A 55,035-nucleotide genomic window follows, 5' to 3' on the forward strand; every position below is an offset into this window, starting at 1 on the left:
CAATTGATGTCCATGTCCTCGGTCATGCGGGCATACATGTCCGAATTGGTGGCGAGCTTCATCGAAGGCACCGGCTTGCAGCCATAGGCCGAGCCGCGCCCGGTGGTGAAGGCCAGGATATTGGCGCCGCCGGCCACCTGACCGGTCGCCGAAACCGGATCAAAGCCCGGTGTATCCATGAAAACGAAGCCCTTCTCGGTGACCGGCTCGGCATATTCGTAGACCGCTGTCAGCGGCGTCGTGCCGCCCTTAGCCGCGGCGCCGAGGGATTTTTCGAGAATGGTGGTGAGGCCGCCCAGCTTGTTGCCGGGGGAGGGATTGTTGTTCATCTCGCCATGGTTGCGACGGGTATAGTCTTCCCACCAGTGGATCCGGCTGATCAACTTTTCGCCCACTTCGCGCGTCACGGCGCGGCGGGTCAGCAGGTGTTCGGCGCCGTAGATCTCGGGCGTTTCGCTGAGGATGGCAGTACCGCCATTGCGCACCAGGATATCGGCGGCATAGCCGAGCGCCGGGTTGGCGGTAATGCCCGAATAGCCGTCCGAGCCACCGCATTGCAGCGCCAGGGTCAGGTGCGAGGCATCCACCGTCTCGCGGCGGGCGGCGGCGGCGATGGGCAGCATCTCCTTGACCTTCTCGACGCCCCACTCGATCATTTTCCTGGTGCCGCCGCGCTCCTGGATGGTCATGGTCTGGAAGGTCTCGCCCTCCTCGATGCCATACATGTCCTTCATGCGGCCAATCTGGAACACTTCGCAGCCGAGACCGACGAGCAGCGCCGCGCCCAGATTGGGGTTGGACGTATAGCCCCACTGCGTGCGCTTGAGGATATCGAAGCCTTCACCCCGACTCTCCATGCCGCAGCCCGTGCCATGCACGAAAGGCACAATGCCGTCGATTTCGGGATAATCCTCGAGCAGGCCGGAGCGGTTGATCGCCTCGGCGACGAATTTGGCCACGGTGGCCGAGCAGTTCACCGAGGTGAGGATGCCGATATAGTTGCGCGTGCCCACCTTGCCATTGGCGCGGCGATAGCCTTCGAAGGTGGCGCGCTGGCCCAAGGGCACCATGTCGGGCGCTACGACGCCTTCGGAAAAGGCATAGTCATGGGTCAGCGTACCGTCGCCCGCGCCCATGCCGCAATTGTGCTCATGCACCCAGTCGCCCGGGACGATGGCCTCCTTTGCAAAGCCGATGATCTGGCCGAACTTGAGAATGGCTTCGCCCGCTCCGATCGGCCGGATGGCGAATTTGTGCCCGCGCGGCACGCGGCGGATAATGCTGACGCCCTGCGGCGTTTCCGCGCCAATATCGAGATTGGCCAGCGCCACCGCGATATTGTCGGCGGCATTGAGCACCAGCGTACGGGACTGGGGGCGGATCATCGTTTCGGACATCGGGGCACTTTCGTGGGGGTCAGGTCTCAACTTCGCTTTACGCCGGCCCGGTTTGCCGCCAGATTGCAGCGGCGGCAGCGGGCATTGTAAGGCGCCTTGCTAATGACTAACATGTTAGCATGAACAACCATACAAGTTCCTACTCATTTTTGACTCGACCGGCGACGCTGGCGCGCGGCAGCGTCACCGCGGACGTCACCCATGCGATCCGCCAGGCCATCGTCACCCTGGCTTTGCCGCCCGGCAGCGCCATCGACAAGTCGCTGATCTGCGCCGAACTCGGTGTCTCCCGCTTTCCGGTGAGCGAGGCGCTGGCACGGCTGCAGATCGAGGGGCTGGTCGATATCGCCCCGCAGCGCGGCTCCACCGTATCGCTGGTGCGCATCGCCGATGTCCGCGAATACATGCTGATCCGCAAAGGCCTCGAATCGGAGGCATTGCGCGTGCTGATCGGCAGCCACGACCCCAGCCTGATCGACGCGCTGCATGCCAATATGGCCGCCCAGCGCGAAGCGGCCGAGCGCGACGACGCCGAGACTTTCCACCAGATCGACGTCGAGTTCCACGACATCATCTATCGCTCGATGCGGCTCACCAAGGTCAAGACCATCATCGATTCCGCCCGCGCCAATCTCGACCGGGCCCGGCGGCTGATCATCACGCCGCGCCGGCTGGCGCTGACGATTGCCGAACACCAGGCCATCTTCGACGGCATCCTGGCCGCAAACGCCGCCCAGGCCACCCGCGCCATCCGCGCCCATATCGACGCGGTGATGGTCGAACTCTTCGCCTTTGCCCGCGAACATCCAGGCCTCTTTGCCGATGGCGAGACCCTGGGCACCGACAGCGACAGTTTTCCCTTCGGCTAAGGACTTCCAATGCTCAAGAACATTCCACCCATTTTGGGGCCTGACCTGCTCGCCATCCTGCGATCGATGGGGCATGGCGATGAGATCGCCATCGTCGACGCCAACTATCCGGCGGACTCGGCCGGGCCTGTGCTGGTGCGGCTCGACGGCCTCAGCGCCACCGACGTGCTCGACGCTATCCTGACGCTGATGCCATTGGATGACTTCGTCGAGGAGGCCGCCTTCTGCATGCAGGTGGTGGGCGATGGCAACCGGCGCGAGCCGATCATGGACGCCTTCGAGACCATCCTCCACCGGCATGAGCCCAAGATGGACCTGGCCTCGCTGGAACGCTTTGCCTTCTATGACCGGGTCAAGACCGGCTACGCCGTGGTCCAGACCGGCGAGCGCCGGCTCTATGGCAATATCGTGCTCAAGAAGGGCATCGTCCGTCCCGACGGCTGAAAATGCCGCGACCGAACCGATCGGGCCAAGGTCGCCCTCGACAGACTAACATGTTAGCGGCTAAGGCCTAGTCAAACGGCAACGGGGATACTCAACCATGAAACTGCTCCGCATTGGCACCAAGGGCGCGGAAAAGCCCGCAATCCTGGCCGAAGACGGCTCCATCCGCGATCTCTCCGGCATTGTCGGCGACATTGGCGGCCAGACGCTGACGCCCGAGGGCCTGGCCAGGATCCGTGCGCTCGATATCGGCGTGCTGCCACGGCTCGATGCCGGCCAGCGCATCGGCCCCTGCGTCGCCAATGTGGGCAAGTTCATCTGCATCGGGCTCAACTATGCCGACCATGCCGCCGAGACCGGTGCCCCGATCCCGGCCGAGCCGATCATCTTCATGAAGGCCACCAGCGCCATTATCGGCCCCAATGACGATGTGATCATCCCGAAAAATTCGATCAAGCCGGACTGGGAAGTCGAGCTGGGCGTGGTCATCGGCAAGGAGGCCCGCTATGTCGAGGAGGCCGACGCCATGGAGCATGTCGCCGGCTATTGCGTCATCAACGACGTCTCCGAGCGTCACTTCCAGACCGAGCGCGGCGGCACCTGGGACAAGGGCAAGGGCAGCGACACCTTCGGCCCCATCGGCCCCTGGCTGGCGACGCGCGACGAAGTCGCAGACCCCCAGCAGCTGGGCATGTGGCTCGAGGTCGACGGCAAGCGCTACCAGAACGGCTCGACCCGCACGATGATCTTCGGCGTCGCCCATGTGGTGAGCTATGTCAGCCAGTTCATGAGCCTGCAGCCGGGCGACATCATCTCGACCGGCACCCCGCCGGGTGTCGGCATGGGCATCAAGCCAAATCCTGTCTGGCTCAAGCCCGGCAACGTCATGCGCCTGGGCATAGAAGGCCTCGGCGAGCAGCAGCAGAATGTGAAGGCTTATAGCGCTTAGCTTCACCACCTTTCCCTTCGGGGAGAGGTCGACCCTCTTGGGTCGGGTGAGGGGGCCTTCCCCAACGCCGCACCCAGTAAAGGCCCTCTCACCTCTCCCCCAAAGGGAGAGGTGAGAGGGCTACGGCCGCCGCGCCACCAGATCGATCTCCACCAATGCCCCCACCGCCAGTGCGGTTACGCCTATCGTGGTCCGCGCCGGCAATTTTCCCACCTCGAAAAAGCTCGGCCACATGACATTGAGCCCATCATAGTCGCGCTCGAAGGCGGCGAGATAGATGCGGGCCATGGTGACGTGCTCCAGCCCCAGGCCGATCCCGCCGAGTATCAGCTTGAGATTATCCATCACCCGCCTGGTCTGCGCCTCGATGCCGGCCGGCAGTGGCGCGTCGGGCGCCGCTGGATCGGTGGGCATCTGGCCGGTCACGAACACCCAGCCATCGGCCTCCACCGCATGGGAAAACGGCGCCACCGGACGCGGACCCGAGGCGATCATATGATGCAGAAGCTGGGTCATGCTGACACTCCAATGCGATAGTGCTTGAGCCTCACCGTTCGGACAGCCATAAGTCAACGGCCCGTGCGCGTTGCGCACCGCTCATCAACACCGTGAGACCGATTCAGCGATGTTCGATATCTTCCACACCGTGTCGACCTATCTCGAGAGCTTTCTCGATGCGATCTCCGGCAATTTCTGGCTGACCTTCTGGTTCATCTTTGCCGTCGCCATCGGCGAGGCAGTATTCATCCTCGGCCTCTTCGTGCCCTCGACCCCGGTGCTGCTGATGGCCGGCGGCATCATTGCCGAGGGGCGGCTGCCCTTCTGGGAAGTCTATTTCGCCGCCGTGATCGGCGCCATCATCGGCGATGCCATTTCCTACATCATCGGCCATTTTCTCAGGGACTCGATCAAGGAAGTGTGGCCGTTCCGCAATCACCGCGCCATGATCGCCCGCGGCGAAGTGTTCTTTGCCAAGCATGGCGGCAAGGCCGTGTTCATCGGCCGCTTCATCCCCGGCGTCAAAGCCGTGATCCCCGGCGTCGCCGGCATCATGGGCATGAATTACGCCTATTTTACCCTGATCAATGTCACTTCGGCCTTCGCCTGGGCGGCCGCCCATATCCTGCCCGGCATGCTGCTGACCGCCTGGCTCAAGTCGATCGGACTGTCGCTCGAGCTGGTCATCGTGGCTGGCACACTGATCCTGGCTACGCTGTTCATCCTGCTGCATTACCATCGCCGCATCCTGCTGTTTTTCGCCCCCTGGCTCGGCGGCATCGGCCGCTCCATCCAGGCCCGCTGGGGCGCGCAGGACGCCGCGCACTGATCACGAAATGCTGTCTTGCGACGTGACCGGAAGCGGATCACTGTTTCGGCATCATGCGTCGCTGGATCGCCCGTAACCGGTTCGTTCTCGCCGCCCTTTTCGGGCCCTTCATGGTTTTTACCCTGGCGCTTCCGCCGGTCACCGCCCAGAGCGAACGCGAAACCGCCGCACTCGATGCGCTGTTCGCCCAGCTCCGTGCGGCACCCGATGAAGCAGCGGCACGAGCTATCACCAACCAGATCTGGACCTATTGGTTCACCCCTTCCGACCCGACGCTTGCCGCACGCATGCGAGACGTGCTGCGGCTCCGCCAGCGCGCCGACTTTCCCGGCGTCATTGCCCTGCTCGATGCCATCATTGCCGATTATCCCACCTATGCGGAGGGCTGGAACCAGCGGGCGACGGTCTATTACCTGTTGCGCAATTACGACCAGTCCCTGGCCGATATCGCAAAGGTGCTGGAATTCGAACCCCGCCACTTCGGTGCGCTGGTGGGGCGCGCGGTGATCTACAAGAACCAGGGCAAGGACGATCTGGCGCTCAACGACATCATTGCAGCGCTGGCCATCCACCCTTTCCTCGTCGAGCGGGCCCTGTTTCCCGAACTCGAAGGCATCAAATTCATCTGACGCATTGACCTCGTCTTGCGGCCCGGCTCTGCTGTCCCCACATGCAGTCCGATCGCAACGAAAGACGTCCATGACCGACACCGACCTGACCGTGCTCCGTGAAGACGGCGCGACCCGAGGCCGCTATCTCATCCATCTGGCGCCCGGCTTTGAGGCGGAAATGACCTTCCGCATCGGCGAGAACGGCACCATCACCATCGACCATACCGGCGTGCCGCCCGAATATGAGGGCCGCGGCATAGCCGCCCGGCTGGTCCACAAGGCAATTGCCGACGCGCGCGAGCAGGGCTTCAAGATCGTGCCCATCTGCTCCTATGTCGTCGCCCAGTTCCGCCGCCACCCCGAATGGGCCGACCTGCGCGCCTGAATTAGTGGCCTGAAGCGCTGCGCTGCCGGAAGATCTCGGTCAGCCGGGCCAGCGCAACCAGATGGATATGCTCAGGCGTAGTCGGCTCCTTGAGGCAGGTGACCTCCGTCACCACCGTAAAGACGCAGCCATCGCGCTCGCCGGTAGCGGCGAATTCGAGCCGCCGCCGCCTCGGCCAATAGCGTGCATAGGTGACCTTGAACTGCATCGGAAGCCGTCGCGCACCCTGTCCTCTGCGGCGGCCTTGCCGGCCGCCACATGACGCTGGCAGGCGTCTGCCATCGCGTCAACCATCCGCAGTCACCTGAACCCCCTGCCCATCCGCTGTGTTATGCTAGTGGCAACAGAGGAGACCGCCATGAGCCCGCTCGAAACCAAGGTCCGTGCTTTGTTTGACGCCTATGGCAAGCGTAGCGACGACGCGCTGCAAGATCCGCCTCGGGAGGATGTCGAGGGCGTGATCAAGTTTTTTGCGCCCTTCTTCGTCGAATCAAGCCCCCGAGGGGTGATCGGCGGCGCCAATGACGACAGGTTCCGCCAGGTGATCCCGAGCGGCTTTGCCCGTTACCGCCAGGTCGGCGGCAAGCACATGACCATCAAGGGGATCAGGGTCATCGAGCTCGACCGCCTGCACGCGGTCGCCGACGTGGATTGGCAGTTCGACTACGTCAACAAGGCCGGCAAGAGCGGCCAGGTGACCTTCACCAATTTCTATTGCGTCACCATCGCCGACGGCGCGCCCAAAATCTTTGCCTATGTGACGCCGGACGAAGACCAGGCCATGCGGGAACACGGCCTGGTTTAGGAGGCGAGGGCTCAGCCGCGTGGCGCAACCAGGCCGCCGAGGAAGGCTTGCGTCTCGCGCAGTTCCTCGGGCCGCAATTCGTGGCCACCCTGATGCCAGAACAGCGACGTCTTGGCGCCATTGCCGGCGAAGTAGTCGCTCAGTCCCTGCGTCATGGCGGCCGGCGCCATGGGATCACGCTGGCCCGCGGTGATCAGCACCTGCTTGCCGGAGAAATCGGCCTTGGGGGGCGCGAACGGAATCAGCGGATGCATCAGCACCGTGGCGTCGAACAGCGCCGGCGCCGCGAACTGCACCGATGCCAGGATATTGGCGCCGTTCGAATAGCCCAGCCCGATAATCTGCCGCGGCGTGCTCTCGGCCCGCCGCGTCTCGACAAAGGCGATCATCTGCGCGGTGCGCATCGCCAGGTCGTCCATGTCATAGACGCCCTCGCCGGTGCGCCGGAAATAGCGCAGGGCCCCGCCCTCGCTGACATCGCCGCGCGGGGCGATAATGCGTGCGCCGGGCAGCAACTCGCTGGCCAGATCGAAGAACTGGTGCTCATCGCCCCCGGTGCCGTGAAAGACCACAAACAGCGGCGCGGCGGCGTCGGCGCCCTTGCCCTCGCGATAGTGATAGTCGGCCATTGGCCAGTCTCCTGAACTGATGTTGACCGATATATCGGCCGGCGCGCCCCGCGGAGCAACCATCGCCGGCGGCCACGCACTGTTGTCATTTGCGGAACAATCGCGCAGCTGTCGATTGCTGGCCGACCGCTTTCATGCACAATGGGACAATGTTCCTTTCCATCTTCGACGTCTTCAAGATCGGCATCGGGCCATCCAGCTCCCACACGATGGGGCCGATGACCGCTGCCAAGCGCTTTCTCGACGAACTGGCCACCGGCGACTGGCCGCGCGCGGCCAGTGCCCGCCCTGCGGCGCTGACAGCGAGCCTGCACGGTTCGCTGGCCTTTACCGGCATTGGCCATGGCAGCGGCCGCGCCGTCATTCTCGGCCTCTGCGGCGAAGACCCGAGGACAGTCGATCCCGACGCCATGGATGGTCTGGTCGCGGCCGTCGAGGCGAAAGGGATCGTGCATCCCCCGGGCCACGCAGCCTATCGCTTCCGTCCGGCCGTCGACCTAGTCTTCGACAAGCGTAATCCCCTGCCCGGCCATCCCAATGGCCTGCAGTTTGCCGCCTATGACACCGATGGCCAATTGCTGCTGCGGCGCGCCTACTATTCGGTCGGCGGCGGCTTCGTGGTCAGCGCCGAAGAGCTCGACGCCCTCAAGCATGCGTCACCGGCCCAGGCCGACGTGCCCTATCCCTTTGCCAACGCTCGGGACATGCTGGAGATGGCTGCCGCCTCGGGCCTGTCCATTGCCGGCATGAAGCGGGCCAATGAGGAAGCCAGCCGCAGCCGCATCGCGCTCGACCGCGGCATCGACGAAATCTGGTCAGTGATGAGCACCTGCATTGACCGCGGCATCGCCCAGGACGGCATCATGCCCGGCGGGCTCAACGTCAAGCGCCGGGCGCGCGGCATCTTCCTCCAGCTCGATGCGCAATGGCAGCGCAACGAGCTCACCCCGCTGATGGCCAATGACTGGCTGAGCCTTTATGCCATGGCCGTCAATGAGGAGAATGCCGGCGGCGGCCGCGTCGTCACCGCGCCCACCAATGGCGCTGCTGGAGTCATCCCGGCCGTCATGCGCTACTACCTTAAATTCAACGCCGCCGCGGGTCCGCAGGACGTTCGCGACTATCTGCTGACCGCGGCCGCTGTGGGTGGCATCGTCAAGCACAATGCCTCGATCTCGGGCGCCGAAGTGGGCTGCCAGGGCGAAGTCGGCTCCGCCTCGGCCATGGCCGCTGCCGGCCTCTGCGCCATCATGGGCGGCACCCCGGCACAGGTGGAGAACGCCGCCGAAATCGCGCTGGAACACCATCTCGGCATGACCTGCGATCCGGTGGGAGGGCTGGTGCAGATCCCCTGTATCGAGCGCAACGCCTTCGGCGCCGTCAAGGCCGTCACCGCCGCGTCCCTCGCTCTCAAGGGCGATGGCACCCATGCCGTGCCGCTCGATGCCTGCATCGAGACGATGCGCCAGACCGGGCTCGACATGAGCGAGAAATACAAGGAGACGAGCCTGGCGGGCCTGGCGGTAAACGTAGTGGCGTGTTGAGCGGCGCGTTCAGCCAGGCGTAGTTGTCGGTGGATTGACGTCGTGCAGCTGGACGCTCTCGGCAGCGCTTTCCAGCAATGCCCTGGCGACGATCTGCTCGTCCCGCACTGTCTCGAGATAAACCCGGAGCAGGATGTGCCCTGACACGGGCAGCTGCAAATCCCTGAGGTCAACGGGAGCCTGATCCAGGCCGTGCGGGACCAGCTCGGATGGCGCCTGGTCCGCGGGCGGGGCAAAGCACTCGTGGCGGTGGATACCGAGTGCATCAAGCCGCGCAATGGTGGTCTCGACATCCTTAACGGTTGCGAAGATGCCGATGGCCATACGCCGGCGGATCGGGTCCATGGGCTTGTCTCCACCCACTCAGTGCATATTGCCGTCGCACTGCGCGAGCAGCCGAAGCCGGTCCATGTCACGCACGAAAAAGTTGCCGCGGTTGGGCAGGTCGATCACCCGCATGGCCCGTATCCGGGTCATGTTGCGGCTGACCGTCTCGATGGTGAGGCCGAGATAATCGGCGATGTCGGCGCGGCACATGGGCAGCGGAACCATCGGGCTGGTCGTCCTGCCGGCCATCGACAACAGAAAGCTGGCGATGCGCTCGATCGCGGTCTTGCGGCACAGCAGGATCGACAGATCCTGCATGCTGGCCACTTCGTCGCCGGCCACCTTGAGCAGCTTTTCGGCCAGTTCGGGGCGCTCGCGCATGGCGCGCAGCAGCGAGGATTTATGGATGGCCCGGACACGGGTCATGGTCAGCGAATCGCAATCGAAGCGGTAGGTATCGCCATGACCGAAGCCGACAATGTCGCCGGCAAAGGCAAAGGCGACGATCTGGCGACGTCCATCGGGGAAAATCTTGTAGGCGCGAACGGCGCCGCTCAGGATCTCATAGAAGCCCGTGGTTTCGTCGCCTTCGCGGAACAGCGCATCATAGGCGGCCAGCAGACGGACGCCGCTGGCGCCGACCGCGCCGCCCATCCAGGGCGTTTGAGTATCAACTGTCGATGCGATAGTGGATAGCTGCATGATATGTCCTCGGGACCAGCAACGTGTTGTCGTCGCCGGGACATATAGACAGGGCTATGTAAGTGCCGTTCTGGCGCTTCGTACTGGATTGTAACCCAATGTATCGGGCGACGGCGCCCCACGAAAACGGAAGCGGGATTACGCTGATGGTTGAGGGGCAGCATCACATTCTGGTCGTGGACGACGACGATCAGGTGCGGCGCATGCTGCGGCGATGCTTTGAAGACGAGGGCTACCGCGTCAGCGAAGCGGCCGACCAGCCCGGGGTGGATGCCGCATTGGCGACGGGCATCGATCTCATCACGCTCGACCTCAATCTGGGCGGCACCGACGGGCTCGCCATCGCCCGGACCGTGCGGCAGAACTGGGACCTGCCCATCATCATGATCACCGGCAAGGGCGACATGATCGACCGGATCGTGGGGCTCGAAATCGGTGCCGATGACTATATCGCCAAGCCGTTTCACCTGCGCGAGGTCCTGGCGCGCGTCCGCTCGGTGCTGCGCCGCGCCGGGCCGCGCACCCAGCCTGCCGCCGCCCCTTCCACAGCGCGAGTCGGTTTCGACGGCTTCGTGCTCGACCTGGACCGCCGCGAGCTGAGCGGGCCGGATGGCGTGGACATCCGCATCACCAGTGGTGAATTTGATCTGTTGGCATTGTTCGCGCAGCATCCACATCGCGTGTTGAGCCGCGACCAGATCATGGACCTGCTCAAGGGGCACGACTGGGCCCCCAATGATCGGAGCATCGACAATCAGATTGCCCGGCTGCGCAAGCTCATCGAGGCCGATATCCAGCAGCCGAGACTGCTCAAAACCGTGCGCGGCGCGGGCTACAGTTTCACACCGAAAGACCTGCGGACCTGAGGCTCACAGCTTGAGGGCGTCGGCGATGGCAGCCGCCAGCTCGGCCAGGCGGTAGGGCTTGCGCAGGACCTTGAGGTCCTCATGGGCCGTCCGATTTCCTGCCAGTTCCTCGGCATAGCCCGATGTCAGCAGGACTGGCATATGCGGATAGAGCGCGCGCGCCTGCAGCCGCAGCTCATAGCCCGACATGCCGCCAGGCATCACCACGTCGGTAAACAGCAGATCGACCCCCTGGCTGGTCGCGAGCCGCTCCAGCGCTTCCGCCCCGCTGGCGGCAGACAGCACGACATAGCCCAGCTGCGTCAGGCGCGAGACGGTGAGCTTGCGCAAACGGTCATCATCTTCCACGGCCAGAATGGTCTGACCTGCGCCCGGTGCGGTGACTTCAGCATCGCCGTCCTCCGCCGCGCGCGGGGGTTCGACACGGTACCGGGGCAGGTAGATGGTGACAGTGGTGCCCTTGTCCCCGGTGCTGTCGATCATGGCGAGCCCGCCCGATTGCTTGGCAAAGCCATAGATCATGGAGAGGCCGAGACCGGTGCCGCGCCCCTGCCCCTTGGTGGTGAAAAACGGCTCGAACGCCCGCTCGCGCACCGCATGGCTCATGCCCGTGCCGGTATCGGACACCGACAGGCGGACATAGTCGCCGGGCGGCAGCCCATCCAGGCGGCCCGACATCTCCGCATCGATCGCGGCATTGCCGGTCTCGATCAGCAGACGCCCGCCATCGGGCATGGCGTCTCGCGCATTGACGGCGAGATTGACGATGGCGCTTTCCACCTGGGAGGGGTCGACCCGGGCGGACCACAGATTGGGCGTCAGTGCATTGGAGAGATAGATGGTGGCGCCCAGGGTGCGATGCAGCATATCGGTCAGGCCGACGACAAAGCTGTTGAGATTGACACTTTCCGGCTCAAGATGAGACCGGCGCGCAAATGCCAGCAGCCGGGTGGTCAGGCGCGCACCAAGATCGGCGGCCTCCAGCGCCTCGGTGGTCAGCTCGCGCTGCGAGGGCGACGTGAGCTTGCTCTCCAGCATTTCCAGATTACCGATGATAACCGTCAGCAGATTGTTGAAATCATGCGCGATGCCACCCGTGAGCTGGCCCATGGCTTCCATTTTCTGGGCGTGGCGCAGCGCCATTTCGGTCGCCTTGCGGTCGGACAGGTCGTGAATGATGCCGGTGAAGTGAGCGCGGCCATCCATCTCGAATTCGCTGACCGCCAGATGCATCGGGAACAGCGTGCCATCGCGCCGCCGGCCGGTTACCTCGCGCCCGATGCCGATGATTTTCCGCCGTCCGGTCGAGCGGTAGTTGTGGATGTAGCCGTCATGTTCGGAATGGTAGGGCTCGGGCATGAGAAAATGCACATTGCGCCCCAGAAACTCCGATTGTTCATAACCAAAGAGGCGCGCCGCCGCCGGATTGACGGTGGTAATGGCACCCTGCCCATCGATGGTGATGATGGCGTCAACGGCGGATTCCAGTATCGCCTGCAACTTGCGGGCCTGGCCCAGCAGGGAGGAATTGGGTTCGTTTGGGTCCGACACCGGGCGCTCACTCTCTTGGTTGCAGGGTGAGTCGTAGCGAGCCGCGACGGCCGGCACAAACAAAAACCCCGCAGGCGAGCCTGCGGGGTTTTCAGAAGATTCGGTGAGGTCTTTAGAGCGCCAGTTCGGTGTAGATCGCTTCAAAGCGCTCGCCGACCTTCTTGGGAACCTTGATGGCCTTTATGGCTTCCAGATTCGTGGTGTCATCGCCGACAAAGATCAGCCCAACCATGCCCATGGCAAAGTGCGGCGTGCATTTGACGCCATAGACGCCGGGGACATCGACTGTGAGCGCAAAAGTCTCGTTGACCTTGCTTTTGAATATCTCGACGCCTTCGGGCAGCATGTCCTTGATCGCTTCGACATTGTGCCCCTTGTCCGTGGGAATGAACGTCACCGTGTCGCCAGGCTGCGCCTGAACGAAGGCCGGCTCGAACACCATGGTGCCGGCCACGCCCTTGTTGAGCATGTGTACCTCGTAGTCGACGGCAAGCGCGGGGGCGACGGCAAACCCGGCAAGGGCAATTGCGGCGATCGCAGTCTTGAGAGCGGTGCGCATGTTTGGATCTCCTTAAAGTGGGGTCCTGTCGCGGGCCCGTTCGCCCCTTCTCTAGGCACTGCCCGCTTCACCTTCTTTGACCCGCGTCAAACTCGCTCGAATTTATAAAGTCAGGAAATCCGGCGGTTATTTGCGCTCAATCAAAGAAACTGGACCGCAGAGCCAATACTCAAAATCATATGGGCCAAGAAGAAGTCGAGCCCACAAACAGGATACTGAGATGGCAAATCTTCCAGGAATTTCGCGCCGCGCATTGCTTGCTGGCGCCACCGCAATTGGCGCAGCAGTACAGTTGGCAGCAATATTGCCCGCCGCCGCGCAGGAAGCTGCTGCAACGGCCCCGGTCGACCTCAGCACGCTGGAACGCGTCAAGGTCGAACTCCTACCGCCCCCATTCGTGCATGCTCACGACCAGGTGGCGACCGGCGCTCCCAGGATTGTCGAGTTCACGCTGACGATCGAGGAAAAGCTGCATGAAGTGGACGCCGAGGGCACGACCGTCTGGGCCATGACCTTCAACGGCTCGGTCCCCGGCCCGCTAATGGTGGTGCATGAGGGCGACTATGTCGAACTGACGCTGGTCAATCCCGACACCAATCTGATGCAGCATAATATCGACTTGCACTCGGCAACCGGGGCGCTGGGCGGCGCGGGCCTCACCATCGTCAATCCGGGCGAAAAGGCGATCATGCGCTTCAAGGCCACCAGGGCCGGCGTATTCGTCTACCACTGCGCGCCCGAGGGCATGGTGCCCTGGCACGTCACCGCCGGCATGAACGGCGCCATCATGGTGCTGCCACGCGAAGGCCTGACCGACGGCAAGGGCAATGCGCTGGGCTACGACCGCATCTACTATGTCGGCGAGCAGGATTTCTACGTGCCCAGGGACGAGGAGGGCAATTACATTGCCTATGAGAGCATCGGCGACGGCTATGCCGACACGCTTGAAGTCATGCGCACGCTGATCCCGAGCCACGTCGTGTTCAACGGCAAGGTGGGCGCCCTGACCGGCGAGAATGCCCTCACGGCGGCCGTCGGCGAGCGCGTGCTGGTGGTTCACTCGCAGGCCAACCGCGATACGCGGCCGCACCTGATCGGCGGGCATGGCGACTATGTCTGGCAGAGCGGCAAGTTCCACAACGCGCCAGAGGTCGACCTCGAGACCTGGTTCATTCCCGGCGGTGCCGCGGGCGCGGCGCTCTACACCTTCCTGCAGCCGGGCGTCTACGCCTATGTCAATCACAACCTGATCGAGGGTTTCGAGCTGGGAGCTGCGGGGCACTTCAAAGTGACCGGTGACTGGAACGACGACCTGATGACCAGCGTGCTGGCGCCCAGCCCGATCTGAACGCGCCACTTAACGCAGCCATGCGCGGCGCCAGCGGTGCCGCGCATACCGCAACCAGAGATGCCAGATGACCGCCCTCGCCCGTCCACTCAACGATCTCCTCAATTCGCTGGCCCTGCCGGCGAGCCTGCTGGTCGTCGGCACGGTGCTGATCGGTCTGCAACTGGGCGTGCCGCGGATCGATCTGGGGCAGGCCCGCATCGCGGGGCCGGAGACGGTCACGCTGGCGCCTGCCGATTTCACCTATCGCGCCGAGGGCCACTTCCTGCGCGACGGCAATCCGGTCGACGCGCCCATGCTCCAGGCGCGACTTGATGCACCGCTGGTGATCATGAAGTATCAGGTCAGCGCCGCCGACTATGCCGCCTGCGTCGCCCAGGGCGCCTGTCCGCCCGCCGAGCCGCGCAATATCGGACAGGGGGACGTGCCGGTCACGGGCGTCAACTTTAACGACGCCACCGACTATGCCGCCTGGCTATCGCTCAGCACCGGCCAGGACTGGACCCTGCCGACGGATCGGCAATGGGCCTTTGCCGCTGGATCGGGCTTTGCCGACGACGCCCTGGGACTGGCCGAGGACAATGCCAACCCTGCCGCCCGCTGGCTCGCCAATTATGAGAAAGAGGCAGCGCGCGAGAGCAATGCCGGCCGCGTTCCACTGCCCCTGGGCAGTTTCGGCAGCAATGAAAACGGCATTGCCGACATGGGCGGCAATGTGTGGGAGTGGACGCAGACCTGTCACCGCCGGGTGCATGTCGATGCGGCTGGCACCGTGCTCAGCGAAACGCCGGCCTGCACCATCAAGGTGCTCAACGGGCAGCACCGCACGCCGATGAGCTTTTTCATCCGCGACGCCAAGAGCGGCGGATGCTCGGTTGGCATCCCACCCGACAATCTCGGCTTCCGCCTGGTGCGGCAGCCAGCCTGGCATGAACGCTTGCTGGGACTGTTCGGTGCCTGACCACTGCGGCTGATTGCCGAATACCGGAATGGGCGACTATCGTGTAAGTCAGAGCCGACAACACGATGGGACAGCTATTTTGGCAGGAATTGACCGCAGCCTCGTGCGCGCATTGCCGCTGTTCAATAAACTGAGCGACGCCGAGCTGGATCGTCTGCTCGCCCGCGCCACGATGCGGCGGGTTGCAATGGGCGAAGCGGTGTTCGAGCAGGGGCAGAAGGCCGACCGGTTCTTCCTGCTGCTGCATGGGCGGCTCAAGGTCACCCAGGTCACCGCCGACGGCCAGCAGATCATCGTTCGTATGGTGCATCCCGGTGATATTTTCGGCTTTGCCAAGGCGCTGCAGCGCGACGACTACCCGGGCACGCCCACCGCCTCCGCCGAAAGCGTGGTGATCTGCTGGCCCACCGAAGTGTGGGGCCTGTTCGTGGAGCAGAACCCCCATCTCGCCGTCAACGCCATGCAGACGATCGGCCAGCGCCTGCAGGAGGCCCATACCCGCATTCGCGAAATGGCCACTGAAGAGGTCGAGCGCCGCGTGGCCCATGCCGTGCTGCGATTGATCGAGCAGGCGGGCAAGACCGAAAGCGCCGGTATCCGCATCGACTTCCAGATCTCCCGGCAGGACATTGCCGAGATGACGGGAACGACGCTGCACACGGTCTCGCGCATCCTGAGCGCCTGGGAGGCCAAGGGACTGGTGGAGGGCGGGCGGCAGAAGCTGCTGGTGCGCGACGCCGCAGGCCTCAGGATCCTGGCAGAGGGCGAGGCCGACTAGACTGCCGCACTCGTTGCGCCAGGACAAAGACCCTGGCCACATCCGGGGTTAGACCGCCCGCTGAGCCAAGCTGCTCGGCTGGAGCCCCCATGACCCAAGTCCCACCTGCAATCGCCAAGCGCCAGCCCGTTCCGCGCGGCATAGCGCGCAGCGGGCCCGTGATCTTTTCCTATGGCTTCCGCCCGTTTTTTCTGGCCGCCGGCCTGTGGGCGATTGCCGCAATGGCACTATGGATCGGGGCCCTGACAGCGGGCTGGGAGATCGGCGGCAGCTATGGGGGCGCCTATTGGCACGCCCACGAAATGCTGTTCGGCTACAGTTCTGCCGCGCTGGCCGGGTTCCTTTTGACCGCCGTGCCGAACTGGACCGGGCGCCTGCCGGTATCAGGCACGCCGTTGATTGTGCTCTTTGCAATCTGGTGCGCAGGACGGCTGGCTTTGCTGGCCCCCGACATGCTGGGCCTGGGCCTGCCCCTGTCCATCGCCATCGACGCGGCCTTCCTGCCGCTACTGCTGGCCATCTGCGCCCGGGAGATCATCGCCGGTCGCAAATGGAAGGACCTCAAGATCCTGGGCGGAATCCTGGCGCTGGCGCTGGCCAATCTCTGCTTCCATCTACTGGTCGCCTGGGGCGGGGATGCCGGGCTGGCCAATCGGCTTGGCGTGGGCGCCTTCGTCATGCTGGTCACCATTATGGGTGGGCGCGTTGTGCCCAGTTTCACCCGGAACTGGCTGGTCAAGCGCCACAGCATCGATCTGCCGGCGCCCTATGACCGCTTCGACACCGTTGCACTGCTGACCGGGCTTGCGGCACTGCTCCTCTGGGTCACCCTGCCGGGCACAGTCTGGACGGCGCTGGCCTGCCTCCTGGCGGCTTGCCTGCATCTGGTGCGGCTCTGGCGCTGGCGCGGCTGGCAGACTTGGGACGAGAAACTGGTGCTGGTGCTGCACCTTGGCTACGCCTTCGTGCCGGCTGGCCTTCTGGCAGTGGCCCTAGCGCAGCTGGGCTTGGTCGAAGCGACGGCGGCTTTGCATGTCTTCACGGTCGGCACGATCGGGGTTATGACCCTGGCGATCATGAGCCGGGCCACCCGCGGCCATACCGGCCTGCCGCTGGTGGCGTCCCGCATGACGACAGCGAGCTATGCCGCATTGATCGCCGCCGCCCTGCTGCGCCCGCTGGCCAGCGTCTGGCCGGACTATGCCACCGAGCTGCTATCGGCAACGGGCCTCTGCTGGATCATCGCCTTCGCGCTCTATGTGATCGAATATGGCCCGGTGCTGGTCCAGCGCCGCCGCGAGCGGGGCGAATAGGCCTACCTAGCGCCCGAGCAGTCCGGCGATCTCCGGCGCGATGCGTGCCGGGGACCAGGGCGGGTCATAGGTCAGCCGAACATCGACGAATTCTATGCCCTCCACCGCCCAGGCGCGGTCTTCCACGGCCTGGCGGATGAAGCCGGTGGCGGGGCAGCCGCGCGTCGTCGTGGTCATGCTGATAGTGGCGACGCACCCGTCAGTGACCGACACATCGTAGATCATGCCCAGATCGACCACGTTCTGCCCCAGCTCGGGATCGATCACCAGCTTGAGCGCCTCTTGCACCTGCCCGGCAAGATCCTCGTCCCGGCTCACGATCGGCCTCCAGCTCTTATCATCAGGCGGTAGGCCTGCCCGTCCTCATCTAGATCGCCCACCCAGGCATGGCCGCGCGCCTGCAGTTCGGGGAAAAGGAAAATCGGCTCGCGGCCCAGCAGCGCGAACAGCACCTCCCCGTCCACCATGGTTTCGAGCCTGGCGAGAATGCGCACCATGGGCTCGGGCGGATCGAGCTCGGTGCAATCGAGGTAATGCGCCGGATCGGGCCAGGTCTCGGGGGCATCGACATTCGGCTCGACCGCGTCGACGTGATCGCGGTCAGTCGGGGTGAAGATGACCATCCATTCGCCATCCTCGAGCGCGCTGGCTTCGCTGGCAAAACCCTGGCTGGCCATGACGTGAAATAGCGGCTCGGGCTTGAAGGTGGCATAGAGCTTGAGGCGCTGGCCTTTGGCCAACCGGCCCACCGCCCCCATGATGGCGCCAAAGGGCTCGCCGCCATGGCGCAGGATCGGGCGGACATCGAGTTCGAGATCGTTCATGGCACTTTCCTCGCAGGTGGCAAGAAGGGGTGGGGTCGCGCAAAGCCGCGCCGCAGCTCGAGCGGCACGTTCAACAGCTCGCGCGAGCGGTAGAAATGGCGGGCAATGGCCAGCGTCGCGAAAAGCTGCACGCCGACGAACAGACGGAACGCCGTGGGCAAATCGACCAGCAGGCAGAGCGTCGCAAAGCCCACGGCCGCATAATAGGCGCCGAACCATGGCGCGGCGCGCGGCTCGTCGACCAGGTCCTGCACCCGGGGCGTCTGTCGCTTGCCCAATACCGGCGCGAAACACTCGAGCCAGGTCAGAAACGCAATGATCTTGTAGAGCTTGGCCAGACCCAGACCGCCGAGCCAGCCGAAGGCGAACAGGTAGGTCAGGGCACCGATACGGGCCTGCAATTGCCCTGTGGCGAGTAGTACCAAAAGCAGCATGGCAGAGCCGAGAAGCGCGGCGAAGGCGCCGATGGCGGCCACGGCGTTGAGCTCGATGTTCCGCCGTTTGCGCTGCCGGTAGAGCGCGACCACATCGCTGGCATAGACGCCCAGCGCGAGGAGGCCGGTCGCTGCTGCCGCGAGCAACAGGCCTGTAAGACCCGCCTCGGCAGCCATGGCGAAGGGGATCGCCGCCGCGACCAGCACCAGCGCCAGAGTGCCGGTTGCGAGCACGAGACGGGTCGAGAACCGCTCGGTTTCGGGTGCCAGCATGAACATGGCCAGGAGGCGGTAGCTGACGCCCATGGCCGCAAAGGTCATCCAGCCGCCCAGGCCCAGCAGCGCATGCAGCGGCACGCCATTGAGCAGCAGCGACAGCGCCATGTCACCGCCCAATAGCCCCGACAGGACCAGCGCAAAAGTCTCGCCGAGCAGCACCGTGCCCAAAAGGGCGGCCAGCCCCACCACGACGAAGCGGGCGGGCAGGGCCAGCGGGCGCGCAGCCCACAGCGTGCGACCCAGCGACAGCATCACCGCGCCAAAGCCGGCAACGAGCAACAGCCCGCCCAGCGGCAGCACTTCGGTCGGAACGGAAAGGATCTCCGCCACGCCCGCAAATCCGGCCAACAGCGCGAACAGCCCAAGCAGGATCGCCGCCAGCGCGACGGGCGGCAGCGCCTCCCCCAGCAGGGGCCGCGCGACCAGCACGGGGACGAACTGGAACAGTGCGCCACACATCAACAGGCTCAGCCAGCCAATGGCGACGAGATGGACCAGGATCAGGGTTTCAGGCGCATCGATTGCCGCGCCCGGATAGCCGAAACCGATCACCATCAGGCTCTCGGCCGCCAGTAGGCAGACAAGGGCACAGGTGAAGTAGGTCAGTGTCCAGCGGGACAGGCTCGCTCCGGGCATGGCAATCGTCTCCAGGGGCGGCGCAGCCAGGCTGCGCCGCACAGATCAGGCCGCCGCCTGCCGGCCCAGATTCACCCGCCAGACCTCCGGACCGCTCTCGAGATAGGTCCACGAAAACTGCCCGGGATACTCGGCTTGCAGCTGGTAGTGCAGTGGCTTGGGGTCGTGATCGTTGATGATGGTGAAGGCCTCGCCCACTCCAAGCGCATTGGCCATGGCGAAAATGCGCGGATGACGCTGGCCGGGCGGCACGATGCGGACGTCGATGAAGGACGGGGGCGTCTCGGTTTCGGACATGTTGGTCGGTTCTCCGCTGGCCGCAGGAAGGAAGGTGCCGGGCGGCGGCCAAAACCCCGGCTGAACCATGCCTTAGGCCATGGGCACCCACGCCACTTTGTCGCCGGACAAACAAAACCACGCGTGGCGCGGCAACTCGCACACAGGCGATCAGCATAGCGGCAGGTCTTTGCGCTGGATCAAAGACCGAGGAGGTTTTTCCGCTACGGCTCACGGGGAAAGCGGGCTTGCACCCGCGGGCTGGAACGGGACCACCAACATGATTGCAGATCTGACGCGGGCCGAACGGCAATGGGCCATGATGATCCTGGGCGTACTGGGAATTGTCGGGCTGGCCATGGCGGTTGCCGGACGCAACGACCTGCTGGGCATTCACGGCTGGATCGTGCTCGCGGCCGGGCTTGGCGGTTTTGTCGTGTTCATGCGCGGCAAGGATGCGCCCGAGCCCAGCGATGACCGGCTCAACGAATATTACGATGCGCCCACCCGGCTTGGCATCATCCTCACCCTGCTCTGGGGCGTGGTCGGCATGGCCGCCGGCCTCTGGGTCGCCTCGCTGCTGGCCTGGCCGGAACTGACATTCGATGCTGCCTGGGCCAGCTTTGGCCGCCTGCGCCCGGTCCACACCAGCGGCGTCATCTTCGGCTTTGGCGGCAATGCGCTGATCGCCACCTCATTCCATGTGCTGCAGCGCACGACGCGCGCCCGCCTGCCCGACCAGATCAGCCCCTGGTTCGTGCTGCTGGGCTACAACCTGTTCTGCGTCATCGCCGCCAGCGGCTATCTGATGGGCCTGACCCAATCCAAGGAATACGCCGAGCCCGAATGGTACGCCGATATCTGGCTGGTCGTAGTCTGGGTGGTCTATTTCGCCATCTACATGCGCACCCTGGCCCGCCGCAAAGAGCCGCATATCTACGTGGCCAACTGGTATTACATGGCCTTCATCCTGGTCGTGGCGATCCTGCATATCGTCAACAACCTGGCCGTGCCGGTGTCCTTCGGCAGCGCCAAATCCTATTCGCTGTTCTCGGGCGTCCAGGATGCCATGACCCAATGGTGGTATGGCCACAACGCCGTGGCCTTCTTCCTCACCGCCGGGTTCCTCGGCATGATGTACTATTACCTGCCCAAGCGCGCCGGCCGGCCGATCTTCTCCTACCGGATGTCGATCATCAGCTTCTGGGGCATCACCTTCATGTATATGTGGGCCGGTTCGCACCACCTGCATTACACCGCCCTGCCCCATTGGGTGCAGACGCTGGGCATGGCCTTTTCGGTGGTGCTGCTGGTGCCCAGCTGGGCCTCGGCGGGCAATGCCCTGCTGACGCTGAACGGCGCCTGGCACAAGGTGCGCGACGACGCAGTATTGCGCTTCATGGCGCTGGCCGCGATCTTTTACGGCATCACCACTTTTGAAGGCTCGTTCATGGCCATTCGCGCCGTGAACTCGCTCAGCCACTATACCGACTGGACCATCGGGCACGTCCATGCCGGCGCCCTGGGCTGGGTGGCCATGATCACCTTCGGGTCGCTCTATTCGATAGTACCGTCGATGTGGAAACGTCCGGGCCTCTATTCGGCCAAGCTGGTGGAAGTCCACTTCTGGCTCGCCCTGTCGGGGACTGTCGTCTACGTCTTCGCCATGTGGAATTCGGGCGTCATCCAGGGCCTGATGTGGCGCACCTATACCGAGAGCGGCACCCTCAGCTACTCGTTCATCGACAGCCTCGTGGCCATGCATCCCTACTACATCGCCCGCGCCTTTGGTGGCCTGCTGTTCCTCCTTGGCGCGCTGGTCGCTCTCTACAACGTCGTCATGACCATCCGCGTGCCCGCCCCGGCGACGGACGATGTCGCGATCGACATCCCCGTCCAGCCCGCCCTGCAAGCCGGAGAATAGACCCATGTTCGGCCTACACTACAAAATCGAACGCAGCGCGATCGGCCTCGTCACGTTCATCGTGCTGGTCGCTTCGATCGGCGGCCTGATCGAGATCGCGCCGCTCTTCACCATCGACGAAACCGTGGAGCAGGCGGCCGACATGCGCGTCTATACGCCGCTCGAAGTGGCCGGGCGCAACATCTACATCCGCGAAGGCTGCTATGCCTGCCACAGCCAGATGATCCGCACTTTGCGCGACGAAGTGGAGCGCTATGGCCCCTATTCGCTGGCGGTGGAAAGCAGCTACGACCATCCCCAGCTCTGGGGCTCCAAGCGCACCGGGCCGGACCTGGCCCGGCTGGGCAACAAATATTCCGACGACTGGCATACCCTGCATCTCTTTAATCCGCGTGACGTGGTGCCCGAGTCCAAGATGCCGGCCTATCGCTGGCTGCTCCGTGACCCGTTGCGCACCGACGATCTGGGCAATCACCTGGCGGCGCTGCGGGCGGTTGGCGTGCCCTATACCGACGAGCAGGTCGCCAGTGCCTCGCTCGACGCCTATGGCCAGGCCAACCCCGAGACCGCGGCCGCCGATGGTGTGGCGGAACGCTATGGCAGCGAAACCAATATCCGCATGTTCGACGGGGTCTCGACCCGCCTGACCGATATGGACGCGCTGGTCGCCTACCTGCAGGTGCTTGGCAACCTGACCGATGCCGCCCATCAACCCAATCAGCCGGAGGCGGAATAGATGCCCTTCGACCACGATACCGTCGTCGGCTTCTCCAAGTCGTTCGGCCTGTTCTACCTCGTCACCCTCAGCGTCATCGCGCTGGCCTGGACCTATTGGCCCTCCAACAAGAAGGGCTTTGACGAGGCCGCCAGGCTCCCCGTGCGCGAAGAGGAGGACCGGCCATGGCGGTAGGCGAACGCGACAAGATCTCGGGGCAGATGACCACCGGGCATGAGTGGAACGGCATCAAAGAACTCAACACGCCCGTTCCGCGCCCGGTCTACTTCTTCCTCATCACCATGGGTGGCTTTGCCATTCTGTGGACCGTGCTGATGCCGAGCTGGCCGGGGATCAACGGCTATTTCCGCGGCCTGCTGGGCGCCGACCAGCAGGCCGCTGTCATCCAGAGCGTCGAGGCAGCACAGCTTGAGCGCGCCAGCTGGACCAGCCGCATCGACAGCGAAGACTTCGCCGCCATCCAGGCCGACGAGGAGTTGATGACCATTGTGCGCCAGACCGGCGCGGCTCTGTTTGGCGACAATTGCGCCGGCTGCCATGGCGCCAGGGCCCAGGGCGGGCCGGGCTTCCCCAATCTCGCCGCCGCGCCGATCATGTGGGGCGACGATCCCGAAATCGTGGCCGAGACCATTCGCGTCGGCATCAATGCCACCAGCGCGGAAACGCGCTTTGCGCAGATGCTGGCCTTTGGCCGCGACCAGATGCTGGAGCGTGCCGATATCGACGCGGTGGTGGCCTATGTCGAAACCTTGTCCAAGCCTGACCTGGTTGCGACCACCGATCCGGCAGTGCTGGCGAGAGGCGCTGAGCTCTTCGCGACCAACTGCGCCGGTTGCCACGGTGAAAATGCCCAAGGCATGACCGATACCGGCGCACCGAACCTGACCGACGGCTACTGGACCTATGGTGGGGACCACGCCAGCATCCGCCACTCGGTCTATAACGGGCGCACCGGCACCATGCCCTCCTGGGAAGGGCGGCTGTCGCCGACCGAGATCAAGCTGCTGACGCTCTATGTCCTCGACCTGCGGGCCGCCCAGCAATGAGCACCCCCTCGGTCACCCATGACAGCGACGCCCGGCGGCACGGCACGCGCCGGCTGCTGCTGATTGCTGCCGTGGTGATCGTCGGCGTGCTGCTGGCCGCCAATGCCCACCTCGTCTACGTCGCCTTCTCCTCCCAGCCTGATTGCGTCACCCACCTCAAGGGCGAGGGCGAGCCCGGCACGTTCCGCGCCGCCAAATCGGCCTGCTGACCACCAACCCAACGGATCGCCCCATGGCCAAGACGCTGCACCCCGTCGACATCATTCCCGATACCGTCCCCGCTTTGCCCAAGGCGGTCGACCACAACCGGCACTTGCCGGCCACCGCTGCCCTCACATGGCTGGCTTTGGGTTGGCGCGACCTCTGGGTTCGGCCGATGCCGAGCCTGCTTTATGGGCTGGGCGTGGCCCTGCTGTCCCTGCTGGTCATTGTCGCCATGGTCAATTTCGGCTGGGCACAGATCCTGTTTCCGGCGCTGGCCGGCTTCCTGGTAGTCGGGCCGCTGCTGGCGACCGGACTTTACGAAAAGAGCCGGCGGCTGGAGGCGGGTGAACCCGTCACCCTCTGGCACATGATCTTTCCCCGCCGCGGCGGCGGAGCCCACCTGTTCTTCGTCGGCGCCGTATTGCTGACGCTGATGCTGGTCTGGATGCGCGCCGCCGTGCTGCTCTATGCGCTCTTCCTCGGCTGGCGGCCCTTTCCCGGCTTCGATTCAGTGGTCAACATGCTGTTCACCACCCCCACGGGCTTGCTCATGCTGGCGGTGGGCACCGCCGTAGGCGGGCTGTTTGCCGCCTTTGCCTTTGCCATCAGCGCCTTCTCCATCCCGATGATGCTCGACCGGCGGCTCGATGCCTTCTCGGCCATGGGCCTGTCCATGTCGCTGGTGTGGAACAACCTGCCCGCCGCCCTGCTCTGGGGCGCTATCGTGCTGGCTTTGACTGTGTTCAGCCTCGGCACCGCGCTGGTCGGGCTGATCCTGATTTTCCCGCTGCTCGGGCACGCCACCTGGCACGCCTATGCTACCGTGCGGCCATAGACCATGAGCTGCTGCCTGCCCCCGCCTGAATTTGCCGAGGCCGTCGCCGGCCCCATCCAGCGAGGCCCGGCTGCCGATGAAATCCGGCTGGCCAGCCGCGATATCGGCAATGGCGTTCGGCAGACCGATCTGTCTGTCCCCGCCATTCATTGCGGTGGCTGCATCCAGACCATCGAAAAGGCATTGGGCGCGCTCCAGGGCGTGCAATCGGCGCGGGTGAACCTCTCGACCAAACGTGTCGCCGTGCGCTGGCTCGACAATGGCGCCCCGCCCGCCATGGTCGAGACCCTGACCGGGCTTGGCTATGAGCCCCACCTCTATGAGACGGAGGACAGCCAGCAGGACAAGACGCTTCCCGCGCTGATCCGCGCGCTTGCCGTGGCAGCCTTTGCCTCGATGAACATCATGATGTTGTCGGGCTCGGTCTGGTCCGGCGCCGATGGGGCGACCCGCGACATCCTGCATTGGATCTGCGCCGGTCTGACCCTGCCGGCTTTGCTCTATTCGGGCCGGGTCTTCTACCTCTCGGCCTGGAACGCCATCCGCCACCGCCGCACCAATATGGATGTGCCGATCACCATCGGCATTGCTCTCGCCTTCGCGCTGAGCTTTTACGACACCATCCATTCGGGAGAGCAGGTCTACTACGATGCGACCGTCTCGCTGATCTTCTTCCTGCTGATCGGGCGCACGCTCGACCATGTGATGCGCGAGCGGGCCCGCACCGCCGTCAGGAGTCTGGCCAGGCTGGCGCCGCGCGGCGCGCTGGTCATGCATGCTGATGGCAGCCCGGAATATTTGCCTCTGCGCGAGATCGTGCCGGGCATGGCCATCCTGCTGGTCGCCGGCGAACGCGTGCCGGTGGACGCGATGGTGCTGACCGGCGCATCGGACCTCGACCGCAGCCTCATCAGCGGCGAAAGCATGCCGATAACGGCGGGACCGGGCACCCGGCTGGAGGCGGGCACGCTCAACCTCACGGGTCCGCTGACCATTCGTGCCGAAGCGGGTGAACAGGATTCCACCCTGGCCCAAATGGTGCGGCTGATGGAAGTGGCCGAAAGCGGACGCAACCGCTACCGGCGCATTGCCGACCGCGCCGCCGAACTCTATTCGCCAGTGGTGCATCTGGCCGCCTTTGCCGCCTTCATCGGCTGGATGGCCGTCAATGGCGACCTGCACAATGCCGTCACCGTGGCCATTGCCGTTCTCATCATCACCTGCCCCTGCGCACTGGGCCTCGCCGTGCCCATGGTACAGGTGGTCGCCGCGCGACGCCTGTTCGACGCCGGTATCATGGTCAAGGACGGCTCAGCGCTGGAACGGCTGGCCGAGATCGACACCGTGGTTTTCGACAAGACCGGCACGTTGACGCTGGGCACGCCGCGATTGCTCGACCTGGGCCACACCGAACCCAGGCTGCTGGCGCTGGCCGCCACCCTCGCCGCCTATTCACGGCACCCCTATTCGCGGGCCATTACCAAGGCCGGTGCCGGCCTGCCCGATGCGCCGAGCTTCACCACCGCCAGCGAACTGCCCGGCTTTGGCGTAGAAGCCATGCTGGATGGCGACCGCTACCGGCTTGGCCGCGCCGACTGGGCGCTGTCTGCCACCGACGTTGCCAGCGGCACAGTATTGAGCCGCAACGGTACCGAACTGCTACGCTTTGCCTTCCATGACAGGCTGCGGCCCGGCGCCCATGGCGCTGTGACAGCTCTGGAGGATGCGGGAATGGACGTCGAGATGGTCTCGGGCGATACCAGCGACGCCGTCGCCACGATTGCCGACGACCTGCAGATCGCGGTCCGTTCGGGGGGCGTTCTACCCGGTGGCAAGGCCGACCGGATTGCCACGCTGCGCGCTGCCGGTCACAAGACACTCATGGTTGGCGACGGGCTCAACGATGCGCCCGCGCTGATGGCCGCGCATGTCTCCATGGCGCCATCCAGCGCCGCTGATGTGGGCCGCAGCGCCGCCGATTTCGTGTTCCTGCACGACGATCTGGCGGCCGTGCCGTTGGCACTCGCAGTGGCGCGCGATGCCGTCAGGCTGGTGCGGCAGAATTTTGCGCTCTCGGTGCTCTACAATGCCATTGCGCTGCCCATCGCCATTGCCGGCTACGTCAATCCCTTCATCGCCGCCATTGCCATGTCGCTGTCCTCGCTCGTCGTGGTGCTGAACGCGTTGCGGCTGGGCTGGGGCGGCTATCGTAGCTATCGCTGGCCGATGCCTGCCACACCCCGGATCACGCCGGTGCGGCCATGAGCGAGTTTTTCTATCTGATCCCGATCTCGGTCATCCTGGGGGCAGCAGGGCTGATGATCTTTCTCTGGACGCTGCGGGACGGACAGTATGATGACCTCGACGGCGCCTCCCAGCGCATCCTCTACGAGGACGACAAGCCGCGCCCCGATCCGGACTAGAACCGGTTCATCAACGCCCCGGCCATGAGCCGCGTCCGTGCCCTGAGCAGCAGGCGCTGCTGCGCCACTCCATCCTCGGAGACAACGCCTTTGAGCAGGCGCGCCAGTTGTTCGCTGATCTCGGCGACCACCGCCGCACTATGCAGCGGCAATGCCACCAGCGCGCAATCGAGCAGGATATCGGCCAGTTGATCGATCGCCTCGCCATCCAGCAGGCGGACGGACCGGGCAAGCCAGTCGCCATCGACCTCGGGACGTTGCTCGAGGAACAGCGTGGCGCGCAGGAAGCCCCCCATGGCCGCCTCGGCGTCTTCCCAACGATTGCCGATCAGCCCGTCCATGGCCGGGCGCAGCAACGGGCTGCGCCGTACGCGCTCGCTGAATTCGGTTGCCAGCGCATCGATATCCGCCTCGTCGAAAAATGCCGACGGGGCAAAGGGTGGGAATGGCATGCAAAACCTGCGGTCAGTGACGCGCGCAATCTAGTCCGACCAAATGGCCCCGAGGTTGATCCCGGTCAAACGCCCGGCACTTTGCCCTTGCTATGGTGCAAGCCACAACGGGGCCTCCCGGGGAGTGCTCGACCATGTTGCCAAATAGCCGGACGGGACCGCTTGAACGAAGCTATCAGCAGCTGCTCGATCTCTGCGACGTGCTCGAGGCCATCGCCGACAGCCTGCCGCATCCGGACGCGGGCCTCTGCATCACCACCGCCGATGCCCTCGAACCGCTGGTCGAGCTGACGCATGTGCTGGAGGAAGAGGTGCTTTTCCCGATTTTAGCGGCATCCAGCCGTCCTGAATTGAACCAGACCGTGGCGCGGCTGCGGCGCGAGCACCTCTCGGACATGGCGACGGCCGGCGAAGTCAGCGACGCCCTGCGCGCCGTGGCCAGCAGCAGCTCGCCCCTATCCCCCGATGCGGTGGGCTATCTGCTGCGCTCCTTCTTCGACAGCATGCGCCGCCACGTCTATGGCGAGCTGGAACTGATCGAGCTGTTTCTGCCTGATCGGGACGGCAGGACGATCAATTGACCCAGTTCTTCGCGGCACTGCTGGTCTTTCTCGCCTTGCATATGGTTCCGGCCATTCCCCCGCTCCGCGCCGGGCTGGTCGCGGCCGTGGGCCGCCGCACCTACCTGATTGCCTATTCGCTGGTGTCGCTGCTGGCGCTGGCCTGGCTGTTTCACGCCACCATGCGCCTCGATTTCGTGCCGCTATGGGATGCGGCGGCCTGGCAGGCCTGGCTTCCCCTGGTACTGACACCCATCGGGCTGGTTTTCCTGGTGGCGGGATTGCTGAGCCCCAACCCCGCCTCGATCACCCTGCGCCGGCCGGACCTGGCGCCCGGCGCCATCACCACCGTCACGCGCCATCCGGTGCTGTGGGGCTTTGCCCTCTGGGCCGGCAGCCACCTCGTGCCCAATGGCGACATGCGCAGCCTGCTGTTGTTCGGCTCGCTCCTGGCCTTTGCGCTCTTGGGCATGGTCATGACCGACCGCCGCGCGCGGCGTCGGCTGGGCGAGCACTGGCCCGCTATCGCCGACAGCACGTCCCTCTTGCCATTTGCCGCCGCGCTGGCGGGCAACACCCGGCTGCGCATGGATGGGCCGCTCGTCATCGGCGTCCTCGCTAGCGCCGCCCTCACCGCCTGGCTGCTGCTGGGCGGGCATGCCGTGCTGTTCGGCGCCGACCCGCTGGCTCTGGTGGCCGCCTAGATGGAGTTGCCCATGCATCCCGACCTGATCGAACGCTATTCGGCGCCGGTGCCGCGCTATACCAGCTACCCGACTGCGCCCCATTTCCACGCCGGCATCACGCCCCAGACCTATGCCCACTGGCTCAGCGACGTGGCCGACGACGCGACGATCTCGCTTTACCTGCACATCCCATATTGCGATCGCCTCTGTTGGTTCTGCGGCTGCCACACCAAGCACACGCTGCGCTACGAACCCATCACCCACTATCTCGAAGCGCTCTATGCCGAGATTGACTGGGTGGCCGACAAGCTGGACGGCAAGGGCCTGGTGACCGCGATCCATCTCGGCGGCGGCTCGCCCACAATGCTGACCGCGGAGGACATGGCGAGCCTCAAGGCCCGGCTCGCCGCGCGCTTCACCCTCGCCCCCAATGCAGAGATCAGCATCGAGATCGACCCCAACGATCTGGGCGAGGACCGCTTCGACGCCATGGCGGCCTTCGGGCTGACCCGCGCCAGCGTCGGCGTGCAGGATTTCGACGAGCGTGTGCAGCGCGCCATCAACCGCCTGCAGAGCTTCGAGCAGACCCGGCACGTCATCGATTCCGTCCGGACGCGCGGCGTCCATTCGGTCAATGTCGATGTGCTCTATGGCCTGCCCTATCAGACACTGGCCAGCATCGCGGCCACCATTGCCCAGGTCCTGTCACTGGCGCCCGACCGCATGGCGCTGTTCGGCTATGCCCATGTGCCCTGGATGAAAAAGCACCAGCAGATGATCCCCGATGCTGCCCTGCCCGATATCCAGGCCCGCTTCGCGCAATCCCAGCTGGCGGCGAGCCTGCTCAATGCCGGCGGCCTGCAATCGATCGGCTTCGACCACTTTGCCCGACCGACCGACAGCCTGGCGCTTACTGCGGCAGCCGGCCGTTTGCGCCGCAATTTCCAGGGCTATACCGACGATCGCGCCGATGTGCTGATCGGGCTGGGCGCCTCGGCCATCGGGCAATTGCCGCAAGGCTATGTGCAGAACATCACGCCCACCGGCGACTATCAGAAATCCGTATTGGCCGGTGGCGGCGCCACGACGCGTGGCTTTGCCTTGTCCGCGACGGACCGGCTGCATGGCTTTGCCATCGAGGCTCTGCTTTGCCGCTTCGCGCTGCGCCGCGATGAACTGGCCCACTTCGGCGCCGCCGGCAAGGCGTTGTTCGACGCCGCCTGCATCATTGCCGCGGCGGACCCTGACGGCATGATGCATGCCGATGCGAAATGCTTCAGCGTCACCGAGCGCGGCCGCCCCTTCGTGCGCGCCATCGCTGCCAAGTTCGATATCTATCTTGCCACCAGTACGGCGCGCCATTCGCTTGCCGTCTAGCCGCGCCATTCCCGCGCCAGCGGCCCGCCGGGCAGGCCCAGTAGGTCGATAGCCCGCGCCGCGAGCTGATCGACGATTTCCTCGACGCTCCGAGGCAGGTGGTAGAAGGCCGGCACTGGCGGCATGACGATGGCTCCCATCTCGGTGACCGCCACCATGTTGCGTAAGTGCCCAAGATGCAGCGGCGTTTCCCGCGCCATCAGCACCAGCCGCCGCCGCTCCTTGAGATGCACATCGGCGGCGCGCACGATGAGATTGTCCGCAATGCCACCAGCGATAGCGCCAAGCGTGTGCATGGAACAGGGCACCACCAGCATGCCCGCCGAGGCAAACGAGCCGCTGGCAATGCTGGCGCCGATATCGTCAATGGCGTGGGCAACATGCGCCAGCTTACGCGCCGTCTCGGCTGCCCCCACACCCACTTCATGCGCCAGTGTCCGCTCGGCCGCCGCCGAGAGCACGAGATGGGTTTCAATGCCCGGCAGCGTACGCAGCAGCTCCAGCACCCGCACGCCGATCGCCGCGCCCGAGGCGCCCGTCATCGCCACGACCACCCGCGTCATGCCCCGGCCCCCGGCAGGCCCAGATCGTCCCAGATGGCGTCCACCCGCGCCGTGACCTCCGGCGTCATGGCCAGCACCCGGCCCCATTCGCGGCTGGTTTCGGGGCCCATCTTGTTGGTCGCGTCCAGTCCCAGCTTGCCACCCAACCCGGCCTTGGCCGAAGCAAAGTCGAGATAGTCGATGGGCGTATCGGGCACGACGACCAGGTCGCGCGGCGCATCGAACCGGGTCGCCAATGCCCACATCACGTCGCTCCAGTTGCGCACGTCGATGTCGCCATCCACCACGATGATGAGCTTGGTATAGCTGAACTGCGGCAGCATGGCCCACAGCCCCAGCATCAGCCGCCGCGCCTGGCCCGGATAGCGCTTGTCGATGGCAACCACCATGGCGCGATAGGAACAGGCCTCGGGCGGCAGCCACAGATCGAGGATTTCCGGAAACTGCCGCCTGGCCAGCGGCGCAAACAGCGGCGTCATCGCCTCGCCCAGCCGCGACGGCTCGTCCGGCGGCCGGCCGGTATAGGTCGACAGATAGATCGGCCTATCCCGCATGGTGATCGCGCTCAGCGTCATCACCGGGAAGGGCTCGACGCTGTTATAGTAGCCGGTATGGTCGCCATAGGGACCTTCAGGCGCCGTCTGGCTGGCCGAGACATGGCCTTCGAGCACGATTTCCGCATGGGCCGGCACCGGCAGCGGCACGGTTTTTCCCGTCGCCACCTCGGTGCGACGCCGGCGCAGCATTCCGGCAAAGGCCAGCTCGTTCATGCCCTCGGGCAGCGGCATGACCGCGGCCAATATGGTGGCCGGGTCGGCGCCGATGGCCACGGCCACCGGCATGTCGCGCCCCAGCTTCTGCCACATGCGATGGTGCCGCGCCCCGCCGCGATGCGCCAGCCAGCGCATGATGACCCGGTTCGGTCCCAAGACCTGCATGCGGTAGATGCCCACATTGATGTCGTCGGGATCATCGGGCGCGCAGGTGATCACCAGCGGCCAGGTGATGAGCGGCGCGGGCTCGCCCGGCCAGCACCACTGGATGGGCAGCTTGCGCAGATCCATCGCATCGCCCGTTACGACCCGAGCCTGGCTGGGCGCCCGCTCCACCCGCCGCACCCGCATGTTGAGCGCGGCGGCCAGCAGCGAGCGCTTCTCCCAGGTCTGCTTCAATCCGCGCGGCGCCCGCGGATCGCGCAGATCGGCCAGCGCCTCGCCCAGGTCCGTCATGGCCTCGGGCGCAATGCCCAGCCCCCAGGCGATCCGCTCGGACGTGCCGAACAGATTGACCAGCATTGGGATATCGCTTGTCCGCCCCTCGGCATCCACCGGATGCTCGATCAACAGCGCCGGACCATCCGCCAGCAGCACCCGTCGGTGAATTTCGGTCAGCTCATGCACGAGGCTGACGGGTCTGCTGATCCGGTGCAGACGCCCCCGGCTTTCCAAGGCATCGATAAAGCCGCGCAGATCCTGCGTCAGAGGGAAGGTCGTGTCGGGAAGGGCATTGCTGGTCATGCCGGCACATTGGGCAGACGGCCCGTCTTGTCCTTGCGCTAGCGCAAAGCGCCGTGACTCGTACCGGCGTATCAACGGACCAGTTCAACTCGCCCGGTGCCCTGGATGATCCTGCCCAAAGCCGTCTCCCATCCGATCAACCACATGCCGCTGCCGCTGCTGCAGCAGGCCACGCGGCTGGTCTTCAACCAGATGCTGCGCCAGCACCCCAATCTGTTCGACCGGCTCGGCACCCATGCCAGCAAGAGCTTCCGCTTCACGCCGACCGATCTCGACCTGTCCTTTCTGATCGTGCCGGCCGAGCGCAGCATCACCGTCTCGCGCAAGTCGGCCGACATGGCCGCCGATGCATCGGCGGGCGGCCCCCTGCTGACGCTGCTGGCGCTGCTGGAAGGGCAGATCGATGGCGACGCCATGTTCTTTGCCCGCAGCCTTTCCATCGCCGGCGACATGGAGGCGATGCTGGCCCTGCGCAATGCATTGGATGACAGCGGCTTCGACCTGCCGCGCGATCTGGGGCAGGCAGCCGGCCCCTTCGCGCCTCTCGTTACCCACCTGGCCGAAGCGGTCCGGCGGCGGGCTCTGGTGGGGCAGGTCTAGCAATGGAACTGATCTGCCCAGCCGGCACCCCGTCCGCCTTCCGTGAAGCCGTCGATGCCGGAGCCGACGCGGTCTATTGCGGCTTCCGCGACGAGACCAATGCCCGCAATTTTCCCGGCCTCAATTTCACGCGCGAGGAACTCGCCAGCTCCATCGCCTATGGCAAGGCGCGCGGCGTCCACACCTATGTGGCGCTCAATACCTTCATGCGGGCCGGATCGGAGGCGCTCTGGTATGGCGCTGCCGACGACGCCGTGCGGCTGGGGGCGGATGCGCTGATCGTCGCGGACCTTGCCCTGATGGCCTATATCGCCGAGCACCATCCCCAGCAGCGCCTGCATGTCTCGGTGCAGGCCTCCGCCTCCAATGCCGATGCGATCAACTTCCTGGTCCAGACCTTCGGCGCCAAACGGCTCGTATTGCCCCGCGTATTGACCGTGGCCGATATCGCCGCGCTGGCGCCAAAGGTCGCCTGCGAGCTGGAAGTCTTCGCCTTTGGCGGCCTCTGCGTCATGGCCGAAGGCCGCTGCTCGCTCTCCTCCTATGCCACCGGACAATCCCCCAATATGCAGGGCGTCTGCTCGCCGGCCAGCCATGTGCGCTATCGCGAGGAAGGGGCCGAGATGGTGTCGGAGCTGGGCGGCTATACCATCAACCGTTTCGGCGCCGACGAGCCCGCGGGCTATCCCACCCTGTGCAAGGGGCGGTTTCATATTGCCGACGACGACGGCTATGCCTTCGAAGATCCGGTGAGCCTCGATGTCATGGATCATCTCGACGCCTTGCGCGACGCAGGGGTCACCGCCCTCAAGATCGAGGGGAGGCAACGCGGCAAGGCCTATGTCGCCGAGGTGGTGTCGCGCCTGCGCCAGGCGCTTGCGGCGCCACCCGAGCAGCGCCCCGCTCTGCTGGCACATCTGCGTCTCCTGAGCGAAGGCCAGCGCACCACGGCGGGCGCCTATGAAAAGAAATGGCGGTGACCCGATGGACACGACCAAGCTGAAGATCACCCTCGGCCCGGTCCCCTATCTCTGGGACGGCGCGGCATGGCGCGACTTCTATTTCCGCATCGCCGACTGCGCATGGATCGATGCGGTCACCCTGGGTGAAGTGGTGTGCTCCAAGCGCATCCACTTCACCCAGCCTTTTATCGATAGCGTCACGGCGCGGCTCGTCGGGGCGGGCAAGGCGGTGGCGCTGGCCTCCATTGCCATGGTGACGCTGGAGCGCGAGGCCCTGCTCACGCGCCGGCTGGTCGAGGCGAGCGCCTGGCCGGTCGAGGCCAATGACCTGTCGGCGCTGGGCCGCTTGGCCGGCAAGCCGCATCTGGTCGGCCCCTTCGTCAATGTCTATAACGGCGCTACCGCCCGCATCCTGGCCGCTCGCGGCGCCACGCGGATCTGCCTGGGGCCTGAACTGCCCCTTTCTTCCGTTGCCGAAATCATCCGCGACGCGCCGGGCATGGACTTCGAGGTCTTCGCCTTCGGCCGCCTGCCACTGGCCATCTCGGCCCGCTGCGCCCATGCCCGCGCCAAGGGGCATAGCAAGGACAATTGCCAATTTGTCTGTCAGGACGATCCCGATGGGCTGGCGGTGGATACATTGGACGGCCAGTCCTTCCTGACGCTCAATGGCGTGCAGACCATGTCCCATACCTGCCAGGTGCTGCTCGCCGAACTGCCGGCTTTGCGCGGCGCCGGGGTGACCCATATCCGCCTCTCGCCGCAGCATTGCGACATGGCAGCCGTGGCCGAAGTGTTCGCCGATGTCAGGGATGGCCGGATTGACCCTGCCGAAGGCGAGGCTCGTCTGCGGTCAATCTATCCGGACGTGCCCTTCTCCAACGGCTTCCACCACGGCACCGTCGGGGCGGACTGGGTTCCGCCCGCCCTCGCGGCCCAGCAGGTCCCAGCATGATCGATCGCCACCCGCCTGTGACCGTCACGATGGAGGAAAGTGCCGGGCAGTTGACCCAGCGCATCCGCAACCTGATCAGCACTGTCGCGCTCGATTGCGACTGCCGGCAACGCGTCAATGATGCCCTGCAGCGCTTCGTCAGCCAGGAGCAATGCCGCCATGACCGGCGCTGCCTGATGGATGCCCGCCAGCAGCGGGCCTCGATCGCCGCATTGGTGGAATTGCTCGGGGAGCTGGAGGATGTGAGCTGGCAAGAAGGCGATCGTACAGTCTTCGCCGAACTGGCACACATCTTCGATGACATTGCCCGCATGGCAATGCTGGGCTCGGCTGCCATGCGGCTGATCTCGCAGGACAGCGCCATCACCCGGTGATTTGACACGCCGGCCGCATTCGCCACTGGCCCTTGAGCAAATCCCATGTAGATTTCGTCCATGGTCGACAACAAGCTCGAAAGCTATCGCGGCAAGCGCAACTTCGCCAGGACGACGGAGCCCGCCGGGACGGTCGCCGACGGCGAGAGCCGCTTTGTCATACACAAGCATTCGGCGACCGCCGACCACTATGACTTGCGGCTCGAACTGGGCGGCGTGCTCAAGAGCTGGGCCGTGCCCAAGGGGCCGTCGCTCAACCCTGCCGACAAGCGCTTCGCGGCGGCGACCGAAGACCACCCCATCGAGTATCTCGATTTCGAGGGGGTCATTCCGGCAGGCGAATATGGCGGCGGGCCGATGATCGTCTGGGACACCGGAACCTGGGCGCCGATGGGCGACCCTGTCGCCGATCTCGCAAAGGGCGCCTTCAAGTTCCGCCTCGTCGGCCAGAAGCTGCGGGGCGGCTGGATGCTGACCCGGCTCAAGGGCAAGCCGGAGGACAAGGGCAATGAAGGCTGGCTGCTGTTCAAGGAACGCGATCCAGCCATGAGCACCGAGATCGATATTCTCGTCGAGCGGCCGGAGAGCGTCAAATCCGGCAGGCGGATCGAAGAGCTGGTGGCGCCCTCCCCTGCCCCGGTCAAACGCACCAAGCCGCAGCCAGGCAAGGTGGCCGGGGCGGTGAAAGCGGCGATGCCGGCAACGCTCGATATGCAATTGGCAAGCCCCGCTGCCGCGCCGCCCAAGGAGGGGCCGTGGCTACACGAGATCAAGTTCGACGGGTACCGCACTCTGGCTTTTGTCGAAGGCAGCGATGTTCGCCTCATCACCCGCGGCGGGCTCGACTGGACCAAGCGCTATGGCGACTTGCCCTCAGCCTTCGCGGCGCTCAATTGCCGCGAGGCGGTGATCGATGGCGAGATCGTCGTGCTCGACGACAAGGGCATCAGCCGTTTCGGCAAGCTGCAGGATGCGCTGTCGAGTGGCGCCGGCAACAGATTGGTATTCTACGCCTTCGACCTGCTGCATCTCGATGGTTGGGACTTGCAAGGCGTGCCGCTGATCAAGCGCAAGGGGCTGCTGGCGCAACTGCTGGCCGGGCATGTGAGCGGACGCTCGGCCATCCAGTTCAGCGACCATGTCGAGGGCGATGGAAGGCCGCTCTACGACCACGCCTCGGAACTGGGCCTCGAAGGCATCGTCTGCAAGCGCTCCGACGGCAAGCATATCGGCGGGCGTTCCTCGAGCTGGCTCAAGATCAAGGCGCTCAAGACCGGCGACTTCGTCATTGGCGGCTATAGCGTCAGCGAGGCCAATGGCGGCGTCGGCGCGCTGGCCATGGCCGAATGGGTCGGCGAGGACCTGGTCTATCGCGGCAAGGTGGGCACGGGCTTTGATGCAGCGACGATGCGCGACCTGGTGCGCCGGCTTGAAGCGCTGCGTATCGATGAGAAGCTGGAAGGCGCGCCCAAGGAGATCGTCCCGGTGAGGCCGACGCTCAAGGCGCGGGTGCAGTACGGGACAATCACCGGCGACGGCATGCTGCGCCACGCCGTGTTCAAGGGCCTGCGCGAGGCCGAATTGACCACCGCAGTGACGGCGCCGCGCAAGCGCATCATTTCGGATGCCGACCTGGCTGGCATCTGGGTGACCAATCCGACCCGGCGCCTGTTCGGCAAGTCCGGCCCGACCAAGCTTGAGATCGCCGTCTATTACGCGGCGGTGGGCGACTACATGCTGCCCCATCTGTTTGACCGCCCTGTCTCGCTGTTCCGCTGCCCCACCGGCAAGCCGCAGGATTGCTTCTTCCAGCGCCACCCGTTCACCGGCATGCCGGGCACGATCAAAAGCTTCGCCACCGAGAATTCGGATGGCGAGAAGCAGACCTATATCGCGGTCGAGGACGCCAAGGCGTATCTGGCGCTGGCGCAGTTTGGCGTGGTCGAATTCCACGCCTGGGGCACGCATCAGAGCCATCTCGACAAACCGGACCGGGTGATCTTCGACCTCGATCCGGGCGCGGGCGTCGAGTGGCGCGACGTGGTCAATGCGGCTGTGCATCTGCGCGGCGAGCTTGAAACAATGGGGCTGGTGCCCTTCGTCAAGACCTCGGGCGGCAAGGGTGTTCACATCGTGGTGCCGACAACGCAGAAGCTGGCCTGGAAACAGGCGCATGCCGCCTGCGCGAGTATCGCGACAAAGCTGGCCGCGACCGGGCGGGACACCTTCACCACCACCATGGGCGAACAGAACCGCAAGGGCCGCATCTTCATCGACTACCACCGCAATGCCCGCAGTGCGACAGCAGTGGCGGCCTATTCGCTGCGGGCCCGCCCGCACCTTCCGGCCTCAACGCCAATCGATTGGCGAGACCTCGAGTCCATCGACTCTCCGGCGGACCTGAATTACTCTTCGCTTCCGGGTTTATTAACCACATCAGGCGACCCCTGGGCCGACATTAACGAGTCCGCACGGGATTTGGCGCCATGATTTCTTGTGGTCAACTGAGTACGCGTAGGAGGCGACGATGGCTCCAAGAGCAAGCTGGAAGGGACAACTGAGGCTGAGCCTCGTCAGTTGTGGGGTCAAACTGTTCCCGGCGACCAGCGCCTCGGAACGCATCAGCTTCAACCAGTTGCACAAGGACACCCATAACCGCATCAACATGAAGGCGGTGGACCCCGAACTGGGGCTGGTCGAGCGCAGCGATCTGGTGCGCGGCTACGAATACGAGCCCAAGCAATATGTCATCATCGATGATGCCGATATCGAAGCGGTACGCATCGAATCCAACCACACGATGAATATCGAAGCCTTTGTCGATGCCAGCGAAGTGGATGTGCTCTATCAGGACGCGCCCTATTACCTGGCGCCCGATGGCGCCATGGCCGAAGAGACTTTTGTCGTGCTGCGCGAAGCGCTGCGCAAGAGCGGCAAGGTCGCCATTGCCCGCCTTGTACTGACCAATCGGGAGCGGGTGGTCACCATCGGCGCACGCGAGAACGGCATGTTCGTCACCACCCTGCGCAATCCCAACGAAGTGCGCGGCACGGCCGAATATTTTGACAACATCCCGGTGGGCAAGCCGGAGCAGGAAATGCTGGACCTGGCCCAGAAGCTGATCGAACAGAAGGTGACCACCTTCAATCCCAAGAATTACGAGGATCGCTACGAGCAGGCGCTGATGGCAATGATCCGCGAGAAGCTCAAGGGCCACAATCCGATCATCGCGGCGGCCCCCGAACGCGGCAATGTCATCAACCTGATGGATGCGCTCAAGGCCAGCCTCGGCGAAGCCAAGCCGGCCGCCAAGAGCAAGGCCAAGGCGGCCCCTGCTCCGGCCAAGGAATCCGCGACCAAGGTCTCGCTCAAGGCGGCCCTGGAAGCCAGCAAGGCGTCAGCACCAAAAGCGGCGACCAAGAAGAAGGCCTGATCGGACATGCCAGCAAGCGGGCAAAGCTATGGCGTCGTCGGGGCGCTCAAGGCCTTCCCGCTCCGCCTCGCGGCCAAACGGGTCGCCGCGCTCGGCGGACGCCTGCACCGCAGCATCACCCGCGGCACCACCACAGTCGTCTTCGGCCGCACGCTGCTGTCGCGCCTGAGCGAAGGCGAGATCGAGCATCGGGTTGAGGTGGCGCGGGACAGCCAGGCCATTCTCCTCAGCGAGAACGGCTTCCTGCGGGCCCTGGGCAGCCTGCCCAATACCGCGCCGGCCAATATCAGCCGGCAGGCGCTGCTTGAGCAATCGAGGCTCGATGGCGACGCGCTGGACCTGTTGGCGCTGTTCGACGCGTTCGAGCACCATGCCGAACCCTTCTCCTTTCGCGACGTGATCCTCGCCAAGAAATATGCGGGGCTCGTCGCTACCGGAGCAAGTTGGGGCGCCATTGCTCGGTCGGTGCACCAGATCGGTCCGGTGGGCTCGCTCACGGCGCTGACGCTGCAGACCGGGGCGGACAAGATTCTGGCGCGCGACACCCATTCGCTGGCCGAGCTCGACGGGCAACGCCTGTTGGCTCTGCCCGAGATCGCGGACGAAGCCGAGGACTATTTCGGGCTGGCCGAGAATGCCGAAGCCGCCGAGCTGTTCGCCGAAGCGGCGACGCTTTACGAGCATTGCTCGTCGATCGACAGCAGCGACGCCACAGCACCCTTCAACCTGGGCAATTGCCTGCGCAAGCTCGATGACCTCAGCGGCGCGGCTCTGGCCTATGTCACGGCGCTCAAACGCGATCCGCTCTTCATCGAAGCCTGGTTCAACTATGGCGGCGTGCTGCGCGACATGGGCCGGATCGACGCGGCGCGGCAGCACCTGGCGCGAGCGGCAGAACTCGACCCGGCTTATGCCGACGCCATCTACAATCTGGGCGCGCTCGAATATGACGCGGGCGACCTCGCCAGCGCGCGGGACTGGTGGCGGAAATATCTCGTGCTCGATGACAGTTCCGATTGGGCGCGACGGGCGCGCGCCGGCATCGGGCTGGCCAACCGGGTCATTCACAGGACGGCGGGATAATGGCCACCAATTTCCTCTTTGACGGCCCCGAAGACGCACGCGTCACCATCCTCTTGGCGCATGGCGCCGGCGCGCCGATGGATTCGGCTTCGATGAACGCCGTCACCAAGGCGCTGGCCGAACAGGGTTTCCGCGTCGCGCGCTTCGAGTTCGGCTACATGGCCAGCCGACGCACTGCCGCCGGCAAGAAGCCGCCGCCCAAGGCCGAGACTGTAATGCCGGAATATCTCGCCGCCATCGACGATCTGGGGCCAACCAATGGCCCGCTGTTGATCGGCGGCAAGTCAATGGGCGGGCGCGTCGCCAGCATGGTGGCCGACACGCTGTTCGATGCCGGTCGGATCGCCGGGCTCGTCTGCCTCGGCTATCCGTTTCATCCGCCGGGACGGCCGCAGCAATTGCGCACGGCCCATCTCATCAACCTCAAGACGCCAACGCTGATCTGCCAGGGCACGCGCGACGAGTTTGGCGACCGCTACGAGGTTGGCGAGTTCGGGCTTTCCGATGCCATTGAGGTGCTGTGGCTCGAAGATGGCGACCACGACCTCAAGCCGCGCAAATCGATCTCGGGCTTTTCCACGGCCGACCACCTCAAGACCGTGGGCAGCAGCATCGATGCCTGGGTCAAGCGCATCGCGCCGTGAAGATTGCCACCTACAATATCAACGGCATCAATCGGCGGCTGCCCAACCTGATGGACTGGCTCGCCGATGCTGCACCCGACGTGGTGTGCCTGCAGGAACTGAAAGCCACGCAAAGGCAGTTTCCCGCCACCGCCTTGGCCGATGCCGGCTATGGCGCCGTATGGCAGGGCGAATCGAGCTGGAACGGCGTGGCCATCCTGGCGCGGGGCACCGAGCCCGTGCTGACGCGCAGCACCCTGCCGGGCGACAGCGCCGACAAGCAGGCGCGTTATATCGAAGCGGCGGTCAATGGCGTGCTGATCGCCTCGCTCTACGCGCCAAACGGCAATCCCCAGCCGGGGCCGAAATTCGCCTATAAGCTGGCCTGGACCGAGCGGCTGATCGCCCATGCCGCCGAGCTGTTCGAGACCGGACTGCCAGTGGTGCTGGCGGGCGACTACAACATCGTGCCCGAGCCGCGCGACATCTATGAAACCACGTCCTATCGCGACAACGCGCTGGTGCAGCCGGCCAGCCGGGCGCTCTTCGCGCAATTGCTGGAACAGGGTTGGACCGACGCCATCCGCACCCTCTATCCGGCGGAAACGGTCTATACATTCTGGGACTACATGCGGAGCCGCTGGCCACGCAATGCCGGGCTGCGGCTCGATCACCTGTTGCTCAGCGGTGAGCTGGCAAGCGCGCTGAACACAGCTGGTGTGGACAGGGACGTGCGCGGCCAGGAGGGCGCCAGCGATCACGCGCCGGCCTGGATTGTCCTCGACGACTAGGCACCGGCAGTCTCAGATGCGGAACGGCTTTGTTCCAACCACCTTGGGCACCACCGTCCTGTTGGGAAACTCTTCCACAACGCCATCCACCGCAAGGCCACTGTGCCAGTCCAGCGACAGCGTCGGCTGGTCTGGACGCTGGAGCGTCAGCACCATCGCCTCGGCATCGAAGCTGAGCTCGACACCCGCCAGATAGCGCCTGAACGCGTCGAAGGCATCGGGCCCCGAACCGTCCGCCACGATCGCCACCCATCCGGCCCGCGTTCCGGTGACCCGATATTCGCGCCCGGCCCCCGGTCCCTGCGCCACGGCCGAAATCGGCCCCGACGCGCCAAAGCCAACCAGTCCATCGCCCGACCGGGCGATCAGCCAGTTTCCATCGACCAGTCTCTGGTCAATGCCTTCGCTGGAGAGATAGGCATGGGTAAACCCGATCCGGACCTTTTCGCCCAGATCGTAGAGCATGAGCGTCACGTTTGTAGATTGCGCGACCCGCGGCAGCACGCCGTTGCCGGCCCAATAGGATGGCCGGTTCTGCCCCCAGGGGTCGTCTTCGCCGGGATGATTGATCCAGGCCCGGGCAAAGGGATGGGCGGCAAAACGCACATCCATGATGTGCTGCTGGTGCCCGCCGGCACCGGGCCGGCCGTCCACGGTCGACGAAAGCTGCACATTGGCCGTCTTGTAGAGCGCCAGCCGCGCCGCTTCGTCATGACCCTGCACATAGTGGGCCTCGAAAGCCTCGTCGGCGCCCGGCTCTGCATATCGGACGAGATCGGCGGGCGGCGCATATTGCGCCAGCAGGAACTGGGGCAGCGCGGCAACGCCGGCATTGAGCCATCCCCTGCCAAAGGCCACGGCGGCAAACGGCGCCAGCTCGGTCAGCGAACCGGCCCGCAATTCCTTGTCATAGGCCCGCCCCATGCTGCCCGCCGGCACGCCGCCGAGCGTATGCAGGGCAATCATGGTGAAGAGCCGGTCGAGCAGGGAGCGGGCGCGCTCCGCCACGGCGCCATCGGTCAGCTCGGCGAGGGCGAGCAGCCCGATGAAATCGATCGGGTAATAGGCGGCCGAGTTCCATTCAGCGAGGCCATCGTGGTCGACCGCGTCGAACCATTTACCCAGGCGGATGCGGCCCAATTCCGCCTGCTCGATACCCAGGCGCCCCGAGGTCGAGAAGCGCTCCCCGCCCAGCCACTGCCCCGCCAGAAGTTGCGAGACATGGAAACACAGCACATGATTCTCGCTCCAGAACCACATGACATCATTGCCGGGCTCATCGACCCAGTAGCGATAGTCGAGCACGGCGCGACGCGCGCGCGCGGCAAGGTCCGCGGGGATACGCTCACCATACTGCATAAGCGCCCAGAGCAGCGGCACCATGACGAAGTCCGAGCAGTCCCGGCGTTCCTCGATGGCTTCAAGGGTCGTCTCGATGATCGGCCGCAGCCGCGCGTCGTCCTGCCGCCCCGCGGCCAGCAGAGCCAGCGCCGTGCCCATGCGGACCTCGCCATGGCTGGCGACATAGTCGAGCGCCAGCCGCTTGCGCTGGTCCAGCGCGGCGCCGAGCAATGTGGGGCTGGTCACGGCCAGCACCGCACAACCGATCTTGCGCGTGACCCGGGCGGCGCCTGCGGAAAACACCAGTTCGACCAGATGATAGCCGTCAGGCAGGACGCCGCCCGCGCAGACTTGCAGTTCCGTCGCGCCCGCCTGCAATTCCAGCTCGCATTCGAGGATGGCACCCTCGGCATGGGAGGTCGGCTGGATCGTGACGCTGACCGCCACGCGTTCGGCGACGGGCGTGTCAAAGACCAGTTTGAGCCCACTTGCCCCGACGACTTCGCCGCTCGGGCGAACGCTGTCGGCCAGCGACTTGAGGGCAGCACTATCGGCAGGCGCCACGGCGCCCGGCAGCCTTATCGCCAGCGTGACGTCGCTCACCAGGCTCAGCTCGAAATACCAATTGGTGTCCCGTTCAGCCATTTCCTCGGTCAGGATAGTGACTTCACTCCCCGCGGCCCGGAGCGGCAGCGATATCTCGCGGCGCTGTTCCTTGTTGCGCGTATAGGGCTCGAACGCGGCCAGCAATTGCCCGTCGACCCAGATATGCACACCGCCGCAGGTGACGATATCGAAGCGGTAGTCGCCATCGGTCGCCGGCACCAGGATCGTGCGGCACCAGCGGGCGAGGCGCGTCGGCCGATGCCGGAACCGGCTGAATTCGACGCGCCGGTTGGCGCCGGGCAGATGCAGGCTTTCGACCGGCCAGTTGCTCACGAGCACAGGCCGACGCTCGGCCAGTTCGCGGAACAGCGCCACCCGGCACGGCAGCGTACCGACATCGACGAAACCGTTGACGAAGCGATAGTTCACCCGATCCTCGGCCAATGATGGCTCGCCGGGATAATATTGCTCGCCGACCGGTGACAGAGCCCAGGCCGTAACGCTATCGCCGCGGGCAACCACGAACACGGCGCCGTCCTGCACCGGGGAATCCTGTGTCATCATGCCTCTTGCTGGGCTTGGTCGATATAGGCCGGTGCCCGGAACGGCATGGCGAGCTCGATGCTCTCGAGCAGGCCCGGCAGTTGCGCCAGCGCGGTAATCACATAGTCGGGGGTTTGCAGCGGCGCAGCCGGAACGCGACTGCGCCGATCCGACCACGAAAAGAAGACCGATGCTATGCCCACGCCATTGGCACCGGCAATGTCGCGCTCGAGATTGTTGCCGACCATGACGACGTGGCGCACATCGGCCCGCGTCAGCCCCGCCTGCAGCAATGCCGTGTCGAACATCCTTGCCGAGGGCTTGAGCGCGCCGACATCCTCGGAAATGACATGGGCGTCGAACTGATCCCACAGCCCATGCTGGCCCAGGATATTGCTGAACGTCTCGCGCGGACCATCCGCCACCAGGATCAGCTTGTGACCGGCAGCACGCAGCGCGGCCAGTGTTGCGCTCGCACCCTCGATGAGTTCGGCCGTCACGACCACGTCAGTACCGGGGCGTTTGATCTCGGTTCCTTCGTCGACCAGCGTATCGCCACAGTCGAGGAAGATCGCCTTGAGATGGGCGATGTCGTACTCAAGGGCCGCCATGACGGACGCAACCCGCTGCGGCACAAACTGTGCGAGATCGTTCCAAGGCACGAGAGGGGCATCGGCGGTTTTGGGCGTCGAGAAGTCGAAACTCGGTTCGAACCGGTCACCCTGCATCTTGAGCCGCGCCAGCCTGTCCTGGTGCGGCAGTACGGAATAGGCGCCGGCCTCGTGGAACAGATTGCCGCGATGCACGGCTTCGTGCCCGGCTAGACCATCGCAACAAGCCACCAGCCGCTCGTGCGCCTCCGCGCGCATGGCCTCGGGGTCGGCCCAATGCGCGTGCTTGCCCGGTTCGACGAAAAGGACCGGACGCACCCCTTCCATCAGCGGGAGCCCGGCCTTGCGCATCATCGGCTCGCGCCGGCCATGCGCCGAGGCCTCGACGACCGCCACCGCGCCATGCGCGTCCAGGTGCACCCAGACATGTTCCAGGTCGTAGAGGTGCCCGATGTCCCAATCGTAGTAGATTGCATATTCGATCGTCGCGCCGCCCCGCGGTTCGATGGCGAATTTGCTCGACAGCGACTGGCCCGGCTCGCGGAACACCGTATAGCCGATCCGCACAGGCAGATAGGGTTCGCGCCCGTCGAACCGCAGGATCGGTCGGTGGCGCTCCGCCATGTCCCGATCGGACAGCGCAGGATTGGTCACGCCGCGACTCCAGCCAAATCGAGCTCCCCGGCAAAGTGGCAGCGCACCTGCCTGCCGGCCGCGACCTCGCGCAAGGCCGGCACGTCGGTGCGGCAGCGCTCCTGCGCATAGGGGCAGCGCGGGTGGAAAGTGCAGCCGGTGGGCGGATTGGCCGGATTGGCAATCTCGCCCTTGAGCGGCACGCGCTTGCGGGTACGGTTGCCCCGTGGATCGGGCTGCGGCACCGAGGCCATCAAGGCTTCGGTGTAAGGATGGAGCGGGCGGGCGAACAGATCGTCGGTATCGGCGATTTCCATCAGCCTGCCGAGATACATCACCCCGATGCGGTCGGCGATATGTTCGACCATGCCGAGGTCATGGGTGATGAACAGATAGGTCAACCCGAACTGCTCCTGCAGGTCCTGCAGCAGGTTGATGTTCTGCGCCGCCACCGACACGTCGAGTGCCGAGACGGCCTCGTCGGCAGCAATGAAGCTGGGGTTGAGGGCCAGCGCGCGGGCGATGCCGATGCGCTGCCGCTGGCCGCCCGAAAAGGCATGCGGATAGCGCAGCAGGAATTCGGGCCGCAACCCAACGACCTTGAGCAGTTCGGCCACCCGGTCGCGGATCTCGCTCTGGCTGCCGACGCCATGGATTACCAGCGGTTCGCCCACCAGTTCGAGCAGGTTCATGCGCGGATTGAGCGAGGAATAGGGATCCTGAAAGATCATCTGCATTTCGCGCCGCATCTCGCGCATCTGGCGCTCGTTAAGGCTGGAGATGTCGACTACATCGCCGCTGTCCCGACGGAACAGGATCGAGCCATCAGTCAGCGTGTAGGCGCGCAGCATGAGCCGGGCGACGGTCGATTTGCCCGAGCCACTTTCGCCCACAAGCCCGAAAGTCTCACCCTTGCGGATATCGAGCGACACATCGTCGATGGCCTTGACGGTCCCGATCTCCTTGCGCAACCAGCCGGCGGTGATGGGGAAGTATTTCTTGAGGTTGCGAACCGAGATCAGCACGTCGTCAGGCATGGCGGCGGTGGCTTGCAGGTCAGACATGGGCATCAGCCTCCGCGAGCTGTTCGGCGAAGTGGCAGCGGGCTGCCTGGCCATTGGGGAAGCGGTGCTGCTCCGGCGCCGTCGCATCGCAGGTGCCGGCAACGCTGTAGCCGCATCGCGGATGGAACGAGCAGCCATTGGGCACGCTATAGGGGTCGGGCACCATGCCCGGAATGGTGGGCAGGCGGCGCCCCTGGTCGACGCCCAGCCGCGGGATCGAATTGAGCAGCGCCCTTGTATAGGGGTGCTTGGGTGCATAGAAGATGTCATCAACCGAGGCGGTCTCTACGATCCGCCCCAGATACATCACCGCCACGCGGTCGGCGATATCGGCCACCACGCCGAAATTGTGGGTGATGAACACGATCGCCATGCCCAGCTCGGCCTGCAAATGCTTGAGCAGCTCGAGAATCTGCGCCTCGGTGGTTACGTCCAGCGCCGTGGTGGGCTCATCGGCGATCAGGAGGCTCGGATCGCAGGAGATGGCCAGCGCGATCATGGCGCGCTGGCGCATGCCGCCTGACAATTGATGCGGATAATTGTCCAGCATCTGCTCGGGCCGCGGCATACCCACCTTGCTCAGCAGCTCCGAGGCCCGCTTGCGGGCGGCATGCCGGTCGAGCTTCATGTGCAGCTGGATGGTGCGGATGATCTGGTCGCCGATGGAGTGCACCGGCGACAGCGCCGTCATCGGTTCCTGGAAGATCATGCCGATATGCTGGCCCCGGATCTGGCGCACGGCACGGCTGTCGCGGCCAAGCGCGGAGAGGTCATGCAACTCGCCGGTCCGTGGCCGGAACCGGATGCTGCCCCCCTCCTCCCGCGCATTGCGCGGCAAAAGGCGCATGATGGCGCGGGCGGTGATGGACTTGCCCGAACCGCTTTCGCCGACAATGCCGAGCACCTCGCCGCGGTCGACGTGATAGGACACGCCATTGACCGCCTTGACCAGGCCTTCCCGGGTGGGGAAATGCACCTTGACGTCATCGAGCTCGAGCAGGCGTTCAGCCGGCATGGACAGCTGTGGGTTCATCTTGAGCATGGTCACTGTCCGTAGGGGTCGGCGGCATCGCGCAGACCGTCGCCGAGAAAGTTGAAGGCCAGCACGGTGAACACCACCGCCAGGCCCGGCGACAGCAGCCACGGCGCCAGCGAGATGGAACGCAGGTTCTGCGCATCCTGCAGCAGCACGCCCCAACTGACCACCGGCGGCCGCAGCCCGAGACCGAGGAAGCTCAGCGCGGTTTCACCGAGGATCATCTCGGGCACCGCCAGGGTCAGCGCCGCGATGATATAGGAGGTCATCGAGGGCAGCATATGCTTGGTGATGATGCGGAATTCGGAGGCCCCCGCCAGCCGTGCGGCCAGCACGAAATCCTCGTTGCGGATGGCAAAGAACTGCCCGCGCACCACGCGCGCCAGATGGGTCCAGCCGATCAAAGCCAGGATGAGCGTGATCAGCACATAGACAAAGATCGGGTCCCAGGCGATGGGCAGCGCGGCGGCGAGGCCCATCCAGAGCGGGATGGTCGGCACCGAGCGGATGAACTCCATCAACCGCTGGATCGAAGCATCGATCCAACCGCCGAAATAGCCCGAAATCGAGCCCAGGGTCAGCCCCAGCACGAAGGCGAAGGCGACGCCGATCAGGCCGGCCGAGAGCGTTACCCTCGCGCCATGCACCAGCCGCGAGAACACGTCGCGCCCCAGCGAGTCGGTGCCCAAGAGGTTGATCTTGTCGCGGCGACTGTCGACGCCGAACAGGTGGATGTCGGTCTTGAACAGGCCGAAGAACGAATACTCGTCGCCGGACGTGAAGAACTGGAGAGGTAGCGGCTTGTCGTAATCGTCGACATAGCTCACCCGCGCCGTCAGGGGATCGCGTTCGCGGGCGAGGCCATAGACGAAAGGCCACTGCAACTGCCCGTCATGGACGATGCGCACGGCCGTCGGCGGCGAAAAGGTCAGCAGTCGTTCGATGCCGAATGGGTCATAGGGCGCCACGATTTCGGCAAACAACGCCATGACGGCCATGATTGCCAGGAACCACAGCGAGACCATGGCCAGCACATGCTTGCGGAAGCGCCACCAGATCAGTGTCCACGGCTTGGCGGTGTAGAGATTTTCCTTGGCTGCCGGAGCGGCGGTTGTGGGGGCGTCGAGTGCCTGATCGGTCATGGTGGGGTCCCTCCTAGGCGTAACGGATGCGGGGGTCCGACCATGCCAGCAGCACGTCGGAGACCAGCGTGCCGATGACGGTGAACACGCTCAGGATGAGGATGAAGCTGCCGGCCAGATACATGTCCTGCATCTGCAGCGCCTTGAGCAGAAGCGGGCCGGTGGTGGGCAGATTGAGCACCACCGCGGTGATGACGTCGCCGGAAAACAGCGCCGGCAGGGCCCAGCCGACCGTCGAGATGAACGGGTTGAGCGCCACGCGCACGGGGTAGTTCCAAACCACCTGCCGCTCGCTCAGCCCCTGCGCATAGGCCGTCTCGACATAGGGCTTGCCCAGCTCGTCGAGCATATTGGCGCGCATGACGCGGATCAGCCCGGCGGCGCCGCCCGTGGCCAGCACGACGATGGGTATCCAGAGATGGGAGAGCAGGTTGATGACCTTGTCGACGCTCCATGGTGCCGTTTGGTATTGCAGCGAAAACAGGCCACCAACGTCGAGGTTGAGGTAGACGAAGCTCAGCCACATCAGCACGAGAGCGAGCAGGAAGTCCGGGATGCCTTTGCCGAGAAAGCCGAAGACGGTGAAGATGTAGTCAAAGAACGAATATTGCCGCGTCGCCGAATAGACGCCGACGGGGATCGCGATGATCCAGGTGAAGAGCATGCTGAGCGACGAAATGGCGAGGGTCAGGCCGAGACGGTCCCAGATCAACGTGCCGACCGGGGCGTTCCACTCCAGCGAATGGCCGAAATCGCCGCGAAGCACTATGTCGGAGATCCAGCGCCAGTATTGGACGAGAATGGGGTCATTGAGCCCCATCTGCTGACGCAGGGCCTGCTCCTGGAAGTCGGTGAGATATTCGCCGCCGTGGCGCAACTGCGCGGCATAGGCCGTGACGTAGTCACCCGGCGGAAGCTGGATGATGAAGAATGATATCATCGATACAAAGATCAGCGTAGGAACCGCCCATAGGGCCCTCCGCAGGATAAAGCCGATCATGATATCTCCTTGTCTGTCGCAGGCCCCACCTTGCCCGAGACAGGTACGGCAAGGTGACGGGGCGGACTGTGGGTCCGCCCCACCTTGATGGCAAGTTTACTGATCGAGCCACATCTGCTGGGTCTGGCCAAGACCGATGCCGCGCGACACGTCATCGGAGACGAGCCCCGCACGCACGTTGTGGAAGTTGTTGCCAACGATATTGGGCACCGTCGCCTCGCCCACCACGCCGATCACCCAACCGTTGGTGACGAAGGTTTCGATCATGTGGTTGACGGCTGCGTCGGCTTCCTCGAGCGAGCCGGAGGTCGAGGCCTTGTCCCAGTCTGCCCAGAGGGTGCGGATCGGGTGGTCGGCGGGCGGTTCGATGCCCGAGGCGCCGTCAGTCGAGTACCAGACGAAGTACTGGTTGCCGTAGCTGTCGCTGCCCATCATGTTGCGCGGGTCGGCCGGCACCACCGACAGACGGTCGAACGGGACCCACTGCATCTGGTAGTCATTGTTGTCGCGGTTCGAGTCCCACTGCGTGCGGTCGATGATGCGCGGCAAGAGCTCGATGCCGACGTCCGCGAAGTTGTCGGCGAGCAGTTCGAGGGCATTGCCCCAGACCGCGTCGCTGGCCTCGACCACAAGGGTCAGGCGCTGGCCGTCAGACCGCAGGCGGTAGCCGTCGCCATCGCGTTCGGTCAGTCCAGCCCCGTCGAGCAGTTCGTTGGCCTTGTCGGGATCGTACTCTGTCCAGTGCTGTTCGAGCTCGGCGTTGAAATAGGGCGAGCCGCTGATCGGGGCCGCCTGGCGGGCTTCCGCGAGACCGGAAAAGGCCACCTCGTTGATGAGTTCGCGGTCGATGGCGATGCTGAGCGCCTGACGGAAATCGACGTTGGCATAGAGCCCGGCCAGGACCTCGTCCTTGGTGGTCAGGTTGGGTGCCAGCGACCAGGTATCGGCGCTGACCCAGTCAGCGGTGTGGTAGTTCCCGCGTTCCTCGTTCTCCTTGTAGAACGTGTAGTCCTGCAGTTGGACATAGCGCCCCTGCATATCGATCTGCCCCTGCACGACCATCAGGTTGAAGGTTTCCTGCTGCTCGAAGAGCTTGTGCTCGATGCGGTCGATATAGGGAAGCTGATTGCCCTCCTGGTCGACGGCATAATAGTAGGGGTTGCGCACCATGGTAACGACGTCGGCCGGCGCCGGCGTTTCGATCTTCCATGCCGTGATGACCGGCAGGTCTGGATTGCTCCACCATGCCGTCACGATACCCTTGGAACCCCACAGGTCCGTCCACTTCTCGACGCTGTACTTCTGCGCGGCCGCGTTGAGCTCCTCTTCGGAGACATAGTGGTTGTTGAACTGGGACAGGTAATGTTTGGGGAACAGGAAGCTCGGGCGGTCCAGGCTCGGTTCGCCTGTCGAATCCTTGGCCAGGATTGTCAGGAAGTAGACGTAGGGTTCCGCGAACTTGATGATGAAGGTGCGCTCGTCGACCACTTCGAGGGTTAGCGGCTTGCCGCCGGGCGAGAAGGTCGGGTCGATGACCGGCACGATGTCGGTGTTGAGGAACACATCATCGTACCAGAACTTGACGTCCTCGGTGGTCGCCGGATGGCCGTCCGACCACTTGAGGCCATCGAGCAGGGTGAAAGTGAACTCGGTCGAAGTCTCGTTGACGCTGTAGGATTCAATATAGCCGGGCGTCAATTGCATGCCGCCGTCTTCGGTCGGCGTCCATTTCAGCACGCGCTCTTCCATCAGCTTGGTGGGACCCCAGCGATCACCGGGCCCCTTGTAGGCGCGCTGCCAGGTGCCGCCATATTGGCCGACTTCGACCGCGTTGATGACGGTAGGGTTGACCGGCAGCCGCTCCTCGACCGGCGGTAGGGCGCCGGCGGCAACCTGTTCGGCCAGAATCGGCGACTCCTGAAATGCCCATGCTGCCGTGGCTAGGCAGGTGGATGCGACAAGGCCTGCCGCAATAGACGTGAGTAGGCGATTGCTGAGCATGGTTTTGAACCCTCCCCGGTTCCGTGATCCGCCCATTCCGAACGCTTGGACATGAGCAACCATCTGGCTAAATGCCATGAAATAATTTTCATGACTCTGTTACATTCTCATCGATCCGCACGGGTCCGTACTTGCGAATAAACGCCTATTTTAGTCGCCTATTCCGGTCGTCGCGTCTGAACAATTGCGTCAAAACGCCGCCAGATCAACCAGAAAATTATTTCACGATGCGCTTTTTCACCAAACGGTTACATAGCGCATTGGAATGAACGTGCCGAAGCGCGGCTAAAATGGAATGTTTGCAGCGCCTTAGCTCAGCCACCCGGACAAGGGTTCAGGGCCGCGAAAAAATATTCGAAGGCGACGACTTGGCGGTCAGGTGAAGCGTTTGGAAGCGGCCAGCGGTGCGACGCTATCGCGGATGATGAGCTGGCAGCCCAATTCGAGCCGGTGCGATGCGCGCACGGGCTGATCGCTGGAGACGCGTTGTTCAAGCAGGTGGAGTGCGTCTGGCCCCATCTGGTCGAGCGGAACGTTGATGGTCGTCAGGCTTGGCGAGGTGAACTCGCCGGGAGCCACGCCGTCGAAGCCCATCACCGATATGTCCTGGGGTATCCGCAGGCCCCTGGCCTCGAGACCCCGCATGACCCCCAGCGCCAGATTGTCTGCCGCACAGAAGATCGCTGTAACGCCACCCAGACCGTCGTGTTGCGTCAGCCATTCTCCTATGGCCTTCTCGCCGAAATGGGGCTCCCAGCCCTCGGCAAAGCAGAAGCGGGCGCCGTCTGCTGGCAGGTTGTTTTCGGCGAAGGCGTCGAGAAAACCGTCGCGCCGGCGCCGGATCGTCGCCCGCCCCTTCCAGGTGACATGCAGGATATTGCGGTGACCCTGGCTGATCAGCCAGTTGGTGGCCAGCGCCGATGCGAACCGGTTGCCAGGCGTAACGCTGTCGAGGCGCATCGAGCTGTCTTCGCCATTGATCAGCACCGCCGCCAGGCCCGATGCGGCGATCCCCTGGATCAGCTCGGGCCGGTCCACATTGAGCAGCAGGATGCCGTCGGCACCAGCGGAACGGGCATTGTCGACAATGGCGCGCGCCGAATTGGTGTCGCCTTCAAGCCGCAGCGGCACGAGCTTGATACCCCTGCGCTCACATTCCCGTCCGAGCGAGCCCAGCACGGTCCACGACACCAGGTTGATATTGCTCTGGGTGAGCGTATCGGGCGGCACGGCCAGCAACACGGTTTCAAGTGCCGAGATGGTCGCCTTGGCCTGCCTGTGGGCCAGATAGCCAAGGCGCCGCGCCGCGTCGAGCACGCGAGAGCGAACAGCCGGCGAGATCGAGGCGGTGCCATTGAGCACATGCGATACGGTCGAGATCGAAACTTCGGCCTCGCGCGAGACGTCCTTGATGCCGACCTTGCGATCGCGCTTGTCCCCGGCGGTGTCCTTGACCATGCCCAACCCCCGTATTCTTTGCAGCTTGCCCGTCACCATCGCCCCGCGCCCCGCTAGCCGGCGTAGAAGGGATTGGTGAAAAGCCGTGGCTCGTCTCCGTGCCAGACCTCGAACCGCTTGAAGCGGCTATCCAGCCTGCCACCCCAGACCAGGCGCGCGCCATCGGCAGCAATGACCTGGCTGGTGCCGGTTTCATCGACTACCCGCAGCTCGTCCCCTGCCAGCAGCGACGTGAACTCGACCTCGATCGCAGACCCCGCCACAATCGTGTCTCCGAACATGGGCGCGCCGTCAACCGGGCGGGCCATTGTGTCCTCCGGTGAAAAGCACACGACATTCCTCCCGGCCCTTATGGCCGCCAGAATATCGGCGATCGAACTGCCCTCGGCATAGACGCGATTGGACGGGCGCCCGTGGCGGCGCCGGTTCTTGAGGTGGAAGTCGCTGCCGCCCGTCACCGGGGCGACCTGCCCCGCGACCAGCCGCTCCTGCCAGAAGGCCAATGCATCCTGGTTGAGGGGCGACCAGTTGCCGTTCCAGATTTCCATGGCGTCGAAGGCAACCTCGTAGCCGGACTGCCACTTGCCACCCGCCGAGCGCTGGAAGGGATGGTTGATGACAATGGTGGCGCCATTGGCCCGCGCTTCCGCCATCTTGTCGGCCACGTCGCCCGGACTGGTGCAGCGCCAGTCCTCAACCGGCTTGTGCACGCCCAGGAAATTGGTGTGTCCATAATAGCTGGTCAGCTCCATGCCGGGCATGACCAGGATGCCGGGATCGTCCGGCCGTATGAAATTCTGCGAGATGGTGTTGTGGTCGGTCAGGGCCACGAAATCGAGCCGCGAGGCGCGGGCGCGATGGATTGCATCGACCACCGTCACTCCGCCATCCGAGTGTTCGGTATGGCTGTGGATGTCGCCCACCAGCCAGCGCGCCTGCTTTTCCGCCACGCGAATGCTGACGTCGACGCGGCAGTTGGGGCCGATGGTGACGATGCCCAGCACCACGGTCCAGTTGCCGGCCAGGGGGCCGGCATCATAGCTGGGCGTGGCGCGATCGGCCTCGATGGTGATGTGGGCACGCTCGGCGCCGCTCCAGCCGCGCATGCGGCCTTCATGGGCCACGCCCAGATCGATGACGCTGCCCCCGCTTCCCGCCGGAAACAGGTAGCTCACTTCGATGCGTTCGGTATTGGGACCGGCCCTGAACGGCACTTCGACGAAGGACTTTTCGCCACCCGGAAATTCCGTAATGGTGGCTGATATCTGGTGGCTGCTCATGGTGCTCTTCCCAGGCGTATGGCCTTGATTTCAAAGGGTTTGAAGGCGAGCTCCACCACGCCATCCACGGTCGACAATGCCTCCGGCTGGCGCTCGAGCAGGTCGGTTTCCGCCGCCTCGCCAAAGCCCACCGGCACTGTCAGGCGGGCGGTCTGTCGCACGCCGCGGGTCTCCCACAGACGCAGGATGAGATCGTCGCTGTCCTCGGCCAGCTTGAGCGCTTCAAGGGCGATGCCCTTGCCGTCCAGCCCCAGCAGGCCGGCCATTGGGGCGGCCGTGGCGCTGCCGCCTTCGAGCAGCAAGAGGGGCATGTTGAAGTCTTCGGCGGCCTCGGTGACCACAGAAATGTCACCACTATGAACCATCAATGAATAGCGCATCCGGTGCTCGCCCTGATCGGCCTCGGGCCAGGGATAGGTGGGCGAGCGCAGCAGGGTCAGCCGGATCGTCGTGCCCCTGGCGTCGTAGCCATATTTGCAGTCATTGAGCAGGACGACGCCGAAATCGGGTTCCGAAACATCGACCCAGCGCTGCATCGAGCATTCGTATCGCGCCTCGTCCCAGCTCGTATTGGCATGGGTCGCCCGTTGCACATGGCCGAACTGGATTTCGGCCCGCACCGCGCTGGCATTGACCGCGATGGGGAAGGCCGCCTTGAGCAAGGTATTGTGCTCGTGCCAGTCGATGAAGGTTTCGACCTCCACCTGCCTGGCGTCGGCTTCCAGTGACACAATCTGCACGATGCGCGAGCTCTCATAGCGCCATTCGAAGCGGATGGCAGCCCGCAGCGGCCCGGTCTCGGTCACCCGCACCGAGTCCAATGCGTCGATCTCCCAGACCTGGTCCTCGAAGGAGCGATCGATGTCCCAGGCATCATATTGCGCCGGCCGGTCGCGATAGGCCTGCAACCGGTTGCCCAGCGCGCCATCCATCAGCACCTGACGTCCGGTAATGCGGTCGAGGATCGACGTCATCCGCCCCACGGCATCAAAGCGCACCTCGATCCGCTCATTGGCCAGGTGCTCGGTCGACACCGACAGCGTCCCGCTGGGAGGCGACGCCTCTATTGCGACCGCGCCGAGCGCCGGCACCGCGTCGACCTTGACGACTGAGGTCCGGCGTCCATCGGCGCGTTCGATGGCCTGGCCATCGACGTGCTCGGTCTCGACCAGCCCACCCCGGCTTCGCCCCAGCACATTGCAGGCAAAGCGCAAGCTTGCTGGCAGCAAAACGCCGGCAAGCTGGCTCTTGAGCGCCTCGGCTTGGGCAAAGAACCGCGCATAATCCGCATCGCTATCATCGAACACCGCACCGATCGAAGAGCCCGGCAGAATATCGTGAAACTGGTTGAGCATGACGATC

General features: G+C 64.7%; 58 protein-coding genes (1 of these 58 only partly in view). 33 read left to right on the plus strand and 25 right to left on the minus strand.

Features of this window, described 5'->3' with window-relative positions; translation table 11 throughout:
• The coding region (locus tag V6M52_RS17640; protein ID WP_442881883.1) for a UxaA family hydrolase at positions 1–1,397 on the minus strand (1,397 nt) is incomplete at its 3' end.
• A gap of 119 nt (positions 1,398–1,516) precedes the next feature.
• On the opposite strand from V6M52_RS17640, the gene V6M52_RS17645 reads away from it, so the two are divergent.
• The 3 genes from V6M52_RS17645 (at position 1,517) to V6M52_RS17655 (ending at position 3,659) form a co-directional block, all read left to right on the plus strand.
• Positions 1,517–2,266, plus strand: a complete 750-nt coding sequence (locus tag V6M52_RS17645) for a GntR family transcriptional regulator (protein ID WP_332690428.1) — start codon at positions 1,517–1,519, stop codon at positions 2,264–2,266.
• 9 nt (positions 2,267–2,275) lie between these two features.
• A complete protein-coding gene (locus tag V6M52_RS17650; RefSeq protein ID WP_332690425.1) occupies positions 2,276–2,710 on the plus strand; it encodes an RbsD/FucU family protein in 435 nt (144 codons plus the stop codon).
• A gap of 97 nt (positions 2,711–2,807) precedes the next feature.
• Positions 2,808–3,659: a fumarylacetoacetate hydrolase family protein gene (locus tag V6M52_RS17655; protein WP_332702163.1), complete on the plus strand. Its 852-nt coding sequence runs from the start codon at positions 2,808–2,810 to the stop codon at positions 3,657–3,659.
• Positions 3,660–3,779: 120 nt separating this feature from the next.
• On the opposite strand, the gene V6M52_RS17660 is transcribed toward V6M52_RS17655, so the two are convergent.
• Positions 3,780–4,154 carry a RidA family protein gene (locus V6M52_RS17660; RefSeq protein ID WP_332702265.1) on the minus strand — a complete coding sequence of 125 codons (375 nt, stop codon included), beginning with the start codon at positions 4,152–4,154 and terminating at the stop codon, positions 3,780–3,782.
• Between the two features lie 130 nt (positions 4,155–4,284).
• On the opposite strand from V6M52_RS17660, the gene V6M52_RS17665 reads away from it, so the two are divergent.
• From V6M52_RS17665 to V6M52_RS17675, 3 genes are all read left to right on the plus strand, one after another.
• Positions 4,285–4,986 (plus strand): DedA family protein, encoded by a 702-nt coding sequence (locus V6M52_RS17665; protein WP_332690419.1) that lies wholly within the window; start codon positions 4,285–4,287, stop codon positions 4,984–4,986.
• A 53-nt stretch (positions 4,987–5,039) separates the two neighbouring features.
• The gene (locus V6M52_RS17670; RefSeq protein ID WP_332690417.1) at positions 5,040–5,615 is read left to right on the plus strand and encodes a tetratricopeptide repeat protein; all 576 of its coding nucleotides are present in this window, start codon (positions 5,040–5,042) and stop codon (positions 5,613–5,615) included.
• Positions 5,616–5,685: 70 nt separating this feature from the next.
• Positions 5,686–5,982 carry a GNAT family N-acetyltransferase gene (locus tag V6M52_RS17675; RefSeq protein WP_332690414.1) on the plus strand — a complete coding sequence of 99 codons (297 nt, stop codon included), beginning with the start codon at positions 5,686–5,688 and terminating at the stop codon, positions 5,980–5,982.
• Between the two features lies 1 nt (position 5,983).
• Here the strand turns inward: V6M52_RS17675 and V6M52_RS17680 are convergent, their stop codons facing one another.
• Complete coding sequence (locus V6M52_RS17680) at positions 5,984–6,190, minus strand: hypothetical protein (RefSeq protein ID WP_332690411.1); 207 nt, start codon at positions 6,188–6,190, stop codon at positions 5,984–5,986.
• Positions 6,191–6,340: 150 nt separating this feature from the next.
• On the opposite strand from V6M52_RS17680, the gene V6M52_RS17685 reads away from it, so the two are divergent.
• Positions 6,341–6,787, plus strand: coding sequence for a hypothetical protein (locus V6M52_RS17685; RefSeq protein ID WP_332690408.1), 447 nt, complete (start codon positions 6,341–6,343; stop codon positions 6,785–6,787).
• Between the two features lie 11 nt (positions 6,788–6,798).
• Here the strand turns inward: V6M52_RS17685 and V6M52_RS17690 are convergent, their stop codons facing one another.
• Positions 6,799–7,416, minus strand: a complete 618-nt coding sequence (locus V6M52_RS17690) for an alpha/beta hydrolase (RefSeq protein ID WP_332690405.1) — start codon at positions 7,414–7,416, stop codon at positions 6,799–6,801.
• A 149-nt stretch (positions 7,417–7,565) separates the two neighbouring features.
• Here V6M52_RS17690 and V6M52_RS17695 point away from each other — a divergent pair, with 149 nt between their 5' ends.
• A complete protein-coding gene (locus V6M52_RS17695; protein WP_332702165.1) occupies positions 7,566–8,960 on the plus strand; it encodes an L-serine ammonia-lyase in 1,395 nt (464 codons plus the stop codon).
• Between the two features lie 9 nt (positions 8,961–8,969).
• Here V6M52_RS17695 and V6M52_RS17700 read toward each other — a convergent pair whose 3' ends face one another.
• Together V6M52_RS17700 and V6M52_RS17705 are read right to left on the minus strand one after the other, a co-directional pair.
• Positions 8,970–9,305, minus strand: coding sequence for a hypothetical protein (locus V6M52_RS17700; RefSeq protein WP_332702167.1), 336 nt, complete (start codon positions 9,303–9,305; stop codon positions 8,970–8,972).
• Between the two features lie 18 nt (positions 9,306–9,323).
• Positions 9,324–9,989 (minus strand): helix-turn-helix domain-containing protein, encoded by a 666-nt coding sequence (locus tag V6M52_RS17705; RefSeq protein WP_332690393.1) that lies wholly within the window; start codon positions 9,987–9,989, stop codon positions 9,324–9,326.
• 146 nt (positions 9,990–10,135) lie between these two features.
• On the opposite strand from V6M52_RS17705, the gene V6M52_RS17710 reads away from it, so the two are divergent.
• The gene (locus V6M52_RS17710; protein ID WP_332690391.1) at positions 10,136–10,855 is read left to right on the plus strand and encodes a response regulator; all 720 of its coding nucleotides are present in this window, start codon (positions 10,136–10,138) and stop codon (positions 10,853–10,855) included.
• Between the two features lie 3 nt (positions 10,856–10,858).
• Here the strand turns inward: V6M52_RS17710 and V6M52_RS17715 are convergent, their stop codons facing one another.
• Both V6M52_RS17715 and V6M52_RS17720 read right to left on the minus strand, forming a co-directional pair.
• On the minus strand, positions 10,859–12,406 hold the full coding sequence (locus V6M52_RS17715; protein WP_332702169.1) for a PAS domain S-box protein: 1,548 nt from the start codon (positions 12,404–12,406) through the stop codon (positions 10,859–10,861).
• Positions 12,407–12,518: 112 nt separating this feature from the next.
• Positions 12,519–12,965, minus strand: a complete 447-nt coding sequence (locus V6M52_RS17720; protein ID WP_332690387.1) for a pseudoazurin — start codon at positions 12,963–12,965, stop codon at positions 12,519–12,521.
• Positions 12,966–13,185: 220 nt separating this feature from the next.
• On the opposite strand from V6M52_RS17720, the gene nirK reads away from it, so the two are divergent.
• The 4 genes from nirK to V6M52_RS17740 all read left to right on the plus strand — a co-directional run bounded on the left by nirK (position 13,186) and on the right by V6M52_RS17740 (position 17,365).
• Positions 13,186–14,313: a copper-containing nitrite reductase gene (gene nirK, locus V6M52_RS17725; protein ID WP_332702171.1), complete on the plus strand. Its 1,128-nt coding sequence runs from the start codon at positions 13,186–13,188 to the stop codon at positions 14,311–14,313.
• A gap of 67 nt (positions 14,314–14,380) precedes the next feature.
• Positions 14,381–15,274 (plus strand): SUMF1/EgtB/PvdO family nonheme iron enzyme, encoded by an 894-nt coding sequence (locus V6M52_RS17730; protein ID WP_332702173.1) that lies wholly within the window; start codon positions 14,381–14,383, stop codon positions 15,272–15,274.
• A 79-nt stretch (positions 15,275–15,353) separates the two neighbouring features.
• On the plus strand, positions 15,354–16,052 hold the full coding sequence (locus V6M52_RS17735) for a Crp/Fnr family transcriptional regulator (RefSeq protein WP_442881884.1): 699 nt from the start codon (positions 15,354–15,356) through the stop codon (positions 16,050–16,052).
• 89 nt (positions 16,053–16,141) lie between these two features.
• Complete coding sequence (locus V6M52_RS17740; RefSeq protein ID WP_332702178.1) at positions 16,142–17,365, plus strand: NnrS family protein; 1,224 nt, start codon at positions 16,142–16,144, stop codon at positions 17,363–17,365.
• Between the two features lie 6 nt (positions 17,366–17,371).
• On the opposite strand, the gene V6M52_RS17745 is transcribed toward V6M52_RS17740, so the two are convergent.
• Genes V6M52_RS17745 through V6M52_RS17760 form a run of 4 tightly spaced genes read right to left on the minus strand, consistent with a single transcriptional unit; the run spans position 17,372 to position 19,835 of the window.
• The gene (locus tag V6M52_RS17745; protein ID WP_442881885.1) at positions 17,372–17,683 is read right to left on the minus strand and encodes a metal-sulfur cluster assembly factor; all 312 of its coding nucleotides are present in this window, start codon (positions 17,681–17,683) and stop codon (positions 17,372–17,374) included.
• Complete coding sequence (locus V6M52_RS17750) at positions 17,680–18,189, minus strand: DUF2249 domain-containing protein (RefSeq protein ID WP_332702180.1); 510 nt, start codon at positions 18,187–18,189, stop codon at positions 17,680–17,682. The genes V6M52_RS17745 and V6M52_RS17750 overlap by 4 nt, the downstream gene beginning before the upstream one ends.
• Positions 18,186–19,538 (minus strand): hypothetical protein, encoded by a 1,353-nt coding sequence (locus V6M52_RS17755; RefSeq protein ID WP_332702182.1) that lies wholly within the window; start codon positions 19,536–19,538, stop codon positions 18,186–18,188. The genes V6M52_RS17750 and V6M52_RS17755 overlap by 4 nt, the downstream gene beginning before the upstream one ends.
• 45 nt (positions 19,539–19,583) lie before the next feature.
• Positions 19,584–19,835: a DUF2249 domain-containing protein gene (locus tag V6M52_RS17760; protein ID WP_332702184.1), complete on the minus strand. Its 252-nt coding sequence runs from the start codon at positions 19,833–19,835 to the stop codon at positions 19,584–19,586.
• Positions 19,836–20,094: 259 nt separating this feature from the next.
• Between V6M52_RS17760 and ccoN the strand changes: the two genes are divergently transcribed.
• From ccoN to ccoS, 8 genes are read left to right on the plus strand one after another with little or no spacing between them, the layout of a single operon-like run.
• On the plus strand, positions 20,095–21,738 hold the full coding sequence (gene ccoN / locus V6M52_RS17765; protein ID WP_332702186.1) for a cytochrome-c oxidase, cbb3-type subunit I: 1,644 nt from the start codon (positions 20,095–20,097) through the stop codon (positions 21,736–21,738).
• A gap of 4 nt (positions 21,739–21,742) precedes the next feature.
• The gene (gene ccoO / locus V6M52_RS17770) at positions 21,743–22,474 is read left to right on the plus strand and encodes a cytochrome-c oxidase, cbb3-type subunit II (RefSeq protein ID WP_332686298.1); all 732 of its coding nucleotides are present in this window, start codon (positions 21,743–21,745) and stop codon (positions 22,472–22,474) included.
• Entirely contained in the window at positions 22,475–22,648 is a 174-nt protein-coding gene (locus V6M52_RS17775; RefSeq protein ID WP_332686296.1) for a cbb3-type cytochrome c oxidase subunit 3, read from the plus strand. It abuts the gene before it with no gap.
• Positions 22,639–23,520 (plus strand): cytochrome-c oxidase, cbb3-type subunit III, encoded by an 882-nt coding sequence (ccoP, locus tag V6M52_RS17780; protein WP_332702188.1) that lies wholly within the window; start codon positions 22,639–22,641, stop codon positions 23,518–23,520. The genes V6M52_RS17775 and ccoP overlap by 10 nt, the downstream gene beginning before the upstream one ends.
• Positions 23,517–23,729 (plus strand): hypothetical protein, encoded by a 213-nt coding sequence (locus V6M52_RS17785; RefSeq protein ID WP_332702190.1) that lies wholly within the window; start codon positions 23,517–23,519, stop codon positions 23,727–23,729. The genes ccoP and V6M52_RS17785 overlap by 4 nt, the downstream gene beginning before the upstream one ends.
• A 23-nt stretch (positions 23,730–23,752) precedes the next feature.
• Entirely contained in the window at positions 23,753–24,559 is an 807-nt protein-coding gene (locus V6M52_RS17790) for a DUF2189 domain-containing protein (RefSeq protein ID WP_332702192.1), read from the plus strand.
• A 3-nt stretch (positions 24,560–24,562) separates the two neighbouring features.
• Complete coding sequence (locus V6M52_RS17795) at positions 24,563–26,824, plus strand: heavy metal translocating P-type ATPase (protein ID WP_332702194.1); 2,262 nt, start codon at positions 24,563–24,565, stop codon at positions 26,822–26,824.
• Positions 26,821–26,982 (plus strand): cbb3-type cytochrome oxidase assembly protein CcoS, encoded by a 162-nt coding sequence (gene ccoS / locus V6M52_RS17800; protein ID WP_332686286.1) that lies wholly within the window; start codon positions 26,821–26,823, stop codon positions 26,980–26,982. The genes V6M52_RS17795 and ccoS overlap by 4 nt, the downstream gene beginning before the upstream one ends.
• On the opposite strand, the gene V6M52_RS17805 is transcribed toward ccoS, so the two are convergent.
• Complete coding sequence (locus tag V6M52_RS17805; RefSeq protein WP_332702196.1) at positions 26,979–27,434, minus strand: hypothetical protein; 456 nt, start codon at positions 27,432–27,434, stop codon at positions 26,979–26,981. The two genes, ccoS and V6M52_RS17805, sit on opposite strands and share 4 nt — an antisense overlap.
• Before the next feature lie 134 nt (positions 27,435–27,568).
• Here V6M52_RS17805 and V6M52_RS17810 point away from each other — a divergent pair, with 134 nt between their 5' ends.
• Genes V6M52_RS17810 through hemN form a run of 3 tightly spaced genes read left to right on the plus strand, consistent with a single transcriptional unit; the run spans position 27,569 to position 30,057 of the window.
• Complete coding sequence (locus V6M52_RS17810) at positions 27,569–28,015, plus strand: hemerythrin domain-containing protein (protein ID WP_332686282.1); 447 nt, start codon at positions 27,569–27,571, stop codon at positions 28,013–28,015.
• On the plus strand, positions 28,012–28,698 hold the full coding sequence (locus tag V6M52_RS17815; RefSeq protein WP_332702198.1) for an NnrU family protein: 687 nt from the start codon (positions 28,012–28,014) through the stop codon (positions 28,696–28,698). Before V6M52_RS17810 ends, V6M52_RS17815 begins: the two co-directional genes overlap by 4 nt.
• Positions 28,699–28,710: 12 nt before the next feature.
• Positions 28,711–30,057, plus strand: a complete 1,347-nt coding sequence (hemN, locus tag V6M52_RS17820) for an oxygen-independent coproporphyrinogen III oxidase (RefSeq protein WP_332702200.1) — start codon at positions 28,711–28,713, stop codon at positions 30,055–30,057.
• On the opposite strand, the gene V6M52_RS17825 is transcribed toward hemN, so the two are convergent.
• Entirely contained in the window at positions 30,054–30,620 is a 567-nt protein-coding gene (locus tag V6M52_RS17825) for a UbiX family flavin prenyltransferase (RefSeq protein ID WP_332702202.1), read from the minus strand. The two genes, hemN and V6M52_RS17825, sit on opposite strands and share 4 nt — an antisense overlap.
• Positions 30,617–32,137: a UbiD family decarboxylase gene (locus V6M52_RS17830; protein WP_332702204.1), complete on the minus strand. Its 1,521-nt coding sequence runs from the start codon at positions 32,135–32,137 to the stop codon at positions 30,617–30,619. The genes V6M52_RS17825 and V6M52_RS17830 overlap by 4 nt, the downstream gene beginning before the upstream one ends.
• 105 nt (positions 32,138–32,242) lie before the next feature.
• On the opposite strand from V6M52_RS17830, the gene ubiT reads away from it, so the two are divergent.
• The 9 genes from ubiT to xth are packed head-to-tail and all read left to right on the plus strand — an operon-like array spanning position 32,243 to position 40,958.
• A complete protein-coding gene (ubiT, locus tag V6M52_RS17835; protein WP_332702206.1) occupies positions 32,243–32,737 on the plus strand; it encodes a ubiquinone anaerobic biosynthesis accessory factor UbiT in 495 nt (164 codons plus the stop codon).
• A 2-nt stretch (positions 32,738–32,739) separates the two neighbouring features.
• Positions 32,740–33,717, plus strand: coding sequence for a ubiquinone anaerobic biosynthesis protein UbiU (ubiU, locus tag V6M52_RS17840; RefSeq protein ID WP_332702208.1), 978 nt, complete (start codon positions 32,740–32,742; stop codon positions 33,715–33,717).
• Positions 33,718–33,721: 4 nt separating this feature from the next.
• Positions 33,722–34,654 (plus strand): ubiquinone anaerobic biosynthesis protein UbiV, encoded by a 933-nt coding sequence (ubiV, locus tag V6M52_RS17845; RefSeq protein WP_332702210.1) that lies wholly within the window; start codon positions 33,722–33,724, stop codon positions 34,652–34,654.
• A complete protein-coding gene (locus V6M52_RS17850) occupies positions 34,651–35,028 on the plus strand; it encodes a hypothetical protein (protein WP_332702212.1) in 378 nt (125 codons plus the stop codon). Before ubiV ends, V6M52_RS17850 begins: the two co-directional genes overlap by 4 nt.
• 60 nt (positions 35,029–35,088) lie before the next feature.
• Entirely contained in the window at positions 35,089–37,518 is a 2,430-nt protein-coding gene (ligD, locus tag V6M52_RS17855; RefSeq protein ID WP_332702214.1) for a DNA ligase D, read from the plus strand.
• 37 nt (positions 37,519–37,555) lie between these two features.
• Positions 37,556–38,461, plus strand: coding sequence for a non-homologous end joining protein Ku (ku, locus tag V6M52_RS17860; RefSeq protein WP_332702216.1), 906 nt, complete (start codon positions 37,556–37,558; stop codon positions 38,459–38,461).
• Between the two features lie 6 nt (positions 38,462–38,467).
• Positions 38,468–39,544 (plus strand): tetratricopeptide repeat protein, encoded by a 1,077-nt coding sequence (locus V6M52_RS17865; RefSeq protein WP_332702218.1) that lies wholly within the window; start codon positions 38,468–38,470, stop codon positions 39,542–39,544.
• Positions 39,544–40,188 (plus strand): alpha/beta hydrolase family protein, encoded by a 645-nt coding sequence (locus tag V6M52_RS17870; protein WP_332702220.1) that lies wholly within the window; start codon positions 39,544–39,546, stop codon positions 40,186–40,188. Before V6M52_RS17865 ends, V6M52_RS17870 begins: the two co-directional genes overlap by 1 nt.
• Positions 40,185–40,958, plus strand: a complete 774-nt coding sequence (xth, locus tag V6M52_RS17875; RefSeq protein ID WP_332702222.1) for an exodeoxyribonuclease III — start codon at positions 40,185–40,187, stop codon at positions 40,956–40,958. The genes V6M52_RS17870 and xth overlap by 4 nt, the downstream gene beginning before the upstream one ends.
• Before the next feature lie 12 nt (positions 40,959–40,970).
• On the opposite strand, the gene V6M52_RS17880 is transcribed toward xth, so the two are convergent.
• From V6M52_RS17880 to V6M52_RS17925, 10 genes are all read right to left on the minus strand, one after another.
• Positions 40,971–43,469, minus strand: coding sequence for a hypothetical protein (locus tag V6M52_RS17880; RefSeq protein WP_332702224.1), 2,499 nt, complete (start codon positions 43,467–43,469; stop codon positions 40,971–40,973).
• On the minus strand, positions 43,466–44,713 hold the full coding sequence (locus tag V6M52_RS17885; protein WP_332702225.1) for an HAD family hydrolase: 1,248 nt from the start codon (positions 44,711–44,713) through the stop codon (positions 43,466–43,468). Before V6M52_RS17885 ends, V6M52_RS17880 begins: the two co-directional genes overlap by 4 nt.
• Positions 44,710–45,756, minus strand: coding sequence for an ABC transporter ATP-binding protein (locus tag V6M52_RS17890; protein WP_442881886.1), 1,047 nt, complete (start codon positions 45,754–45,756; stop codon positions 44,710–44,712). Before V6M52_RS17890 ends, V6M52_RS17885 begins: the two co-directional genes overlap by 4 nt.
• The gene (locus tag V6M52_RS17895) at positions 45,749–46,798 is read right to left on the minus strand and encodes an ABC transporter ATP-binding protein (protein ID WP_332702229.1); all 1,050 of its coding nucleotides are present in this window, start codon (positions 46,796–46,798) and stop codon (positions 45,749–45,751) included. The genes V6M52_RS17890 and V6M52_RS17895 overlap by 8 nt, the downstream gene beginning before the upstream one ends.
• Positions 46,799–46,800: 2 nt before the next feature.
• Positions 46,801–47,934 carry an ABC transporter permease gene (locus V6M52_RS17900; RefSeq protein WP_332702231.1) on the minus strand — a complete coding sequence of 378 codons (1,134 nt, stop codon included), beginning with the start codon at positions 47,932–47,934 and terminating at the stop codon, positions 46,801–46,803.
• 13 nt (positions 47,935–47,947) lie between these two features.
• The gene (locus V6M52_RS17905) at positions 47,948–48,934 is read right to left on the minus strand and encodes an ABC transporter permease (protein ID WP_332687074.1); all 987 of its coding nucleotides are present in this window, start codon (positions 48,932–48,934) and stop codon (positions 47,948–47,950) included.
• Positions 48,935–49,030: 96 nt separating this feature from the next.
• Positions 49,031–50,935: an ABC transporter substrate-binding protein gene (locus V6M52_RS17910; protein ID WP_332702233.1), complete on the minus strand. Its 1,905-nt coding sequence runs from the start codon at positions 50,933–50,935 to the stop codon at positions 49,031–49,033.
• 375 nt (positions 50,936–51,310) lie between these two features.
• Positions 51,311–52,393, minus strand: coding sequence for a LacI family DNA-binding transcriptional regulator (locus tag V6M52_RS17915; RefSeq protein ID WP_332702235.1), 1,083 nt, complete (start codon positions 52,391–52,393; stop codon positions 51,311–51,313).
• 53 nt (positions 52,394–52,446) lie between these two features.
• Positions 52,447–53,673 carry a CehA/McbA family metallohydrolase gene (locus tag V6M52_RS17920; protein WP_332702237.1) on the minus strand — a complete coding sequence of 409 codons (1,227 nt, stop codon included), beginning with the start codon at positions 53,671–53,673 and terminating at the stop codon, positions 52,447–52,449.
• A protein-coding gene (locus tag V6M52_RS17925) for an alpha-mannosidase (protein WP_332702239.1) crosses the window boundary here: on the minus strand, positions 53,670–55,035 show its 3' end. 1,685 nt of this gene lie beyond the right edge of the window; 1,366 of the gene's 3,051 nt are visible here — the last part of the coding sequence; its start codon lies beyond the right edge, outside the window — the gene reads right to left on this strand; its stop codon occupies positions 53,670–53,672. Before V6M52_RS17925 ends, V6M52_RS17920 begins: the two co-directional genes overlap by 4 nt.

The organism is Devosia sp. (assembly GCF_036676215.1).
Taxonomy (GTDB): Bacteria; Pseudomonadota; Alphaproteobacteria; order Rhizobiales; family Devosiaceae; genus Devosia.

What these genes read in the sequence shown, in the direction of transcription:
- V6M52_RS17645 (WP_332690428.1), top strand. Translation starts at nt 1,517, where the DNA reads ATGAACAACCATACAAGTTCCTACTCATTTTTGACTCGACCGGCGACG.
- V6M52_RS17650 (WP_332690425.1), top strand. Translation starts at nt 2,276, where the DNA reads ATGCTCAAGAACATTCCACCCATTTTGGGGCCTGACCTGCTCGCCATC.
- V6M52_RS17655 (WP_332702163.1), top strand. Translation starts at nt 2,808, where the DNA reads ATGAAACTGCTCCGCATTGGCACCAAGGGCGCGGAAAAGCCCGCAATC.
- V6M52_RS17660 (WP_332702265.1), bottom strand. Translation starts at nt 4,154, where the DNA reads ATGATCGCCTCGGGTCCGCGTCCGGTGGCGCCGTTTTCCCATGCGGTG.
- V6M52_RS17665 (WP_332690419.1), top strand. Translation starts at nt 4,285, where the DNA reads ATGTTCGATATCTTCCACACCGTGTCGACCTATCTCGAGAGCTTTCTC.
- V6M52_RS17670 (WP_332690417.1), top strand. Translation starts at nt 5,040, where the DNA reads ATGCGTCGCTGGATCGCCCGTAACCGGTTCGTTCTCGCCGCCCTTTTC.
- V6M52_RS17675 (WP_332690414.1), top strand. Translation starts at nt 5,686, where the DNA reads ATGACCGACACCGACCTGACCGTGCTCCGTGAAGACGGCGCGACCCGA.
- V6M52_RS17680 (WP_332690411.1), bottom strand. Translation starts at nt 6,190, where the DNA reads ATGCAGTTCAAGGTCACCTATGCACGCTATTGGCCGAGGCGGCGGCGG.
- V6M52_RS17685 (WP_332690408.1), top strand. Translation starts at nt 6,341, where the DNA reads ATGAGCCCGCTCGAAACCAAGGTCCGTGCTTTGTTTGACGCCTATGGC.
- V6M52_RS17690 (WP_332690405.1), bottom strand. Translation starts at nt 7,416, where the DNA reads ATGGCCGACTATCACTATCGCGAGGGCAAGGGCGCCGACGCCGCCGCG.
- V6M52_RS17695 (WP_332702165.1), top strand. Translation starts at nt 7,566, where the DNA reads ATGTTCCTTTCCATCTTCGACGTCTTCAAGATCGGCATCGGGCCATCC.
- V6M52_RS17700 (WP_332702167.1), bottom strand. Translation starts at nt 9,305, where the DNA reads ATGGACCCGATCCGCCGGCGTATGGCCATCGGCATCTTCGCAACCGTT.
- V6M52_RS17705 (WP_332690393.1), bottom strand. Translation starts at nt 9,989, where the DNA reads ATGCAGCTATCCACTATCGCATCGACAGTTGATACTCAAACGCCCTGG.
- V6M52_RS17710 (WP_332690391.1), top strand. Translation starts at nt 10,136, where the DNA reads ATGGTTGAGGGGCAGCATCACATTCTGGTCGTGGACGACGACGATCAG.
- V6M52_RS17720 (WP_332690387.1), bottom strand. Translation starts at nt 12,965, where the DNA reads ATGCGCACCGCTCTCAAGACTGCGATCGCCGCAATTGCCCTTGCCGGG.
- nirK (WP_332702171.1), top strand. Translation starts at nt 13,186, where the DNA reads ATGGCAAATCTTCCAGGAATTTCGCGCCGCGCATTGCTTGCTGGCGCC.
- V6M52_RS17730 (WP_332702173.1), top strand. Translation starts at nt 14,381, where the DNA reads ATGACCGCCCTCGCCCGTCCACTCAACGATCTCCTCAATTCGCTGGCC.
- V6M52_RS17740 (WP_332702178.1), top strand. Translation starts at nt 16,142, where the DNA reads ATGACCCAAGTCCCACCTGCAATCGCCAAGCGCCAGCCCGTTCCGCGC.
- V6M52_RS17750 (WP_332702180.1), bottom strand. Translation starts at nt 18,189, where the DNA reads ATGAACGATCTCGAACTCGATGTCCGCCCGATCCTGCGCCATGGCGGC.
- V6M52_RS17755 (WP_332702182.1), bottom strand. Translation starts at nt 19,538, where the DNA reads ATGCCCGGAGCGAGCCTGTCCCGCTGGACACTGACCTACTTCACCTGT.
- V6M52_RS17760 (WP_332702184.1), bottom strand. Translation starts at nt 19,835, where the DNA reads ATGTCCGAAACCGAGACGCCCCCGTCCTTCATCGACGTCCGCATCGTG.
- ccoN (WP_332702186.1), top strand. Translation starts at nt 20,095, where the DNA reads ATGATTGCAGATCTGACGCGGGCCGAACGGCAATGGGCCATGATGATC.
- ccoO (WP_332686298.1), top strand. Translation starts at nt 21,743, where the DNA reads ATGTTCGGCCTACACTACAAAATCGAACGCAGCGCGATCGGCCTCGTC.
- V6M52_RS17775 (WP_332686296.1), top strand. Translation starts at nt 22,475, where the DNA reads ATGCCCTTCGACCACGATACCGTCGTCGGCTTCTCCAAGTCGTTCGGC.
- ccoP (WP_332702188.1), top strand. Translation starts at nt 22,639, where the DNA reads ATGGCGGTAGGCGAACGCGACAAGATCTCGGGGCAGATGACCACCGGG.
- V6M52_RS17785 (WP_332702190.1), top strand. Translation starts at nt 23,517, where the DNA reads ATGAGCACCCCCTCGGTCACCCATGACAGCGACGCCCGGCGGCACGGC.
- V6M52_RS17790 (WP_332702192.1), top strand. Translation starts at nt 23,753, where the DNA reads ATGGCCAAGACGCTGCACCCCGTCGACATCATTCCCGATACCGTCCCC.
- V6M52_RS17795 (WP_332702194.1), top strand. Translation starts at nt 24,563, where the DNA reads ATGAGCTGCTGCCTGCCCCCGCCTGAATTTGCCGAGGCCGTCGCCGGC.
- ccoS (WP_332686286.1), top strand. Translation starts at nt 26,821, where the DNA reads ATGAGCGAGTTTTTCTATCTGATCCCGATCTCGGTCATCCTGGGGGCA.
- V6M52_RS17805 (WP_332702196.1), bottom strand. Translation starts at nt 27,434, where the DNA reads ATGCCATTCCCACCCTTTGCCCCGTCGGCATTTTTCGACGAGGCGGAT.
- V6M52_RS17810 (WP_332686282.1), top strand. Translation starts at nt 27,569, where the DNA reads ATGTTGCCAAATAGCCGGACGGGACCGCTTGAACGAAGCTATCAGCAG.
- hemN (WP_332702200.1), top strand. Translation starts at nt 28,711, where the DNA reads ATGCATCCCGACCTGATCGAACGCTATTCGGCGCCGGTGCCGCGCTAT.
- V6M52_RS17825 (WP_332702202.1), bottom strand. Translation starts at nt 30,620, where the DNA reads ATGACGCGGGTGGTCGTGGCGATGACGGGCGCCTCGGGCGCGGCGATC.
- V6M52_RS17830 (WP_332702204.1), bottom strand. Translation starts at nt 32,137, where the DNA reads ATGACCAGCAATGCCCTTCCCGACACGACCTTCCCTCTGACGCAGGAT.
- ubiT (WP_332702206.1), top strand. Translation starts at nt 32,243, where the DNA reads ATGATCCTGCCCAAAGCCGTCTCCCATCCGATCAACCACATGCCGCTG.
- ubiU (WP_332702208.1), top strand. Translation starts at nt 32,740, where the DNA reads ATGGAACTGATCTGCCCAGCCGGCACCCCGTCCGCCTTCCGTGAAGCC.
- ubiV (WP_332702210.1), top strand. Translation starts at nt 33,722, where the DNA reads ATGGACACGACCAAGCTGAAGATCACCCTCGGCCCGGTCCCCTATCTC.
- V6M52_RS17850 (WP_332702212.1), top strand. Translation starts at nt 34,651, where the DNA reads ATGATCGATCGCCACCCGCCTGTGACCGTCACGATGGAGGAAAGTGCC.
- ligD (WP_332702214.1), top strand. Translation starts at nt 35,089, where the DNA reads ATGGTCGACAACAAGCTCGAAAGCTATCGCGGCAAGCGCAACTTCGCC.
- ku (WP_332702216.1), top strand. Translation starts at nt 37,556, where the DNA reads ATGGCTCCAAGAGCAAGCTGGAAGGGACAACTGAGGCTGAGCCTCGTC.
- V6M52_RS17865 (WP_332702218.1), top strand. Translation starts at nt 38,468, where the DNA reads ATGCCAGCAAGCGGGCAAAGCTATGGCGTCGTCGGGGCGCTCAAGGCC.
- V6M52_RS17870 (WP_332702220.1), top strand. Translation starts at nt 39,544, where the DNA reads ATGGCCACCAATTTCCTCTTTGACGGCCCCGAAGACGCACGCGTCACC.
- V6M52_RS17880 (WP_332702224.1), bottom strand. Translation starts at nt 43,469, where the DNA reads ATGATGACACAGGATTCCCCGGTGCAGGACGGCGCCGTGTTCGTGGTT.
- V6M52_RS17890 (WP_442881886.1), bottom strand. Translation starts at nt 45,756, where the DNA reads ATGTCTGACCTGCAAGCCACCGCCGCCATGCCTGACGACGTGCTGATC.
- V6M52_RS17895 (WP_332702229.1), bottom strand. Translation starts at nt 46,798, where the DNA reads ATGCTCAAGATGAACCCACAGCTGTCCATGCCGGCTGAACGCCTGCTC.
- V6M52_RS17900 (WP_332702231.1), bottom strand. Translation starts at nt 47,934, where the DNA reads ATGACCGATCAGGCACTCGACGCCCCCACAACCGCCGCTCCGGCAGCC.
- V6M52_RS17905 (WP_332687074.1), bottom strand. Translation starts at nt 48,934, where the DNA reads ATGATCGGCTTTATCCTGCGGAGGGCCCTATGGGCGGTTCCTACGCTG.
- V6M52_RS17910 (WP_332702233.1), bottom strand. Translation starts at nt 50,935, where the DNA reads ATGCTCAGCAATCGCCTACTCACGTCTATTGCGGCAGGCCTTGTCGCA.
- V6M52_RS17915 (WP_332702235.1), bottom strand. Translation starts at nt 52,393, where the DNA reads ATGGTCAAGGACACCGCCGGGGACAAGCGCGATCGCAAGGTCGGCATC.
- V6M52_RS17920 (WP_332702237.1), bottom strand. Translation starts at nt 53,673, where the DNA reads ATGAGCAGCCACCAGATATCAGCCACCATTACGGAATTTCCGGGTGGC.